Annotated in this window: 43 protein-coding genes and 1 pseudogene (1 of these 44 running past the window's edge); 21 read left to right on the top strand and 23 right to left on the bottom strand. The window is 50.0% G+C overall.

Annotated elements, in window-relative coordinates:
* The 4 genes from IC617_RS12610 to IC617_RS12595 form a co-directional block, all read left to right on the top strand.
* Positions 1 to 248: the end of an NAD(P)-dependent oxidoreductase gene (locus IC617_RS12610; RefSeq protein ID WP_191145347.1), read on the top strand. It extends 625 nt beyond the left edge of the window; 248 of the gene's 873 nt are visible here — the last part of the coding sequence; its start codon lies beyond the left edge, outside the window; the stop codon is at positions 246 to 248.
* Between the two features lie 234 nt (positions 249 to 482).
* On the top strand, positions 483 to 2,645 hold the full coding sequence (locus IC617_RS12605) for a TonB-dependent receptor plug domain-containing protein (RefSeq protein ID WP_224745979.1): 2,163 nt from the start codon (positions 483 to 485) through the stop codon (positions 2,643 to 2,645).
* On the top strand, positions 2,620 to 3,123 hold the full coding sequence (locus IC617_RS12600) for a thioredoxin family protein (RefSeq protein WP_191145346.1): 504 nt from the start codon (positions 2,620 to 2,622) through the stop codon (positions 3,121 to 3,123). Before IC617_RS12605 ends, IC617_RS12600 begins: the two co-directional genes overlap by 26 nt.
* 940 nt (positions 3,124 to 4,063) lie before the next feature.
* On the top strand, positions 4,064 to 6,391 hold the full coding sequence (locus tag IC617_RS12595) for an OmcA/MtrC family decaheme c-type cytochrome (RefSeq protein ID WP_191145345.1): 2,328 nt from the start codon (positions 4,064 to 4,066) through the stop codon (positions 6,389 to 6,391).
* Positions 6,392 to 6,762: 371 nt separating this feature from the next.
* Here IC617_RS12595 and IC617_RS12590 read toward each other — a convergent pair whose 3' ends face one another.
* From IC617_RS12590 to prmB, 9 genes are all read right to left on the bottom strand, one after another.
* Positions 6,763 to 8,994, bottom strand: a complete 2,232-nt coding sequence (locus IC617_RS12590) for an OmcA/MtrC family decaheme c-type cytochrome (RefSeq protein ID WP_191145344.1) — start codon at positions 8,992 to 8,994, stop codon at positions 6,763 to 6,765.
* Between the two features lie 13 nt (positions 8,995 to 9,007).
* Positions 9,008 to 11,293: an OmcA/MtrC family decaheme c-type cytochrome gene (locus IC617_RS12585; RefSeq protein WP_191145343.1), complete on the bottom strand. Its 2,286-nt coding sequence runs from the start codon at positions 11,291 to 11,293 to the stop codon at positions 9,008 to 9,010.
* Between the two features lie 32 nt (positions 11,294 to 11,325).
* Complete coding sequence (locus IC617_RS12580) at positions 11,326 to 13,596, bottom strand: MtrB/PioB family decaheme-associated outer membrane protein (protein ID WP_191145342.1); 2,271 nt, start codon at positions 13,594 to 13,596, stop codon at positions 11,326 to 11,328.
* A gap of 11 nt (positions 13,597 to 13,607) precedes the next feature.
* Positions 13,608 to 14,504 carry a DmsE family decaheme c-type cytochrome gene (locus IC617_RS12575; protein WP_191145341.1) on the bottom strand — a complete coding sequence of 299 codons (897 nt, stop codon included), beginning with the start codon at positions 14,502 to 14,504 and terminating at the stop codon, positions 13,608 to 13,610.
* A gap of 22 nt (positions 14,505 to 14,526) precedes the next feature.
* Positions 14,527 to 16,062 carry a cytochrome c3 family protein gene (locus tag IC617_RS12570; protein ID WP_191145340.1) on the bottom strand — a complete coding sequence of 512 codons (1,536 nt, stop codon included), beginning with the start codon at positions 16,060 to 16,062 and terminating at the stop codon, positions 14,527 to 14,529.
* 32 nt (positions 16,063 to 16,094) lie between these two features.
* Positions 16,095 to 16,685, bottom strand: a complete 591-nt coding sequence (locus tag IC617_RS12565) for a NapC/NirT family cytochrome c (protein ID WP_191145339.1) — start codon at positions 16,683 to 16,685, stop codon at positions 16,095 to 16,097.
* A gap of 1,626 nt (positions 16,686 to 18,311) precedes the next feature.
* Positions 18,312 to 19,502 carry an MFS transporter gene (locus tag IC617_RS12560; RefSeq protein ID WP_191145338.1) on the bottom strand — a complete coding sequence of 397 codons (1,191 nt, stop codon included), beginning with the start codon at positions 19,500 to 19,502 and terminating at the stop codon, positions 18,312 to 18,314.
* Positions 19,496 to 20,593 carry a chorismate synthase gene (gene aroC, locus IC617_RS12555; RefSeq protein ID WP_191145337.1) on the bottom strand — a complete coding sequence of 366 codons (1,098 nt, stop codon included), beginning with the start codon at positions 20,591 to 20,593 and terminating at the stop codon, positions 19,496 to 19,498. Before aroC ends, IC617_RS12560 begins: the two co-directional genes overlap by 7 nt.
* Positions 20,594 to 20,655: 62 nt before the next feature.
* Positions 20,656 to 21,576 (bottom strand): 50S ribosomal protein L3 N(5)-glutamine methyltransferase, encoded by a 921-nt coding sequence (gene prmB / locus IC617_RS12550; protein ID WP_191145336.1) that lies wholly within the window; start codon positions 21,574 to 21,576, stop codon positions 20,656 to 20,658.
* 87 nt (positions 21,577 to 21,663) lie between these two features.
* On the opposite strand from prmB, the gene smrB reads away from it, so the two are divergent.
* Positions 21,664 to 22,194, top strand: coding sequence for an endonuclease SmrB (smrB, locus tag IC617_RS12545; RefSeq protein ID WP_191145335.1), 531 nt, complete (start codon positions 21,664 to 21,666; stop codon positions 22,192 to 22,194).
* A gap of 7 nt (positions 22,195 to 22,201) precedes the next feature.
* Here the strand turns inward: smrB and sixA are convergent, their stop codons facing one another.
* Positions 22,202 to 22,681, bottom strand: a complete 480-nt coding sequence (gene sixA / locus IC617_RS12540) for a phosphohistidine phosphatase SixA (protein WP_191145334.1) — start codon at positions 22,679 to 22,681, stop codon at positions 22,202 to 22,204.
* A gap of 463 nt (positions 22,682 to 23,144) precedes the next feature.
* Here sixA and IC617_RS12535 point away from each other — a divergent pair, with 463 nt between their 5' ends.
* The 4 genes and pseudogenes from IC617_RS12535 (at position 23,145) to IC617_RS12525 (ending at position 31,013) form a co-directional block, all read left to right on the top strand.
* On the top strand, positions 23,145 to 25,931 hold the full coding sequence (locus IC617_RS12535; protein ID WP_191145333.1) for an insulinase family protein: 2,787 nt from the start codon (positions 23,145 to 23,147) through the stop codon (positions 25,929 to 25,931).
* Positions 25,932 to 26,176: 245 nt separating this feature from the next.
* A pseudogene (locus tag IC617_RS19090) lies at positions 26,177 to 26,476 on the top strand (two-component regulator propeller domain-containing protein); the annotation flags it as partial.
* 1,428 nt (positions 26,477 to 27,904) lie between these two features.
* The gene (locus IC617_RS12530) at positions 27,905 to 30,643 is read left to right on the top strand and encodes an EAL domain-containing protein (protein ID WP_369410402.1); all 2,739 of its coding nucleotides are present in this window, start codon (positions 27,905 to 27,907) and stop codon (positions 30,641 to 30,643) included.
* Between the two features lie 166 nt (positions 30,644 to 30,809).
* Positions 30,810 to 31,013 (top strand): hypothetical protein, encoded by a 204-nt coding sequence (locus IC617_RS12525; RefSeq protein ID WP_191145331.1) that lies wholly within the window; start codon positions 30,810 to 30,812, stop codon positions 31,011 to 31,013.
* Positions 31,014 to 31,220: 207 nt separating this feature from the next.
* On the opposite strand, the gene IC617_RS12520 is transcribed toward IC617_RS12525, so the two are convergent.
* Genes IC617_RS12520 through fadI form a run of 3 tightly spaced genes read right to left on the bottom strand, consistent with a single transcriptional unit; the run spans position 31,221 to position 34,962 of the window.
* Positions 31,221 to 31,454, bottom strand: coding sequence for a hypothetical protein (locus IC617_RS12520; protein WP_191145330.1), 234 nt, complete (start codon positions 31,452 to 31,454; stop codon positions 31,221 to 31,223).
* 56 nt (positions 31,455 to 31,510) lie between these two features.
* The gene (fadJ, locus tag IC617_RS12515; protein ID WP_191145329.1) at positions 31,511 to 33,655 is read right to left on the bottom strand and encodes a fatty acid oxidation complex subunit alpha FadJ; all 2,145 of its coding nucleotides are present in this window, start codon (positions 33,653 to 33,655) and stop codon (positions 31,511 to 31,513) included.
* The gene (gene fadI / locus IC617_RS12510) at positions 33,655 to 34,962 is read right to left on the bottom strand and encodes an acetyl-CoA C-acyltransferase FadI (protein WP_191145328.1); all 1,308 of its coding nucleotides are present in this window, start codon (positions 34,960 to 34,962) and stop codon (positions 33,655 to 33,657) included. Before fadI ends, fadJ begins: the two co-directional genes overlap by 1 nt.
* Positions 34,963 to 35,410: 448 nt before the next feature.
* On the opposite strand from fadI, the gene IC617_RS12505 reads away from it, so the two are divergent.
* The 6 genes from IC617_RS12505 to IC617_RS12480 are packed head-to-tail and all read left to right on the top strand — an operon-like array spanning position 35,411 to position 42,590.
* Positions 35,411 to 36,364 (top strand): AAA family ATPase, encoded by a 954-nt coding sequence (locus IC617_RS12505; protein ID WP_191145327.1) that lies wholly within the window; start codon positions 35,411 to 35,413, stop codon positions 36,362 to 36,364.
* Positions 36,364 to 37,344, top strand: coding sequence for a DUF58 domain-containing protein (locus IC617_RS12500; protein ID WP_191145326.1), 981 nt, complete (start codon positions 36,364 to 36,366; stop codon positions 37,342 to 37,344). Before IC617_RS12505 ends, IC617_RS12500 begins: the two co-directional genes overlap by 1 nt.
* A complete protein-coding gene (locus tag IC617_RS12495; RefSeq protein WP_191145325.1) occupies positions 37,341 to 37,901 on the top strand; it encodes a DUF4381 domain-containing protein in 561 nt (186 codons plus the stop codon). Before IC617_RS12500 ends, IC617_RS12495 begins: the two co-directional genes overlap by 4 nt.
* Complete coding sequence (locus tag IC617_RS12490) at positions 37,898 to 38,917, top strand: vWA domain-containing protein (protein WP_191145324.1); 1,020 nt, start codon at positions 37,898 to 37,900, stop codon at positions 38,915 to 38,917. Before IC617_RS12495 ends, IC617_RS12490 begins: the two co-directional genes overlap by 4 nt.
* Complete coding sequence (locus IC617_RS12485) at positions 38,917 to 40,890, top strand: vWA domain-containing protein (RefSeq protein ID WP_191145323.1); 1,974 nt, start codon at positions 38,917 to 38,919, stop codon at positions 40,888 to 40,890. Before IC617_RS12490 ends, IC617_RS12485 begins: the two co-directional genes overlap by 1 nt.
* 23 nt (positions 40,891 to 40,913) lie before the next feature.
* Positions 40,914 to 42,590, top strand: coding sequence for a BatD family protein (locus tag IC617_RS12480; protein WP_191145322.1), 1,677 nt, complete (start codon positions 40,914 to 40,916; stop codon positions 42,588 to 42,590).
* A gap of 132 nt (positions 42,591 to 42,722) precedes the next feature.
* On the opposite strand, the gene IC617_RS12475 is transcribed toward IC617_RS12480, so the two are convergent.
* Positions 42,723 to 43,016: a YfcZ/YiiS family protein gene (locus tag IC617_RS12475; protein WP_191145321.1), complete on the bottom strand. Its 294-nt coding sequence runs from the start codon at positions 43,014 to 43,016 to the stop codon at positions 42,723 to 42,725.
* Between the two features lie 107 nt (positions 43,017 to 43,123).
* On the opposite strand from IC617_RS12475, the gene IC617_RS12470 reads away from it, so the two are divergent.
* Both IC617_RS12470 and IC617_RS12465 read left to right on the top strand, forming a co-directional pair.
* Complete coding sequence (locus IC617_RS12470; protein WP_191145320.1) at positions 43,124 to 43,693, top strand: sigma-70 family RNA polymerase sigma factor; 570 nt, start codon at positions 43,124 to 43,126, stop codon at positions 43,691 to 43,693.
* Positions 43,686 to 44,396, top strand: coding sequence for a DUF3379 family protein (locus IC617_RS12465; RefSeq protein WP_191145319.1), 711 nt, complete (start codon positions 43,686 to 43,688; stop codon positions 44,394 to 44,396). The genes IC617_RS12470 and IC617_RS12465 overlap by 8 nt, the downstream gene beginning before the upstream one ends.
* 11 nt (positions 44,397 to 44,407) lie before the next feature.
* Here IC617_RS12465 and IC617_RS12460 read toward each other — a convergent pair whose 3' ends face one another.
* Entirely contained in the window at positions 44,408 to 44,773 is a 366-nt protein-coding gene (locus tag IC617_RS12460) for a GNAT family N-acetyltransferase (protein WP_191145318.1), read from the bottom strand.
* Positions 44,774 to 45,039: 266 nt separating this feature from the next.
* On the opposite strand from IC617_RS12460, the gene IC617_RS12455 reads away from it, so the two are divergent.
* Complete coding sequence (locus IC617_RS12455) at positions 45,040 to 46,455, top strand: outer membrane protein transport protein (RefSeq protein ID WP_191145317.1); 1,416 nt, start codon at positions 45,040 to 45,042, stop codon at positions 46,453 to 46,455.
* Between the two features lie 163 nt (positions 46,456 to 46,618).
* Positions 46,619 to 47,011, top strand: a complete 393-nt coding sequence (locus IC617_RS12450) for an H-NS histone family protein (RefSeq protein WP_191145316.1) — start codon at positions 46,619 to 46,621, stop codon at positions 47,009 to 47,011.
* Positions 47,012 to 47,067: 56 nt separating this feature from the next.
* Here the strand turns inward: IC617_RS12450 and IC617_RS12445 are convergent, their stop codons facing one another.
* Entirely contained in the window at positions 47,068 to 47,949 is an 882-nt protein-coding gene (locus IC617_RS12445; RefSeq protein ID WP_191145315.1) for a hypothetical protein, read from the bottom strand.
* A gap of 79 nt (positions 47,950 to 48,028) precedes the next feature.
* On the opposite strand from IC617_RS12445, the gene rcsF reads away from it, so the two are divergent.
* Positions 48,029 to 48,427, top strand: coding sequence for an Rcs stress response system protein RcsF (rcsF, locus tag IC617_RS12440; protein ID WP_191145314.1), 399 nt, complete (start codon positions 48,029 to 48,031; stop codon positions 48,425 to 48,427).
* On the top strand, positions 48,424 to 49,143 hold the full coding sequence (gene tsaA / locus IC617_RS12435) for a tRNA (N6-threonylcarbamoyladenosine(37)-N6)-methyltransferase TrmO (RefSeq protein ID WP_191145313.1): 720 nt from the start codon (positions 48,424 to 48,426) through the stop codon (positions 49,141 to 49,143). Before rcsF ends, tsaA begins: the two co-directional genes overlap by 4 nt.
* A 5-nt stretch (positions 49,144 to 49,148) precedes the next feature.
* On the opposite strand, the gene IC617_RS19085 is transcribed toward tsaA, so the two are convergent.
* The 7 genes from IC617_RS19085 to potA all read right to left on the bottom strand — a co-directional run bounded on the left by IC617_RS19085 (position 49,149) and on the right by potA (position 57,463).
* Entirely contained in the window at positions 49,149 to 51,347 is a 2,199-nt protein-coding gene (locus IC617_RS19085) for a diguanylate cyclase domain-containing protein (RefSeq protein ID WP_191145312.1), read from the bottom strand.
* A gap of 8 nt (positions 51,348 to 51,355) precedes the next feature.
* Complete coding sequence (locus IC617_RS12425; RefSeq protein WP_191145311.1) at positions 51,356 to 52,534, bottom strand: sugar ABC transporter substrate-binding protein; 1,179 nt, start codon at positions 52,532 to 52,534, stop codon at positions 51,356 to 51,358.
* 32 nt (positions 52,535 to 52,566) lie between these two features.
* Positions 52,567 to 53,445, bottom strand: a complete 879-nt coding sequence (locus IC617_RS12420) for a patatin-like phospholipase family protein (protein WP_191145310.1) — start codon at positions 53,443 to 53,445, stop codon at positions 52,567 to 52,569.
* A gap of 239 nt (positions 53,446 to 53,684) precedes the next feature.
* Positions 53,685 to 54,719 (bottom strand): extracellular solute-binding protein, encoded by a 1,035-nt coding sequence (locus IC617_RS12415; RefSeq protein WP_369410400.1) that lies wholly within the window; start codon positions 54,717 to 54,719, stop codon positions 53,685 to 53,687.
* A complete protein-coding gene (gene potC / locus IC617_RS12410; RefSeq protein WP_191145309.1) occupies positions 54,716 to 55,486 on the bottom strand; it encodes a spermidine/putrescine ABC transporter permease PotC in 771 nt (256 codons plus the stop codon). The genes IC617_RS12415 and potC overlap by 4 nt, the downstream gene beginning before the upstream one ends.
* Positions 55,470 to 56,354 carry a spermidine/putrescine ABC transporter permease PotB gene (gene potB / locus IC617_RS12405; RefSeq protein ID WP_191145308.1) on the bottom strand — a complete coding sequence of 295 codons (885 nt, stop codon included), beginning with the start codon at positions 56,352 to 56,354 and terminating at the stop codon, positions 55,470 to 55,472. The genes potC and potB overlap by 17 nt, the downstream gene beginning before the upstream one ends.
* Entirely contained in the window at positions 56,351 to 57,463 is a 1,113-nt protein-coding gene (potA, locus tag IC617_RS12400) for a spermidine/putrescine ABC transporter ATP-binding protein PotA (RefSeq protein WP_191145307.1), read from the bottom strand. The genes potB and potA overlap by 4 nt, the downstream gene beginning before the upstream one ends.
* Positions 57,464 to 57,671: the final 208 nt, after the last annotated feature.

The raw sequence follows: 57,671 nt of genomic DNA, 5'->3' as shown, positions 1-57,671 counted from the left end.
GCGCGGCGCAAAGCTGGCAAATGGAAAACCGCGGCCACACCATGCTCAAAGGCGAGTACGATTTTGGCTTTGCCGTTGATTGGATGCGCAAAGATTTGGGATATGCCATCGAAGAAGGCAACCGTAACAATAGCTTGTTACCTGTCACCGCGTTAGTTGACCAGTTTTATGCTGAAGTTCAGGCAATGGGCGGCGGCCGCTGGGACACTTCGTCACTGATGGCCCGTTTGGCAAAAACTCAATCTTAATAGCGTAACCCGCAAACGCCCTCCTCAACTATTCATTCAATGGCGCAGAACCTTGCTCTTGCGCCATCGATGGCTCCCCAAACGAAATTGAGAAAAATTCTCATTCAATTGACCAAGAACAAAAAACAAGATCTTCATCACAATAAAATAACAAGCAAATAACACGCATTCCCATTTGCATTTGATTGCCATTGTGCATTCCCACTGAAGCTCTTGAGCAAGGATCCCATTCGTATGCCGTTTAAGTTGTCGCTGCTACCCAAGGCTATTATCACCAGCCTGTCTATCACTACTCTCGTGCCCGTTGCTGTCGGCGCACAAGCCAACCAATCTGCTGGGGCGGATCAATCTGTCGAGGTTATTGAAGTGCGCTCCATCCGCCATAAGCTGGAACAAGCTGGGCGACTCAAAGATGTCATTCAAAAAACCGAAGTGCTCGATCAGGTGATGATCGAAAACAAGAATGCGCTGTCGCTGTCCGATGCAATCAACAACGAGCCGGGCGTCAATGTCTCTAATGAATGCTCGATGTGCGGTGTTAAGCGGGTCATGCTCAATGGTATGAAAGGCGAACACACTACGATTCTGGTCGATGATCTGCCAACCCATACCTTGATTTCTGGTTTCTACGCTGTCGATGCCATTGCCACTACAGGCATCGATCGTATCGAGGTGGCGCGTGGCGCAGGTGCCTCTTTGATTGCGCCGGAAGCAATTGGCGGCACGGTCAATATCGTCACCAAGCAAGCCTATGACAACGCAGCGCAATTTGACGTATCCAAGGGCTCCCACGGCTACACCGCGTATAAAGCCAGCGCCACCGGGGTTTCGGCCAGCGGTACCACGGGCCTCACACTAATTGCCCAATATGACACTCAGGATCAGGAAGATCATGACGACAACTATGTGTCAGAGGCGCCATTCCACGAAAATATGTCGCTCACCGCACTGGTTAGCCACGACATCAACAACAGCAACAACGTCCAGATCCGAGTATCGCAGGTCGAGTCAGAAATATTTGGCGGACCGGTGCTGGGCAAGAACGCCGATTCCATTGGCCAGGTTATCGCCGGTTACGATGGCATCGAATCGGAGCAGTTATTTGCTGACGATGATGTTCGTCAATTGTGGGTTGCGAAACCATGGGAAACAGCTGAATGGATCGATACCTCTCGCGAGGAGGCTTACCTAAAATGGCTGACTGACATTAACGGCGAGTTAGCATCTGAATTTGCGGTCAGTTACGCCAAACACGATCAAGACTCGTTCTACGAAGGTATCGACTATATCGCCGAAGATACCATGTGGTATGGCCGAGCTAAATTTGACTGGCAGTTGAATGATCAGCATTTCTTGACCTTTGGTATCGACAGCCGCATGGAAGAAATGCGCTCGAAAACGGATGCCCTGGAAAGCGTCGAGGCTTATGTATCGGACTCGTTCGATTACGACACCTATGGTGTTTTTGTGCAAGATACTTGGACGCCGTTGGACGATCTTGAAGTTGCCCTCGCCCTCCGTATCGATAAGGTTGAGGCCGACTTTATTGACGATAAAAAGCCAGGTACTGAGATTGATGAAACCTTTGTCGCGCCTCGTCTCGACATGCGCTATGACCACAACGAAAACTGGACATCTCGATTTTCCATGGGCCGAGGCTATCGAGCACCACTGTCATTCTTCGAAACCGACCACGGCATCCTTGATACCGCCCTGGGCTATTTGATTGATGTCGATAAGCTCGAAGAATCACTATCGGCCAACTACGCCCTGAGCTTTGATAACCAGCGACTGGCAACCACAATCTCTGTGGCCTACTCCAATGTGGAAAATTTGGCGGCTCTGGATGAAACCGACGATGGCATTCCAATTCTGACTCAGCTCGATGATGACGCGTCGGTCACCACTTTTGATTTGGTCGTTGGCTATAACATCACCGAAAACCTTCTCATCAATGCATCGTTTGAGCACTTTGATCACAACGACGAATTCAAATCCTCGTATGCCATTGCGCCTGTTGAAGATCGCGCGTCGTTGGATATTGAATGGACCACCGATTATATCCATGTGTTCTGGTCAACCGTTTGGTTCGGCAGCCGTGATTTAACTGAGTATGGTTATGAGGGTTACAACATTCTTGGTGATAGCAGTTCAATCAAGCCAACTGATGCACCGGCCTACTCGGTGACTGATGTTCGCTTAAAAATGCCACTAAAGCAGTGGCTGGGGAACGACGCAAGCCTCTACACGGGCGTTTCTAACCTGTTTGAATACACCCAAATAGATGAAGGCGAAACGCCATTATTCTGGGATGCCGATGGCGGTTACGACGTTGGCTACATCTATGGCCCGCTCCACGGACGAGAGTTCTATGCCGGTTTTGAAATCAAGCTTTAAGTTTCTTGCCTTTTACTGGTCAGTGATTGCGGTGTGGGCGCCAGCTCATGCGGCAATCACTCAGCCGCTCGATGATCTTCGCCGAGCCGCTTCGGCGTCATTGACTCCGAATGAGTCGGTGGCTTCCATCGCGATGGTGTTTCAACCCGATTGCGCTTGGTGTAAGAAGCAAGGTCAAACCATGGCAGAGCTACAACACCGCTGCAATAACCAGCTCAACATCGCCATTGTCGGCTACAAAGCGAAGTACCGAGAATTACGCCGAGAGCTCAAGCACTTTGACCAAGCTCTTCCCGCATTGGCTGCCGACCGTCGATTTCTTGCTGCGGTTGAGGGCGTTGCTGCGACTCCCACTACACTGTTCTTCGACCAGAACGGAGAGCTGCTGCTAAAACAGCGCGGCTACATGAAGCCCGAACAGCTGCGCGCCGCCGCCAATGCGTTGGCGAAGACAGATTGTGCAGCAGAGCTTTTATAAATGTACGCGGAGTTGTCCAAAGCGGAATCAAGTATCCACTATCAACCAACGAACACCCAAACGGCACCAAACATTGCCCCTCGGTGACGCTCGAGTCCATCCATGGAGCGCTCTACACCCGACATCCATGTCGGCTGAAGCACCTCTGTGCATTATTTGCTGCCTTTTTAGCTCGTTATGGACTCTGGCGATAACAAACCTCACCCATGCTGACGCTCAAGCACATCGCTGTGTCGCTCTGCATGCGGCAAGTTGCGAGATTTGCTATCGCTCTAGGTGAGGACAGCACAGACGATTCAAAAGCAGCTTGGGAGTTGGATTGTCGAGCTTCTGCCGCAAGGATGCGGCAGCAGAGCCTATAGGGACATATTCACGGCGTCTCGACTGGGTAACTCGCAAGCTGTGAAAACACTCGTTTCAGTGGAGCCATCAGGGAGGATTTCTCGGCGCATTTGATAGTGGATGCTTGATGCAGCTATCGCCTGCTTTGGGCAGAGAGTCAGGCACCAATGTCTAACTCAGACACGCTGTAAATACTTCCATGTAAGCTCTGCCGCAGCATCCTTGCTGCGGAAGGTCTTCGCCAGACATCATTACCTGACTCTTTGAGGCTCAGCTGGCATTGTAAATTTGCGCGGAATTAACCAAAGCGGAATCAAGTATCCACTATCAAAGCCTCTGCAGGAGGGAGGCTGTAATGGCCCCTTCAGGGAAGATTTCTCGGCGTCTTTGATTGGATGTTTGATGCAGCTAAGGCTCGCTTCCAACAACAGAATATCCAAATGGATACCAAACAATGTCCCTCGCCGGCGTTCAAGAAAAACCAAAGCGTGATCAACAACTATTTTTATTAACATTTTTGCTACATATAACCATCCCTCTTCTATGGTTAATATTCGAACAATGTGTCGTTGTAACTTCAGCTAGAAAGGAACGGCTTATGGAAGCTCAATCCCGCTCGTCTTGGTACTCAAGATTGTTATTAATCATGCTATTAACCTTTGGCGGCCTGGTGGCCTGTGGAGATGATGGTAGCGACGGTGCCACCGGGGCTCAGGGCCCTCAAGGTGAGCAAGGGCCGCAAGGCGAACAAGGTGAACAGGGAGAGCCTGGCGAGCCTGGGCCGGCGGCACCTTCACCGATCCCAGAAGAGTCATTTACCGGTGAGTTAACGATGGCCTCTGTTGCTGAAGATGGCACGGTGACAGTCGAGTTTGCTCTAGGTGATGAACAAGGACGTCCGTTTGTTGGTTTACCTTTATCGCAAACACGCTTCACCATCGCTAAACTAAACCCCGAAAATTTAGTCTCTCAAGGGGATGCCAGCTTCTGGCAAAGCTATATCAATGATGTCGAAATGGCGCCGTCCGATCCATCGCTGGGGCCGGGAACCGAAGACACGATTCAAGCCGACTCAGAGCGCGATGGTACCTTAGTTGATCATGGCGATGGCACCTACAGTTATACCTTTGCGACCAACCTCATGTCGGTGACTGACCCAATTACCGTCACATATGAACCAGAGTTAACCCACCGAGTGGCGATTCAAATTAGCGGTGGTGGCTATCCGGTTTTTAACGACACCCATGATTGGCAACCATCAACCGGCTCGACTGTTGGCATTCATTCGCGCACCATTGTTGAAGAGGGAACCTGTAACGCTTGTCACGGAGAGCTGGCGATCCACGGTGGAGGCCGCATAGACACCGACTACTGCGTAACCTGCCACAATCCAGGATCGACGGATGCCAACAGCGGTAATACCGTTGATCTGAAAGTGATGGCTCACAAAATCCACCGTGGTGCCCACTTGGCCGAAGTGATGGATGGCGGAGAATATGCGATTTGGGGCTTTAGAGACTCAAAACACGATTATTCAGATGTCCAATACCCACACGACATTCGGGCCTGTACCAATTGTCACACCGAAGAAAATCCAGCAACGCCTGATGCTGCCAACTGGTACTTACAACCAACAATGGAGGCGTGTGGTTCGTGCCACGATGACATCGACTTTAGCGTTGCCGGTACCGATCCAAATGGACACGCAGGTGGCCCACAAGCCGACAACTCGTTGTGCTCAAGCTGTCACGGTCCCAACGGCGGTTTCCCAGTGGCGGAAACTCATACGGCGATATTGGATAATCAACAACTCGCTGTCAGCCGCTTAGATATCAGCATCGATTCGGCATCGGTTGACGACAGCAATAACCTGACGGTCGGCCTGACCATGATGATGAATGACGAGCCGCTAACCGATTACGCCGACTTCCAAAAGTACATCAAGACAGGCGATGGAGCACTTAACGTCAACTTTGATGGTGGTGCTGGCTTCGAGTTTTCCTACTCATCGCCAGAAGGCGGATTTAAACCAGACACCAACCTCGTCAAACTAAGCACCTGCTCGCACACTGGCAGTGGTAAGTATCAATGTGTCCGAGCTGATAATCCTTCGGCCAGCATTGGCGACAGCGGCGTGATTGCGCTGAGCATTACCGAAATGCCATTGTGCGTTAATGAAAAGTCGAGTAATGGTTTCTTGGTCGACTGTGATACCGCAGACTCATCGATTAGTGTGGCTTTGGTCGCTTGGAACTCACCAATTGAATACTTTAACGTCGATGGTTCAATGGCATCTGACTACGAAGAAAAAGTCGGAGCCGATCTGGCCAGCTGTAATGGTTGCCACGATGACTTGTCGATTCACAACACTAGTCATGCGGCCAAGCAATTCAATCAATGCTTGAGCTGTCATAACGCCACTAAAGTGGCTTGGTATAACGGTCGCCCCGGCGATCTGAAATCTCACGTTCACAGCTTCCATGCCAACAATGATGGAGTCAATGAATCCAGCAATTTGCTAACCCCATATCCGGATGACATTAGCAATTGCCTAGCCTGCCACACTGAGTCACAAGTTGACTTGCCGGTCGTGATGAATGAGCGCGCCTCTAAAGCCCGAGTCGCGCACACTGGCGGCGGAGAAACCATCAACTACACCAGTGCCACAGTGGTGGTCTGCAGTAGCTGTCATATTTCGGTTCCGGTTGGCTTTATCGACCCGAATACTAGTAACTACTTGCACCCAGAAACACCTGCGGGAACAGAGCTGAGCTCGGCAGAGAAAAGCTTAATCACTCATATGGTGACCAATGGTGGTGTGTTTGCCGCAACCAGTTTTGATGAGGCAAACCGGGTTGAGGCCTGCGCCGTCTGTCACTCGCAAGGCAGTAACGCCGCCATCGATGAAGTGCATAACCTGAGGTAGAAGTTGGTAAAACATCAAGCCCCGGCAAGTCCGGGGCTTTTTATTGGCTGCTGGTTAATTGAGGGTGAGCACAGCTTTATTTCTTCGAAGATATACTTTGACTCTAGTGACCCGTAACTCATAGCAAGCGAGTGAATGACTCGGTCATTCTGCTGAGACTTAGGCAATACCGCTAGATGCCAAATAGAGGCTCTATGAGGGCGCTGAATGAGGCAGAATAAGAGACTTTGAGCCCCGCCGATACGAGAGAGTTTACACGCCGGTTAGCCAACAAAACCAGAGAAGCTCAAACAGGTAACCGATCAAAAAAGCTATCCAACGACAACTGTCACGGGATAGCTTAGGATAACTTGAATTGTCAGTTGGCTCAGTTAACGGCGATGCACCACTTCAACATCATAAACTCGACCGCTACCGTGACAAACAGAGCATTGCTCTAACACCACACCAGCATCAATCTCAGCTTGGCTGGTGGCAAAACTGGCACCATTTTGCTCCATATGCAGTTTTGCCGAGCTACTATCATGGCAAGAGCTGCACACGGCGGCATTGGAGCTGGTCACAATATCATCCGTTGGATCAGCAATACTGACACCAGTCGAGACGGTTGTCGCCAATACTTGGGTCGATGGCAAGCCGTAAGTCCCCTCAATGTGACAGCCCTGACAATCGGCCAGATCTCGCGGATAGTGAACATGGTCGCTATCAAAGACATAAGTGTTAAAGCCACCAAAACCAACAAGTTGCAGTGGCTGCTCACGCATATCTGCGGCATGAATACCATGGATCATGGTTTTGAAATCGAGCGACTCCTCGTCCTTGCCATCGCTTGGCGGATTCAGCGCAACCTCGCGAACTCGCTTATCGGTATTACGAGGGTTATGACAAATCGCGCAAGTTTCGAGGTTATCGGTCCGGTTGGCACCATGAAATGACAGTTGACCGTGACATGTCAAACAACTATCCAAGTCTGCTACCTGTCGACGCGCCAGAGCAGAAGCATCATCAATGGTGAAGTACGCCACCTCATTGGTCATGGCAACTCGTTCAACAACACCATTGCCAACGTCCGAAGCGGGGTGGCCTTCAATATTAACCGCGCCACTGCCTTTGGCGGCAATATTTGGTTCTAACGTGCCATCAGGAATAGCCACTGATGAGGTCACTTCAAAGCTGCCATCACCAACCGCGACGGCTTGAGTTAGCGCATTGATTTCAACAGCATTGGCATTGTTTCCTTGATTACCTGTATTGCTGTAATCCTGTGTATCCCAACCAATATCGACATACAGTCGACTGGCGCCATTGGGCTGGGTCCATACCGAATCATTCAAAATGTCATAGGCATGATTGTTATTAGTCGGGTCAACAATGGAAAATCGAACCACGGGGAACTGACCCGGCGCCGTATCCCGAATCTCATGGATCACGGCGGCAAATTGGGCTGATGCTTCGCGGTTCAAATTGCGATGCACTTGTTCTATCGAGCCAGCCACTCCGGTTGTTTGGTGGCAGCTGCGACAATTATCATCGTTGCTTTGACCACCATAGTGATCGGCAAAATCGACATCATCGTGACATGAACCACAGGCTTGGACCGAAGCATATTCGCGCCAATTGTCGCCACTGAAGGTGATCACATCATCAGTTTGTGCAGTTGCGTTGCCGGCATGGCACTGGGTGCATTCAAGTACATCCCCCGGAAAACCCAAGGTACTGTAGTCATGCAGCGAATCTCTGAAACCATAGATTTGATAAACGCCACCGGCTTGAACACTGGGTAGATCGCGGCCCATGTGGATTTTGTGGACCATTGTTTTAAAGTTCACCGTATTGCCGCTATTGGCATCGGTTGACCCAGGGTTATGACAGGTAACGCAGTACTTAACTTCAACCCGCCCGCCACCATGGAGCGCCAATTGCTGATGGCAACTATTGCAGCTTTCAGTCGCTGAAATATGTTGGCCAAAGACACCTTCATATTCGGTTAGCCCTGACGCGGGGTTCCAATCAAAGGTGACATTCAGAGGCGTTGGCGTGTTGGCAAATTGCATGCCCACGCGATGTGTCACGCTCGGCAAATAACTCAAATCCAGCCCTTCGGTCTTTGCCTGCGCCAATATCTCCTGATCACTGATCTCTACAGACTGAGCAAACCGATAGTGATAAGTGCCATCGAGATTGTTAGTGAGTTCACCAGCGGTAGCATTTTCGCTGGTTGCCTGTAACTTCGGCTCAGTACCGGGGCCGACGCCAGGTTGCTCGATTTGGTTAATGTACGATTGCCAATGGCCGGTTAAATTACCCTGAGCAGAAGGGCCAAGTTTGGCAAGCGTGAGACGAAGATCGCTGGCTGCGAGGTCGGCAATACCAACGCCGTTTTCATCGACAAGTTGAAACTCAATTTCAACAAAGCCACTATTTACCGCTGCACTCAACACCGCACTTTGAATTTCTCCAGCATCTGAAAAAGATGTTGTAGGCACTGGCGTGGGGTTACTCGGTGTTGGCGTTTGTACCGCAGAGCCGGATGAACCTCCGCCGCCACAACCAGCCAACATGGTTAGCCCAACCATAATCAAGATGTTCCGCAACAGCGCCATAGTTGGTACTCCTTTAACGACTGTGGACCAAATCGACATCGGCTGACTTACCTGTGCCATGGCAAACATCGCAGCTTTCAGAGGCCATCGACGCTTCTTCGAAACTAACATCAAATAATGCGCCTCCGGCACTAACCATATGACTTTTCGCCAATTCGGTATCGTGGCACGATGCGCATGAACCCGCAGTGGCGGTGACATAGGTACTCGAAGTGGACTTAATCGGCTCGCGAACCAATGCCAGTGGCAAGGTGTAGCTGCCATTTACATGGCAGCTGCTACAGTCGCTCAACTCGCCAGGATATTGCAGCTTGCTGGTATCCCAATCTTTATGCGGCATTTCACGCATGGCCGATGCATGGATACCATGCACCAACAAACCAAGCTCACGAGTTCGATCCGATGTCGCAAACTCCGAGTTGTGGCAGGCGCTGCAGGTTTCCGGACTATTCACCCCTCGGGTACCGCCATGATATTGACTAGTCAGCAAAAAGCGGCCGTGACAATCATTACATTGCGCCACGTCGATGACCTCCCGTCGCGGTGTCGCTGAATCAGCAGTTGATGCTGCATAGGCAACAGCAGCATCAAGTCTCACTTTCGGCGATGAGCTATCGCCACATTCAAACGGGTAATTGAAATCGAGGGTGACCGCTAAAGTATCGACTTCTGAGGGCATTGGACTTGCGATAACAGCCGCAAATACATGATCGCCAACAGCCGTCAAATCTGCCGGTGAGCCACCTGCACTAATGCGGGCTCGATAATCAGCAGCAGCATCATAAGGTGCGCGAATGTCGAAACGTGCTTCGCTGCACATCGATTCAGGATCATGTAAATCAACACGCTGGCCCATCACGTCAACCACTTCAAATAGCACGGTTGGCATTTCACCTGCCGCAGTATTCTGAATATCGACAATGTTAAGCGTCAGCGCCAGTCCTGCCTCGTTGACAAAATCACGGTGGGCCTGATTAGCCTGCAATCCACCCGGCTCCTCAGCGCCTCTGTCGCGGTGACAGCCAGCACAATCACGCTCATCGGTGTAGCTGGTGTGATTGGTTGATGGCTGGTTGCCATTGAGCTTGAGATTATCGGTAAACAGCTTTTCATGACAGGATTCACAGGCCTGTTTAGTCGGGTCGGTCACCCAGCTGTGGCCATCATTAGTCAATACCGCTTCTGGTATCAGAGAACCTTGGACATTGGCAAACTCGACATCTTCATCACCGGCATGACAGCGGCCACACGTCATCATGTCCTGCGGATAGCTGGTATTGGAATAGTCATGTTCACCATTGCGGAATCCCCAAATTTTATAAGGTTCGCCATCGCTCAAATTGGGCAATTCACGGCCATAGTGAATTTTATGGATCATCTGTTTGAAGTCGATTGAGTTGCCACTATTGGCATCCCAGCTGCCGGGGTTGTGGCAGGTCACACAATAATCGGTTTGTGTGCGCCCGCCACCATGGAGGGCAAGCTCGGCATGACAACTATTACAGCTTTGTTCGGTGACAATCTGGCGACCGTGATGCAGTTGATAAAAGTCGTCTTCAATGGAAGTGCCACTGGAGCCATTCGCTGCAGCCACCACTTCTGCAGGAACGAAATCGACACAAGAGTTGGCAATGGAGGTGTTGATCGAAAACTGAATACAAGCTCGGTGGACCCGCTCTTCAGACTCGGCGTCGGCAACTTGCTGATTGAACTGATAGCTCCAAGAGCCGTCATCATTAGCACTCAAAATGCCAGAGTTTTCAGTTGTCGCTTGCGGCAACGCCACTTTACCGACAGCTTGGGGATCCTGAACTTTGCGGGCTTCGTCTGGGATCAGTGCCGGATCAGTTTCAGTGCTGAATTGGCTGCACTGGGTATTGCTGTCATCGATGTCAGATTGGCTGCGACAAATGGGGTCTTCGCTGGTTTCAATCAAGCTTTGCCAGCTCATGCCTTTTGAGCTGCCGGGATTTGGATTTAAGCTGGCCAGAGAAAAACGAGCATTCGCTGAGGTTAAGCCAGTCACGGTCAAATTATCGTTAACAATCAAGCTAAACGTCAGTGTTAAAGGGCTATTGAGCTCGACCGCCAGCATTTCAGATACTGCCGAATCATCTGCGGTGATGGCAGCCACATCAATCGTCCCCTCCGGTGTTTCTGGCGGCTCAGGCGTTTCAGGTGGGTTGCCGCCCGAAGGTGGTGGACCTGGCTCAACGCCTTCGGCACGGTCGCCGCCACTATCTGCGCCACAACCAACGAGTAGTGTCATGAGCAACACCGCGATTAAATTTTTCGTCATGCGATACATGTTCACTGTTCTCCTGTCTGTGCTCATGGCAACCGATAAATAACGCTCAAGCCCACCAAGTGGACCTGTTCATTGGTGTTGTGCTGACCACTACCCAACACTTTGTCAATGCTGCCAACACCAACATTGGCGTATGCCCAATCATCCGTGGAATACCTGAAATATTGGTAGTTGAGCTTGAGACTGAGATCGTCTCTGAAGTGATACAAAGCACTGACATCAACATGATGCTGGTCTTGATTAATGTCTGGCAAAGCAATAGCTGACAGATCGGCAGCTCCGCCATTGGCTAAGTTTGAATGTTCGCTATCCGATAACGTCAGCTGATATTGCCAATCCAATTCCAATAGTTTTGATTCAGAAATCCACTCGCCAGAAGTGCCCAAGGTCACGCTGGTATCCTCGGGCTCAATGGTCCAATCGCGCCTCGCATCACTCGCTTGAGGTAACGGCGGATAGATTTCGAAGGCATTCTTTTCAGCGCCGCCGGTAAATGCTCGCCCCCACAATTCGTATTCGTAACGATCAAAAGCGACATAAAAAGTCTGGGTTAAACGCTCATGGGTGTACCAGTTTGCAGCAAGATTGGCGTGCCAAAGCTTCTCATTGGCCAGCCCCAACTCTGTAGCATCGTAATCGGAATCCTGATAATGGCCATCGAAGGTCATGTGCCAGCGGGCATTGAAGACATAACCAAGGTGTAGCTGGCTATGCCACTGCTCGCGATTGCTGAGGTAATGCTGACTTAAGCGGGGGTGATTGCTGTAGCGCTGGGAATCTGGAATTTCATTAATCAGCGCTGTGTCATAAAGGCTGTAAAACGATTGATCCCACTGGTAGGTCGAAGCCCCGCGATCTTTGTACTGCAATTGCGCGCGAACATTTAACCCAACCATCGGCCTTGAATTCACTCGAAGTTCGAAAATGTCTTCTTCGGTAGTTTCAACGGCATGATTGTAGCGATCAATTTCCTCGTAAGCATAGGATGCTGATAACCGAGTTGATTTCGGCAAACGATAACTCCCCTCCAACTGAAGATGTTGGAGACTACGACTGTGGGGGGCGTTATAAACTTGATACTTTTCATCTTGTGGCGCCCAAGAATCACCGGTCACCGACTGCCACGCCCATCGAGGGCTGTCGTTATCCCGATCTTCGTAGCGATATCCGGCTTGAAACTTGAGCTTATTGGTCGCCCGATAAATCACCTGCGCTTTGGCTGTTGTGGTGCTCACTTCACCGTCGAATGAGCGATCCGGCAGAGCCGTGGTAGGGAGTGCCAAGTTACTGGTGTAAGGCAACAGCGCTGTGTCCTGATTGGCAACAGCATAAGAGGCATCCGCATTAATCCGCCACTGATCGTTCAGCTGATAAAATCCAGTTAAGCGAAACTGGTGCATGTCGTTATCAGGTTCGGTGGCGATTTGGCCGATACCAGTATCGTAAGCAACGCCCGGCCCTAAATTTGCACTGTAGGGGTTCTGCCAGCGCAGCGCATAATCATCGTTTTCAAACTCGGAATAGAGGTAACTGACATCCGCGGCATAGTTTGGCTGGTAGTAACCGACTCCGGCTTCAAATGTTTTGGTGGTGGAATCGAGTTTGGCTGGCAAAATTGCTGAATGACCATTTTGCGCGTTGGCAAAAAACGCTGCTCCGGTGGCTCTGGTGCCATCGCGTTTTTCATGTTTCACCGAACTGCGAAGGCGCCAAGCTTCATCAATGTCATGATGAAAGTCGATGGTTAGCTGATCACGCTGAACGACTTGTGAAAAGCGCCGATCAATCTCTTGTTGATTCAACGACGCCAGTTCACTGGCATTGTTCGCCGCCTGCCAATTTTCGGGCAATGTCAACGCACCTTGTTCGTAACGAAATGGCGTTTTGCCGGAGCTTGGACCACGAGAGCGAAGTTGTTGCCAATTCACCGCTAATTTGAAATTTTGAACGGCGCCAATGGTGAAATTCAGCGATAACGTATCAAGCCCGAGATCGTTCGCTTTGACGCTGTAGTAATCGAACCAGTAGTCCTCCACTTGCCAGTTACGCCAAACGCCCGAGCCGATGGCAAATACGCCATCTTCATCGAGACCGTTATATTGGCCAAACTGTTCATTCGACTCAGAGATATAACCGGCGCCCAACTCAAAGTAACCTGAATAATCAACCAATTGACGGGTCTGTACCGAGCGATAATCGGTCAAGTTATAGAAAGCGAATGGGTCGTCAGGTTGCTCGCTGGCATTCAAGCTACCCGCCACAGCACAACACAAGAATGATAATTTGAACTTCATAAATTGTGCTCCTATCGGGTCATCTTGCTACCAGATGGGTGACTAGAGCCATGAATTTGCGAATGGCAGCTTAAACAATTTTTACTCAGCAAATAGGCTGAGGAATTCCCTGCAGGTAAACCAGAACCCTCTAACGGCTGACTAGGGTGAAAGGCAGCAGAATGACATTGCTGACACAAAAATGGAGTTTTTGATACCAGCATGTTGTCGTGCATGGACCCGTGGGGGTTGTGGCAAGTGCTGCAATCTTCCGTCACTGGCGCATGTTCAAATACAAATGGCCCACGTTTTTCAGCATGGCATTGGAAACAGGTGTCATTCAGGGTGGGTTGAGTCAATGAGCTTTCTGATAGCGAACCATGAGGATTATGACAGTCACTGCAAGCCACCATGCCTTCTGCAATCGGATGGCGTGAAGCCAGCATATTGGCGCTGCGTACATCGCTATGGCAACTCATGCAGGTATCGGCCTGAGTCGTTGCTGACACCATGGGATCTTCGACAACGTGAGCAGAGTGACAACCAACACAGGCCACCTCTTCTTGCTGGTGCATGCTACCTTGCCACAAACTACCGGTATGCTTTTGGTGGCAATCAAGGCAAGTTTCACTCTGCTGCTCGGCAGAATTAAACCACTTGGGGCCGAAGCTGACCAACGGTGCTTGCGCCGTTGGCTGGGTTCGATGGTCCAAGCTTTCGCCGTGACAGCCAATACAGGCTTGGCTCCCCCCCCCATTCAAATTGCCGTGGGCATTTTGAAAAATAGCGTGGATGGGCTGTTCCGCACTTTGTTGATGGCAATCGAGGCACTGTTTAACCGCTTCGCTCTGTTGAGCAAGTGCGTGACCACTGACAACCAAGGTTAAAGTCAGGACAATCTGTAAATAAAGTTGCGTCCAACGCCTCATGCAATCAACTTCCCTATGCAGATTATCTGACCACGAAATCGGTATCGTCACCGCTCAAACTCACGGTCACCGGCAATGACACTTTATGTTGGGCGCCATGTTCGCCATCACCATGTACAGCGACTCCCAAGGTGATAATTTTGCCGGCAAGCAATGACTGCTGCAGGTGTTTATTCGGCACCTTAAAGCTGACCGTCCATTTGCCTTTGGCAAACTGACCAGTCGCAGTTATTGCTGTGCTATCTACCGCTTCACGCTTCGCTAAAATCTGGAATGATTCGACAGACTGCACAGCACCGTCTGCCAAGTTGGCGCGCCATAGTTCAACAAATTGACCATCGTCCTTCATTTGCCCCAAGGTGGCCGCATCATGGAACAGGGTCTGGCTGCCAACAACGGGTTGTTGTTTCTGGGCTACTCGCAGGTATTTGCTCAACTGCTGACCTCGATCGCGAGTCATTCCCGGCATATCGCTGTGACAAGCAGCCCAACACCCCTCGCGGCTAAATGCCTCGACTGAGCCTTGGTTCAACATCAACGCAACACTGTTATCAGCTGCGTTGCCCACCCATTGCACTTTAATCAGCACTGAGTCAGCCTGTTTAGCGAAGCTAAGATTGGCATCAATGAACGGGGTGACTCCAGCCGGAGCGAGCGAACGCCCCATCGAATCGCCTTCACCGATATGACATTGTCGGCAATTGCGGCCTTGACGCAGGGCTTGTGCACCTTGGTGTTCGGCCAGTAGCCAGTCACCATCAGACTGGCCCGGATAGAACAGTTCCAACGGCGCCGATTGCAAGCCACCGGCTAGCAATGCGCCGAAGTTGTGCTGATCGACATGCGCGACACCGCGGTGACAATCAACACAGGTTCGGTCCTCATTGGCCATCACTCGGTGATAACTTTTGGCTTTGGCTGTTACAGCAGGATCGTCTTGCAGTTTTTGTAAGTCGTGACAACTACGGCAACCTTCTGAGCGATTTGCCAGCATCATCACGACTGGGTCTGGGTTTGCGTGTGGGTTGTGACAATGGGTACAGCCAGGGTTGTCGGCCAATTTATCGGTGAGGTTGTGAATGCCATCTTTCTGTGTTTTGTGGCAAACCGAGCACACTTCGATTTGCTGGCTGTGGTTAGCGACTAAGTCTTGTTCACTATGAACATCATGACAGGTCACGCACGTCACTTGTTGCTGAGCATGGACGCCTTGACGCCACTGGTTATGGGTTGCCGTTTCTTCGTGACAATTCAAGCAAGTATCGTTTTGCTGATCAACCGAACCGGTCCAGCGCGGGCCAAAACTAACGGTGGGCTGAATTCGAGTTGGCGTGTTGGCGTGATTGACGCTATCACCATGACAGGACACACAACCTTGCTGAGAAACCGGAGCATTCGACTTTGATTTGTCCCAATGAGCCGAGTTCATCATGTGTTTCATCGAATGGCTCAGCGACGGATCGTGACAGCTCAAACAGTTTTTTGATTCTGCTTCCGCTTGCACCGCCAACGGCAATGTCAACAACATCAGTGCGATGAGACGTCTGGCTATTCTCATGGGGTATTCCTTTTTGTTTTGCCCGCTTTTTATTATTGCTCTGCTGCGTTGACCACTTCAGCCACCATATCTGACATATGAACCATGCCTTGGTGACAATCGATGCAGGTTTTATTGTTGTTTTTCATAGACTGGTGGAACTGTTGCGCTTTCTCGGTCTGTAACGCCAAAATCCAGCGCTCTACTTCGTGGCAATTGCGGCACTCTTGTGAGTCATTTGCCTTCAACCGATTGATCTCTCGTTCACGCATGTGAACAACCCGTTGCAAGTATTTTTCGGTCGTTTCGAGGTTGCCCATCAGGTGCGACCAGACTTCTTTCGCGGCAATAATCTTGCGCCACATTTTCGGGCCAAATTCATGGGGAACATGGCAGTCGGAACAAATAGGACGAACGCCAGTGCGGTTGTTGTAGTGACTAGACAGGTGGTAGGTTTCTGCCGTGGCGCCAGGCTGGAGGTGGCAACCAGTGCAAAATTCTTCAGTGTTGGTGTATGCCATGCCTACTTCAAAAGTCACCACACCAACGACGCCGATGGAGACCCCAAGAGCAACCAAAGCAGCAATTGACCATTTAGCCGAGGGTCGAAAAAGCCCCTTCAGCCACCTTTTTAACGCATCCATGAATGATTCCTGTTGGCGCGATCATTAACAATCTTGTTACATTTCAAGAAGGCTAGTACACGGCTCAAGATGCGTCAATTTTACAACAACTAATCTGTTAACTGTAACGCCATGTTTAAAATGAAGTTTTTAAGTTGAACCATGTTTGTTCGGATTGAAGAGCTGGTTGCGAATTGCTCTTAGATGCCGAAGTGCGCAGAGTTGTCCAAAGCGGAATCAAGTATCCACTATCAACAACTGAAGACCCAAACGACACCAAACCAGTCACAGCGAATCTGGTTTAATCAAACGGTACCGATTGAAATATAGGTTAAAAATGCGCGGAATTTTCCAGAGCGGAGTCAAGTATCCACTATCAAAGCCTCTGCTGCAGGGAAGCAGCAGTGGAGCCATCAGGGAAGATTTCTCGGCGTCTTTGGTAGTGGATGCTTGATGCAGCTTTAGTCTGCTGCCAACAATTGAGTACCCAAACGGCACCAAACAATGCCCCTCGGTGACGCTCGAGTCCATCCATGGAGCGCTCTACACCCGACATCCATGTCGGCTGAAGCACCTCGGAGCATTATTTGCTGCCTTTTGAGCTCGTTATAGACTCTGGCAATAACAAACCTCACCCATGCTGACGCTCAAGCACATCCCCGTGTCGCTCTGCATGCGGCATCCATGTCGCCTGAAGCAGCAAGTTGCGAGATTTGCTATCACTCAAGTCAGTCACAGCGCATCCGGTTTAAGCGCTCGTTAGCAATGGAAATATACGTTAAAAATTCGCGGATTTTTCCAGAGCGGAGTCAAGTATCCACTATCAAAGCCTCTGCTGCAGGGAAGCAGCAGTGGAGTCATCAGGGACGATTTCTCGGCTCCTTTGATAGTGGATGCTTGATGCAGCTTTAGTCCACTACCAACAATTGAGTACCCAAACGGCACCAAAAAATGCCCCTCGGTGACGCTCGAGTCCATCCATGGAGCGCTCTACTCCCGACATCCATGTCGGCTGAAGCACCTCGGAGCATTATTTGCTGCCTTTTAGCTCGTTATGGACTCTCGCGATAACAAACTTATCCCCATGCTGACGCTCAAGCACATCCATGCCGCCTGAAGCAGCAAGTTGCGAGATTTACTATCACTAAAGTCAGCCTCAGCGCATCCGGCTTAAGCGCTCGTTAGCAATGGAAATATACGTTAGAAAATGCTCGGAGCTGTCCAAAGCGGAATCAAGTATCCACTATCAAAGCCTCTGCAGCAGGGAAGCTGCAGTGGAGCCATCAGGGGCGATTTCTCGGCGTCTTTAATTGTTGATACTTGATGCACCTTTAGTCCACTGTCAACAATTGAGTACCCAAACGGCACCAAACCATGCCCCTCGGTGACGCTCGAGTCCATCCATGGAGCGCTCTACACCCGACATCCATGTCGGCTGAAGCACCTCTGCGCATTATTTGCTGCCTTTTTAGCTCGTTACGGACTCTCGCGATAACAAACTTCTCCCCATGCTGACGCTCAAGTCAGTCTCTGCCCATCCGGCTTAAGCACTCGTTAGCAATGGAAGCCTCCGTTAAAACTAGCGGAGTTGTCCAACGCGGAATCAAAGCCTGTTGAGGAAGCAGATATTTTGCTTAGTGTTCACTTTTACTCAGGAGGAGAGTCGTTCATTGCCGACGATTTTATCGTCAATTGGAACACCACGATTGCCAGCGCCGCAATGCCTGCACAGACCAAATAAGACTCCATTGCCCCTGCGCCTTGCTGCCAGAGCGGAGCCACTACCGCTGGTCCTGCGACACTGCCGGCGCCAAACCCTGTGCCACTGTATAGCGCCTGCGCTTTACTATGATGAGCGCTGGCGATGTGGTGATGAAGCCAGCGCATCGAACAAGCGTGAATGATGCCGAAACTGGCCGCATGCAACAACAGCGATAAGGTCAGCACTGGCCAAATATCCGCCCAACCGGACATCAGCAGCCAACGCAAACAGGTCAGTACCAGAGCAGCCTGAAATAACGTCATTAAACGAAACCGACTAAATAGCGAGCCAATTCGCCAGAACAACACGATTTCCGCTAACACGCCAAGGGCAACGAGCCAGCCAGCGGCAAATTCGCTGTAGCCCAAATCAACCATGTAGAGAATGAAAAAGCTGTAATAAGCACCATGGCTGGTTTGGATCAAAAAGCTGCAGGTGACTAAACCGATCAGAGCCAATGACCAAAATGGCGCATGGCTCTGCGCTTCTTGTTGTATTTGCTGTTGGGGGATCTTGGGTTGTGCCACCAAACATAAGTTGGCCAGCAACAGCACAGCGAGAATAACGCCAATCGCGACGAAAGCGTCAGCACCGTAATCGGCTATTGCGACACCAGCAAGCGTTGAGATAACAATAAACCCCAGACTGCCAGCGCTGCGAACTTTGCCGTACATGCCCGGAATGACCGCCAGTTTACGCAAGGTGATCACTTCGACTTGCGGTAACACAGCAGTCCAGAACAAGTTAAAAGCGGCGAGTGCGATCAGCCGCCCTAGCCGGCTTTCCAGCCAAAACAAGCTGACCAAGGATAACAACGCACAAAGGCCGCCAATGCGAGCAACCAGAATGTGGCGCCCTGTTTTGTCGGCGATCGCAGACCACAAGCTCGGGCCGATGATCCGCATGGTAGCGACCATTGCCAACAATTCGCCGATGCTTTGCGAGTCGTACCCAAGCCGATCAAGGTAAACGCTCAGGTAAGGCACCATCAGACCAACGATGGCAAAGAAAGTGAAGTAGGCGCCGCTTAGAATCGTAATATCAGAGCGACGCACATTGGCTTGGGCCGTTAACACTGCCCTGGGATCGGTGGGATTGGACCGCTGACACCGGCATTTTGGCCGCGGTGGCGTAATAATTGGTCCATTAGCGTGATGGCAACCATGGCTTCCGCAATAGGAACCGCGCGAATGCCGACACATGGATCATGGCGGCCTTTAGTGATCACCTCAGCCGATTCACCGCTGTTGGTAATCGTCTCGCCGGGCACCGTAATGCTTGACGTTGGCTTCAGGGCGATTCGCGCAACAATGTCCTGACCAGAGGAAATACCGCCGAGCACGCCGCCAGCATGATTGCTCGTGAAGCCTTTCGGAGTGAGGGTGTCACGATGCTCCGAGCCTTTTTGATCAACCACATCAAAACCATCACCAAACGCCACGCCTTTAACCGCGTTAATGCTCATCAAAGAGTGCGCCAATTCCGCGTCTAAGCGATCGAATACGGGTTCACCTAAGCCCACCGGTACTTGCGACGCCACCACAGTCACTTCGGCACCAACCGAGTCGCCCTGCTTTTTCAAATCGCGCATGTATGCATCTAAGGCTTCCAACTTGCTGGCATCAGGGCAGAAGAAGGCATTGTTGTGCACTTCATTCAAGTCGATGGTTTCTGCTCTGATCGGGCCAAGCTGTGACAAGTATCCGTGTATTTCAACGCCGTGAACTTGTTTTAAATACTTCTTGGCAACAGCACCAGCCGCCACGCGCATCGCGGTTTCACGGGCCGAAGAGCGGCCGCCACCGCGGTAATCGCGGAATCCGTATTTTTGATCATAGGTGTAATCAGCATGGCCTGGGCGGTACAAGTCTTTGATATTTGAGTAGTCTTTGGAGCGCTGATCACCGTTGTAAATGACCATACCAATGGCTGTACCAGTGGTTTTGCCTTCAAACACCCCTGATAGAATTTTTACTTCATCATCTTCTCGGCGCTGGGTGGTATAGCGCGATGTGCCCGGCTTGCGGCGATCCAAATCAACCTGCAAATCGGCTTCGGAAATCTCAAGTCCTGGAGGACATCCATCGACAATACAACCAAGTGCAGTACCGTGGCTTTCGCCAAAGGTGGTGACGGTAAAAAGCTTACCTATGGTGTTTCCTGACATAGTGCTGTTACATCCGTTTTCTAATTCAATGGAGCAGCGAAAACTGCTCACGGGTTGAGCGATTATGCAAACGCAGCGCTGTGGGTCAACAGTGCGTTGCGGTCAATGGCAAAAATACCGTGGCCGCCGTTTTGCAATTCGAGCCAGACAAATGGCACATCGGGGAATGCTCGGGCCATGTGAACCTGAGAATTACCGACCTCGCAAATCAACAACCCATTGTCGGTCAGTTGATTTGGAGCCTCGCACAGCATCCGCCGGACTAGGTCTAGACCATCGTCACCTGCCGCCAGCGCCAACTCGGGTTCATGTTGGAATTCCTCTGGCAGATCGCTCATGTCCTCAGCATCAACATACGGTGGGTTGCTCACAATTAGATCGTATTTGACGCCAGCAATGCCATCAAAGCAGTCCGATTGCAGCGGATAAACTCGATCGGTTAGGCCATGTTCTTCGATATTGATTTCAGCAACAGCCAAAGCATCCGCTGAGATATCCACCGCATCTACTTCCGCTTCAGGAAAAGCGTAAGCCAGCGCAATGGCGATACAACCGCTGCCGGTACACAAATCGAGAATTCGCTGCGGCCGCTCAAGCAACCAAGGAGCAAACTCTTGCTCAATCAACTCGGCAACAGGAGAACGAGGGATCAGCACTCGCTCGTCAACATAGAACGGCAGGCCGGCAAACCAAGCTTTGTGGGTCAAATATGGCAGCGGCGTACGTTGCTGAATACGAGTCATGATTAAATCGACGATCCGCTGACGCTCAGAGCGAGTTAACCGCGCCGTTAGCACTTCATTGCCAATATCGCCTGGCAAATGCAGGCTATGGGTAACCAATGCCACCGCCTCATCCCAAGCATTATCAGTGCCGTGACCAAGGAAGATCTTGGCATCATTAAAGCGGCTCATCGCCCAGCGCAACATATCCTGAATGGTGACGAGTTCGTTGACCGCCTCGTCGACAAATATCTTATCCATTTTTTATACCTTGGTGTCTGCCAAGCCCACGGGTAACATAGCGCCATTCGATAGACCCAACGACCGATATTGCCGCGCGGAGTAACTATGACCCAGTCCAATAATGACGATGAGCTCGAATTTCGCCAGTTGATGGCTGACGTCAAACAATTGCGGCAGGATACCATATCACCTCCGCCGCGGCGCACTAAAAAGCGTAGCGATCGCATCGTCCAACAGCAAAAACATGCTCAGCGCGAAGCAGACTTTTTCTTCTCCGATACCTTTGAAGCGCATTTTACCGATACCGACAAGATCAGCTGGCTCAGTGATACTGCTCCTGCTGACGCCGCGCGTCGCTTAAAGCGAGGGCAGATGCAGCCAGATTTAATGCTCGATTTGCATGGTATGACTCAGGCTGAAGCGAAGATAGAACTGGCGGCACTAATGACCGCAGCACGACGTCAGCGGGTCCAGTGCGTTAGCGTCATGACGGGGCTGGGAACTGGCGTGTTAAAAAATCGCGTGCCCCATTGGCTAGTGCAACATCCTGATGTGCAGGCATTTTGTCAGGCACCTAAAGGCTGGGGCGGTCGCTCCGCCCTGTTGGTGCTATTGACTATTGATGAAGAAATCTGATGACTGCCTAACGGCATTCGTGGGGCGCTTTAATCCATTTCAAGTGACCAAGCTGGGTATCAGTATTTAATTCAATACACGCCACCCCAGAGGTACAAAAGATGGGCGCATGGCGGCCACTATCTAACGCTTCCACTAAGAATGACACCAGCGGCATGTGGCTGACCACCAATACCGCGTTGACCGCTTTGGCATTGGCCAACTCCCACAAATAGCTTGCAGCCGCATCAGCAGAAGCGCTCGGGATCAGGTAATCGTGGGTCTCTTCAACCGCATGACCAAATTTCCAGCTGGTTTTTACTGCAGCTAATGATTGCTCCGCTCGGACATACGAACTTGTCAGGGCATAGTCGATGTTGCTCTGAATCGTTGACAGCCAGCGGCCAACCTGTGCGCACTCTGACGCACCAACGGGAGTCAATTGTCGCTCCCGGTCACGCCCCGCCAAGCTTTCCGCTTCGCCGTGGCGCATAATATATACCAGCATCTTTCCGCCTAACTTGCTGCATTTTCACTAACGACGCGAATTGTACTCGATGACTACCGGAACACAAACTTTGTCGTTGTGGTTCAGTGCCTAAATCAAAGATAGTCCAAACAACCGCGGCCAGCTCATCCCCCCAATACGGCAAATGATCAGCATCATACCCAGATCACATCTCGGCTCGGATTGGTGGTAACTTTTGGCAGGCTTGGAAAGTGAGTCTAGTATTAGGATAAATTTACACTTTGACGCTTGTTTTTGTTCCAATTTATTGGTTAGTTAAAAACACAAGAGCGCGCCTGATTGGCGACATCACCAAACGAGCTAGTGCTAACCCTCATCAACTTTTATTGAACACGCTGTTTGTGCTTTTCTTCTTCGTTGAGAGTCGCAAGCTCAAAGGCTCGGTGACAATGCCTGTGATAATTGGCAATCGTCCCAGCCACTATAAAAATAGAGATCACCAGTGCTGAAGAGTCCTCAGGACCATCGACAATATCAATCCCTGACTTTACCCAATGGTCTTCGGGTATTGCTCATTGAAGATTCAAAATCCGAGCAAGCCGCTGCCGCGATGGCTGTAAATGTCGGTCAATTTGACGATCCTGATGATCGCCCAGGAATGGCCCATTTCCTTGAGCATATGCTGTTTCTTGGCACCGAAGGCTATCCTGTTGCCGGCGAATATGGTGAATTCATTCAGCGTCATGGCGGCAACCACAATGCGTGGACCGGCACGGAGCAAACTTGCTTCTTTTTTGATTGTCGACCAGAAGCCTTCGAGCCGGCCCTCGATCGCTTTAGTCAGTTTTTCACATGCCCAACGTTTAACGCTGAGTGCGTCGACAAAGAACGCCAAGCCATTGAGTCTGAATATCAGATGAAGGTAAACGACGACACTCGCCGGATTTATCAGGTGCACAAAGAAACTGTCAATCCTGCGCACCCATTTAGCCGCTTCTCTGTCGGTAACTTAACCACTTTGCACAATGAGTCGGATTCTCTGCGCGATGAAGTAATGGCCTTCTATCGTCAACAATATGACGCCAAGCGCATGACTCTGGTCCTGCTGACGCCCCAATCACTGGCGCAACTCGAGCAATTGGCCAATCAGTTATTTGCCACAGTCCAAAGCGGCAATGCGGCCGAAAGACGCGCTCTGGCGCCACTCTATCTGCCGGAAAATCTGGCCATTCAGGTCGATGTCGTGCCAATCCGCAGTATGCGTCGAGTACTGTTAACCTTTCCCATGCCAGAATCGGCACGTTGTTATCTGACCAAGCCTATCGCCCTGCTCAGTCATCTCATCGGCTATGAAGGGCCTAATTCGCTGTACGCCGATTTAAAACATCAGGGATTGATTAACACCCTCAGTGCCGGCGGCGGTATTCGCGGTAGCAATTATCACGACTTCAACATCTCGCTCAATCTCACGGAGAAGGGCTGGCAGAATCAGGATCACATCGTTCGCGCCATCTTTGACTTGGTAGAGCTCATCAAGCTGCAAGGCATCGAGCAGTGGCGATACAAAGAAAAACAAAACTTGATGCAACAAGCATTTGAGTTTTCGGAGTTACCGGGGGCACTCGATACGGTTAGCCACCTAGCGCAAAACATGCACAAGTACCCGCCGGAGCATTACGTATTTGGCGACTACGCCATGACCAAGTTTGAGCCGGAGGTGATTCAGCAAGCGTTAAAAGCCATTTCACCGGCGAATATGCGGCTGACTCGAGTACACCCAGACAACGCCAGCGAGCAGATCGCCGAGTGGTATCACACGCCTTATCGGGTCAGACCATTTAGCGCTGAACAGCGCAACTTGTGGCTGCAACCGGCGATGGTTGATGTTGACTGGCAATTGCCGCCAAACAACCCGTTTATCCAACGGTCGCTAAAACCACGGCGCCAAGATCGCAAGCAGTCACAACCGAGGTTACTGGTCAAACTAGCTGGCTTAAAAATGTGGCACGGTCAGTCGCAACGTTTCCATCAGCCTAAAGGGCACTTGTATATCGCATCTGACAGTCCCATGGTGGATGCCAAACCGCAACATCGCGCTTGGACCAAGCTCTATGTCGACATGCTGTATGACGAACTGAGCGAAATTACTTATCAGGCTGAAATTGCCGGCATTGGTTATGAACTGTTTGCCCACTCCACGGGAGTATCGCTCCACCTTGGGGGCTTTACCGGCAGACAATCTTTTCTATTGGAATTGATTTTCGAGCGCTTCCGTAAGCCTGAATTATCCGAGCAACGGTTCGAGGAGATCCGCTATCAACTGTTGCGCAACATTAAAAATCAAGCAAATTCGGGCCCGCTCAACCGGCTATTTGCCGCCTTATCAAACCTGATTCAACCGGCGAGTCTTACCCCGGATGTCATGGCCGAATTAATTGCCGACACCGAATATCAGGATATTCTCGATTTCGCCAATCAGTGGCGTAAAAAAATTGCCCTAGAAATCCTTGCCTACGGTGATTACACCGAATGGGAAGCCCGTTCGTTAGCCGGCCAGATGGCCAGTCGAGTATTTCAGGAAGGCGAGCCCTACGATATTCCAGAAAAACAAATTGTGTCGCTCGAAGGCATGGGCCAAGTTGATTATCAGATCACTAACGAGCATCAGGATTCGGCGGTCGTCGTTTACTATCAAAGCGCTTTTGCGACACCTTACCGGATGGCGCTATTTGCCCTGACCAACCAATTGATGTCAGCTACTTTCTTCAATGAATTACGGACTCGCCAACAGCTCGGCTACAGCGTTGGCACCGGCTACATGCCGCTGTCATCGTTTCCCGGCCTATTGTTTTACGTCCAATCGAACGTCGCTTCGCCATCCACGATACTGGCAGTGATCGATGATTTTATTCAACAGTTTCCATTGGTCTTGCTGGAGTTATCAGAACAATCATGGCAACAAACCAAAGCCTCGTTGATGGCTCAAATCATGGACAAAGACGGCTCATTGCAAGAAAAAAGTAAGCGTTTTTGGGTCAGTATCAGTAACGGTGATGTCGAGTTTAACCAGCGTGAGCGGATCTTAGCTGAGCTGCAACAAATTCAGCGCACCGATGTATTGAAGTTTATTGTTGAACAATTAAAACCCAGCGCTAGCGACCGTTTAGTGCTCCACGCACTCGGCCAGTCTCACCGGCACTTAGAGCAACAAGAAGAGTCGATTCAGTTCGACTCCATCGAACACTTTCAGACCCACGCGAAAAAATTACGTGTTGCTCGGCCCAGTTAAACGATCAAAACCCTAATTTTAGTAGTGACTAATTCCTAGACACCAAGGCCACACAAACGTCAAAAAACGCTGCAACACCGCAACAAATCACACTTTGCTTTGACATCATCACGACCATTCCGTATAAAAATGGTTTCAACCATCTAGGATGAAGGTACTGCTGCTACTTTAGCAGGCAGTTTAGTGTGACGGCTGTGCAACGATTAACTCAGCGAACAACAAACAAGACTCGCTGGTATTACAATATGTTCCCATCGCTTGCTGCAGCATTCCTCATGCTCTGGGCTTTGTCGTTTCCGCTATTGGCACAGGAAGTCATCCATTATCAAAAGCTGTCGCTATCAGAGCAGCGAGAGCAGATTGACGTACTGAACATCACAGAAGACTCTCGGGGCAACCTTTGGCTTGGGACTTTTAACGGCTTAATTAGATATGACGGCCAGACTACACTTCAATATCAGCATGACAACCAACAAGCGAATAGCTTAACGAACAACCTCGTTCGATCAGTATATACAGACGCAGACGGGGAGCTTTGGATCGGCACCCAAAAAGGTTTAAACAGATATATTCCAGAAACTGACAAGTTTGACCATTATTTGGCCGGCATTAACTCACAGGTGGTGTGGGATATATTTGAATCACCAAATGGCCAGCTCTATGTTTCTACTGACAAAAATCTTTACTCATGGAATGAACGCTTAGACAATTTCACTGCTAAGTTACCGACCAACACTAAAGCAACTGAACTTAAATCGGTTTATTTCATAGACAACGAAACTATTTTGGCCGCTAGCTACGAAGCAGGGCTTTTTATAATCGATCTTTCAACGGGAAATGTTAAGCCACACCCTTTCAATGAGAGTTTCCTTTCAAACAGAACACAACTTTACCAGCTGACAGAATTAAACGGGGATGCGCTCTGGTTATCTACCTCTTCTGGAATATATAAAGTAAGCACTGAAACTTTAGAAATCGAGCTTAAAGCAATTTTCAGCGGCCAGTCAGTTAGACAAGTTATTCAGACAAATAACAACAAAATTTGGGTAGCTACCGAACAAGGTTTGTTCGTTTCCAGCGACGGTATTTCATTTTCGCCGGTGCAACAAATCATGCTTGGGGGCCAAGCAAACCAAGAAGAATTTATATACGAAATATTCGAAGATAGATTGGGAAACATGTGGTTTGCTGGTCGAAATTTATTCGGACTTCATCATGTCAACGCCGATTACTTTCATCAGTACCAACTAGCTAAGAATGAGACAAGCAATACTCCGGCAAACATTCAAGCAGTAGCAACATCGCAGCATAACGTTTGGATGATATCTGAGGATGCTCAGCTATTGCAATGGGACCCTTTGAGCAAAAGCGTTATACAGCAAATATCGCTGGCTGATGACGCTTCACTCAAAAGCATTTTTCGGCTTGAGTACGATACTGTCCGACAGCTTGTTTGGATAAGTGCACACAATGGCCTGTACAGTTATTCGCCCACTCAAGCAGAGTTAATTCATCACAAAGTCAGTGCATCTGGCTTACCTCTCACTAGAGGTTTTAGTTTTAAAATAGATGGGGATGGCGATATCTGGATAGCGAGCAGTCAACATGGCCTCTTGCGTTATAATCCCGAACGACAAAGCACAAATGTATATGAGGTTCCTGAACACTTAAATGCGAACTTAAACACCTTGGAGTTGCTGGATAACCAAATACTCCTAGGAACAGAAGATGGTTTATTGCGCTTCGAAACTGAGTCTGGAACGTTTTCTCCTATTGCGAAGGAACAGCTTGGCGGGCTTTGGATAACATCGATCAATAAGACACAACAAGGAATTTGGGTTGGAACTCTTCTGAGCGGAGCACTACTAACCGACCCTACATTCAGCAACATCAAAGCTTGGAACATTAAAAATGGTCTCGCTGATAATACTGTGTGCGATATCGTCGTAACCTCAGAGACAACAAGTTGGGTTGTGACTAACTACGGAATCAGTTATGTCAATGACCTCAACGGCCAAATTCACACTTACGATATAAATAGCGGACTGCATAGCAAAGAATTTAATCATGAAGCGACCGCCGTAAGCCCATCCGGCTTAATTTATGTGGGCGGCATCGATGGCATCACTACATTTGACAGCCGTCAGCTTATTGAGCCCCAATACAACGGCAAAGTTCAGCTCACTCAGCTAAAAGTGTTTAACCAAATCGTTAGCGCGAATGGCAAACACAAACGCCTCTCAGCGAACATACAAACCTTACCAGCAGTCAACCTTATCCATGGCGACTCACCATTTACTCTAGAGTTTTCGCTGCCCTACCCAGCGCATGCCAATAACTTCAAATACGCCTACCGCCTACTTGGTTTGGAAGACAATTGGCTTATTTCTGACGAGAGTAAGCCGCGGGCCACATACACCAACCTATCACCTGGTCAATTCGTGTTTGAGGTCAAAGCCCTCAGTAACGATGGTCTGTGGCAAAGTGAGCCAACCTTGCTCACCATTAACATGGCGCCGCCACTATGGCGCACGCCTCCTGCTTATCTTGGCTATACCATCATTCTAATCATCATCATGATGTTATTAGCCAAGCAGCGCCAAGCGCGCCAAGAGCAACAACAAAAAGTTATTAAGAGCGAAGAACGCCTAAAGCTGTCGCTGTGGGGCAGTGGTGATGAACTTTGGGACTGGCATATTCAAACCGGAAAAATATATCGCTCCAATATCTGGGGCTTGCTTGAATTTCCCCATGATGGTCGACGCAGTCCGCAAAAGGGCCAACAAAGCAATATTCATCCACGCGATTTAAAGCGGGTCCAACAGTCACTCAATAACCATTTTGATGGCAAAACAAGCTTCTACGAAGCCACTTACCGGGTTAGAAATAAAAGCGCTGAATGGATATGGATCCTCGACCGCGGCAAGATTGTCGAGCGAGACACTGACAATGCGCCATTGCGCATGACCGGCACCATCAAAGACATCAGCAAACTGAAACAAGCCGAAGAACGGCTCACGCTATTTGCCCGCTCCGTAGCCAACATCTCAGATGGTGTGTTCATTTTGAGCCGCCGGTTCCGAATCGTTGAAATCAATGAAGCGTTTAGCAGCATTACCGGCTTTAGTAAATCACAAGTACTGAATCGCTCGCTGCGTTTTCGCAGCTATCCCAATGCCTTTTCAGAACAAGTCAAAATGCGACTGGCGAAACAAGGCCGCTGGGTCGGAGAGCTAGAGGAGCTGCGTGCTGACGGTGAAAAGTTCTTCCTCGAGCTGACCATCGATCCGATTCACAGTGAAGAGGGGGATATTTCTCACTTCGTCGGGGTCTTCTCCGATATCACCCGCAGAAAGCAGACTGAACAAGAACTACATCGTCTGAGCGTCGAAGATACGCTCACCAAGCTGCCGAACCGCTCGTGGTTTCAGGCCGAACATCAAAAGCTGGTGGAAAAGAAAACTCGCCACGCGCTGATGGTGCTAGATCTAGACAACTTTAAGAAAATCAATGACTCGCTCGGGCACGTTGCCGGTGATGAACTGTTGCGTCAAGTTTCGATTCGACTCAACCAATGCACCCGTCAACAAGACACGCTGTTCCGCTTAGGTGGTGATGAATACGCCGTATTGATGGAAAACACCACGGACGTAAATACCATCACCCGAGCCGCCAAAAGCTTGCAAAAATCGCTTGAAGCGCCGTTTTCCATTGCCGCCAGAGAATTAGTGGTGACCTGCTCCGTCGGTATTGTTTTGTACCCCCTTGACGGTGAAACCTCTGAAGAGTTGCTAAGGAATGCTGATACCGCCATGTATCATGCCAAGAGCCAGGGCAGTAATCGATACGTCTTCTTCTCCTCGCAAATGAACCAAAGCGCCATGCACCAGCTGCATCTTGAGTCGCTACTGCGCCAAGCCATCCGCGACGATAGCTTCCAACTTCATTATCAGCCTAAATTCTCATCACAAAGCGGCGAGCTCGATGGCATGGAAGCATTGATTCGACTTCATCATCCCGAGCATGGTCCGATTTCGCCAGGTGAGTTTATTCCATTGGCGGAAGAAAATGGTTTGATTATCGAAATTGGCGATATTGTTCTAAGAAAGGCTTGTTTTGCCGCCGAAAGCTGGCGCCGTCAGGGCCTGATGCGTGGTCGCATTGCAGTCAATGTGTCTGCCCGCCAATTTAGCTCGCCGAGCCTGCCGGATCGAATCAGACGCGCGCTTGAGTTAACCGGCCTACCTGCCCACTTCTTAGAGTTAGAACTCACCGAAGGTGCATTGATTGCCGATCCCGAGGGGGCCATTGAGGTGATGAAAATCATTCAGGAAATTGGCGTCCATATTTCCCTAGATGATTTTGGTACCGGCTACTCATCGCTGGCGTACTTGCAGCGGTTCCCGATTGATACATTAAAGATTGACCAAACCTTTATTCGCGATCTCACCACGTCGCAGAGCGGCCGTAATATGGTTGCATCAATCGTTTCTTTGGCTCACAACCTCGATTTATCAGTGGTCGCTGAAGGGGTAGAAACCGAAGAAGAGCGCGACATTCTGACCGAGATGAACTGTGAGTTATTGCAGGGCTACCTGATGAGTCGGCCGCTCAACGAAACGGACTTCTCAGCCTTTCTTCATATCCAGCAACACCAACATGAGATTTCATCTCAGCAGCAACCGGCACAGCGCGACTTCCAAGCGGAATAATCTTGCCGTCAATAAATTGTCAGGCAGTTAAATTAAATCTATTTTTCACTCAAAAATGACCTAAAAAACAAACAAAAACAACAAGTTAGAAAAACTGGCACTTCTTTAGCTTTGTGTCCTGTGCTTTTAAGCATATTTCACAACATAAAATAAAAGGAAGTGCATCATGTTAACTAGTCTGTTTCTTGCAATGTCAATGACCTCAGCCGCGCCTATTGCTACTGACGCAACAGATAATGAACGAGTAATAATTCGATATGCTCAGCAAGACGAGCAACGTGTAATTATTCGTTATGCTCAGCAAGAAGAGCAGCGCGTTATCATTCGTTACGCTCAAAAAGATGAACAGCGTGTCATCATTCGCTACTAATCGGGAGTGGTCATGATGATTAACCAATTGATAAGCTGGATCACTGGCAAACCTAAGGTCATTAAAGTGCAATTGCCTGAAGGGTTTGATCAGTTGGAAGTTATTCAGGCCAGTCGCTGGTGGGCATAATGTCGCAACCAGCACGCAATTAAAAAGGCAGGTTTCTCAACCTGCCTTTTCTTTGTTTCAGCGACGATAAATCTGCTATCAGAAGCGAACCACGGTATTACCAATGCCAACGGCGCGCTGCCAGTTCATTCGTCGGTGAGTCTGGATCATCACCATGGCAACTGGCCCCAGCAGTAATCCCGCCAACGCCCACCGTTTTGCGCTCAAGGCACTTGAAGCGGCAACCACGTAGGCAACTGAAGCCAGTACCGTATGCAATAGAACGAGCAAAAACAACAACTGCTTATCTCCTGTAACATCGCGTCCTGTCATATCGAGTCGCGCATTATATGCGGCAGACTGGTTAAATTCCAACCGCATTAGTCGAGTTAATAAAAGCTTTCGCCAGCCTCAGCCATTTCTAGCAATTTGTCACAAGGCTCGAACCGACTACCATGGGCTGCCGCCAACGACTGCAACCGACTAACAACCTGTGCCACACCAAGCGAATCCAAGTAGCGGAATGGTCCCCCCAGAAACGGCGGGAAGCCAATGCCAAAGATGGCTCCGATATCACCGTCGCGAGCATTCTGGATAATTCCTTCTTCCAAGCACCGCACCGCCTCATTGAGCATTTGTAAAACGCAGCGCTCAATCACATCATCCTGACGTAACGATTGCTTGGCCGTTACCCCAAGTAGCCCGTAAACGCCGTCATCAACTTTCTTGGCGCCTTTGCCACCCTTGTATTGATAGAACCCACGCTTGTTTTTCTTACCCTTGCGATCATCTGCCAATAATTTGTCAAAGGCTGATGGTGCAGTGAATCGCTCTCCCAAATGCTGCTGTAAGATCGGTGCGATTTTTGAGCCGACATCAATACCGACTTCATCCAGCAATTGCATCGGGCCAACCGGAAAACCAAACTGGACCAAGCTGCGATCGATGTGATCGATTGGCTCACCAGCCAACAATAGCTGTGCCGCTTCATTGACATATAACGCTAAGATTCGATTGACGTAGAACCCCGCTCCGTCTTTTACAACAATCGGGGTTTTGCCTTGTTTGCGGGCAAAAGCGACCGTGGTGGCAATGGTTTGATCAGAGGTCTTCTCATGAGCAATCACTTCCACTAGTGGCATTTTGTCAACCGGCGAAAAATAATGCAGGCCGATGACATTCTCCGGCCGCTTGGCATGAGCGGCAATATCTGCAATGGGCAACGATGATGTATTACTGGCGAAGATGGTATGGGCGGAGCAATTTGCTTCAATATCGGCGACCATTTGATGCTTGAGCGATAAATCTTCAAACACGGCTTCAACAACAATGTCAGCATCTTTCACGCCAGAATAGCTGACAGTACCGCTCAACTTCGCCATTTTCGCAATGCTCTGAGACTTGCTCAGGAAACGACGCTTAACCTGCTGCTGCAGACGATCATAGCTATATTGCAATGCATGACTAATGCCTTGCTCAGAAATATCTTTGATGCGAGTTGGGATACCCGCTTTGATGGCCGTGACATTGGCAATACCGCCGCCCATCAAACCACCACCCAACACAACCGCCTTGTTTACAGCGGCAGGTTTAGCATCACCCCCACCAAAATCTTTTTTCATTTCAGTCGTAGCGAAAAACAACTGGCGCAAAGATTCCGATTCCGGCGTCATCACCAATTTGCCAAACTCTTTCGCTTCTTTTGCCAGACCGGCCTTCATACCACGTTCAATACCATGGCGCACGACGGCTAGAATTGCCTCTGGCGCAGGGTAATTGCCTTTGGTCTTTGCTAACAACTGCTTGTTGGCTTGAGAAAACAATAGCTGACGGCCTAAGCCATTGGTTTCAAGTACCTTCGCCATTAGATCGCGCTGAACCTGGCGCTTACCCGGCTTGCCGGTTTTAGCAAGCGCAATGGCGGTATCCAATAAAATTGATTCAGGTACCATGTCATCAGCTAGTTTCGCCTTCAGCGCTTGCTTCGCTCTTAACTGTTTACCGGTGAGCATCATATCGAGAGACTTGGCAATACCAACCAAGCGCGGCAGGCGCTGCGTGCCACCGCCTCCGGGCAGCAAGCCAAGCTGAACTTCAGGTAAGCCCAAACGGGTTTTCTCGTGATCCGTTATGACTCGCCAGTGACAAGCCATCGCTAACTCCAAGCCCCCGCCCAAGCAAGTGCCATGAATGGCAGCGACAACCGGTACCGGAAATTGCTCAAGCTCGGCAAACACTTGGTGCCCAGCCAGTGCCAGCGATTCAGCTTCAGCCGCGGTCGAGCAGGCATCGAGCATCGCGATATCTGCACCGGCCACAAAGCTATTGGTTTTGCCGCTAATGAGCACCACGCCACGAACACTCTGATCGGCCATTTGGCTGCGAACCTGTTGCAGCACCGCTCGGATTTGTTCTGCAAATTCTGCCTTGAGCGTGTTTACCGATTCCCCAGGGACATCCATGGTGATCACTGCAACTTCTTGCTCAAACGCTAACTGAAAGGCCTGTTGTGCCATTGCTGTTTGCTCGCTCATTATTCTGCCTCCAAAACCATTGCTGCACCCAAACCACCGGCTGCGCAAGCGGTGGTCAACGCCAAACCACCTCCCCGACGTTTCAATTCGTGGAGCGTTTGAGTGATCATGCGAGCGCCCGTTGCAGCAAACGGGTGACCATAGGCAATGGAGCCGCCATTGACATTGAACTTGTCCATATCAATGTCACCAATCGCGTTGTCACGGCCCAGTTTTTGTTGAGCGAATTGCTTTGAGCCAAACATTTTGACGTTGGCCAAGGTCTGCGCGGCAAACGCTTCATGCATATCAATAAGGGTTAAATCAGCTAGGGAAACGCCAGCACGATCGAGCGCAATCGGAGTGGCGTAACTTGGTCCCATCAGCATGTCTTGCCAGACATCAATGGCACTGAAACCATAAGAACGAATGTAACCGAGTGGCTCATAGCCAAGCGCCTTGGCTTTTGACTCCGACATCAATACCACAGCGGCAGCACCGTCGGTGAGCGGCGTACTATTCGCCGCAGTGACACTACCGTGGCGACGGTCAAATGCTGGACGAAGTTTGGCGTAAGATTCGAGATTGGATTCCGCTCGGAATACGTTATCTTGCTCAATAAAGCGCTTGTTTTGCGGGGTATGAACCGTCATCACCTGCTCTGTCATTACCCCTTCTTGCCACGCTTTCGCTGCTAAAGTGTGGGATCGGTGGGCAAGCGCATCTTGATCGGCACGGCTAATTTGATGACTCTTGGCCATTTGCTCGGCCGTATCGCCCATGCTTAACCCAGTTGAATATTCGGCCACAGCTGGCGGAACTGGCAGTAAATGCTTCAACCGTAGTTTTTTCAGAATGCGCCAGCGCTGCTGAAAGGTGCGCGCTTTGTTCAATTCAACCAAGGCGGTTGCCAGCGTTTTCGATACACCGATGGGCAACACTGATGATGAATCAGCCCCTCCGGCAACGCCAACCGAGGTATGGCCAGCAATGATGCTCTCTGCAACATTGGCTACGGCTTGGAAACTGGTGGCACAGGCGCGCGAGACGCTGTAGGCATCAGTGCTGACATCCATCCCTGTGGCCAACACAATTTCGCGCGCAATGTTTGGCGCTTCTGGCATTTGCACGACTTGCCCAAAGACTAACAGCTCAATTTCTTTGGGGCTCAACTCCAGCCGAGTCACTAATTCTTGAACCACGGTTTGGCCGAGTTCAACCGCCGGTATTTTATGGAAAGCGGTTGCTTGTTTGGCAAACGGCGTCCTAAGCCCCGCGACAACGGCAATTCGATCGCCGCTGCGGGTCGTCAGCACAGAGTTGGACATGTAATGCTCCTGTGTCGTTATTATTAATGTTCCCTTGCTTACGCAAGAGGTCAGACCTGTTAAAAATGGAGTGTATCAGGTTCTTTTTGATTTTAAACACTTGTTTTGATTTTGCTGAGAAAACGGTGATCCTGACCGAAAAACGAGCTCTTCGCTGAAGTATTAACTGTCAGTCTGTGCGCCTCCCGAGAACGAGTTCCATCATTCGCTGACGCTCAAGTCCATCCTTGGAGCGCTCTGCAGCCAGCCTCCTTGCAGGCTGAAGCACCTCATACTGGATCTTGCTCACTGGCTAAACGTTTCGCGTGTTTTTGATGCTAGACAAACTGTACGTTTGGACAATTCACAAGCTGTTTCACTTTCACTCGGGTCAAACACTGGACGAATAGTTTCAGACACGGTAAAAATACCGCCCAAAGTCATCACCCTGAATCACGATCTCGAATCCATGAAACAAGCATTTGACTCACTTGCGCGCTACATGAGCACGCAGATCATCGGACAGCCAGAGTTAGTAGAGAACATGTTGGTCGCCCTCTTGGCGGAAGGACATATTCTGGTTGAGGGGCCGCCGGGTCTGGCCAAGACTCGGGCAGTCAAGGCCTTGTCAGATGGCATTGAGGGCGACTTCCAACGCATTCAATTCACCCCCGATCTGCTGCCAGCTGATTTAACTGGTTCTGACATTTACCGGCCAGAAGATGGTAGTTTCCAATTTCAGCCTGGGCCGCTGTTTCATCCGCTCATTTTGGCCGATGAGATTAACCGAGCGCCGGCAAAAGTGCAGTCGGCACTGCTAGAAGCCATGGCCGAGCAACAAATCACCGTCGGCGGCAAAACATACCCATTGCCTGACTTATTTATGGTGATGGCCACGCAGAACCCAATTGAGCAAGAAGGCACCTACCCGCTGCCGGAAGCCCAACTTGACCGATTTCTAATGCACCTCAGCCTGGATTATCCAGATGCCGATGTTGAACAGCAAATCTTGCGTTTGAATCGTCGCGAGGCGCAGGCGCAGCAAGGCGAAACAGTCACGCCGATGTCGACTCAAGTGCTATTTGCTGCCCGCCAAGAAACGCTGGCGTTGCACATGGCTGAATCTGTCGAACGTTACTTGGTGGAGCTGATCATCGCCACTCGGCAGCCGCAACGATATAGCAACGAGTTGGCGCAATGGCTTTCTTACGGCGTATCGCCGCGTGCATCAATCGCCTTAGAGCGTTGCGCACGCGCCCATGCGTGGTTGCAAGGCAACGATTTTGTCTCGCCAGATAATGTCCAAGCGGTATTTCCAAACGTCATGCGTCACCGCTTGTTGCTGAGTTATCAAGCCGAAGCGAGTGGCGTCAGTGCCGACGCTATTGTCGAAAAACTATTGCAACTGGTGCCTGCTCCGTAATGAACTGGTGGCGCAAGTCAGAACCGGAACAACAGCAGCCCGCCATTGGTGATGGCATTCACGTCACCATGGACGATTTACTGGGCTGCCAAAGCCTTAGCCGCTTGTTGGCGCTTCGCCCTGATCCAAGAAATGTTGGCCGCCGCCATGGTCAATATTTGTCGCGCATGAAAGGTCGCGGCATGGAATTCAGCGAAGTGCGCGCCTATCAACAAGGCGATGATATTCGTGCCATTGACTGGCGGATCACGGCGCGGACGGGCAAAACGCATACTCGGCTGTACGACGAAGAGCGCGAGCGACCAATTTTTGTGCTGTTGGATTTATCCGCCAGCATGCACTTCGGCTCCACCTTGTATTTGAAATCCACTCAGGCCTGTTATCTAGCTGCGGCGCTGGCGTGGTCGGCATTTAACGGCGGCGATCGCATTGGTTTAGTTGCCATGACGCCCGCAGGATTGACTGAAGTCCCTGCCCGACCAAGACGCCAAGGCTTAACCGCGGTTCTTGAGCGAATTTGCGAATGCCAACAACAGCATTTAGCTCAGCCCCAACTCTCTGAGCAGCCGACCTTGGCGCAAGCGGCAGAGCACTTGCGGCGTCATGCTCACACCGGTGCATTAATTGCGGTGATCAGCGACTTTCAACAATTGAACGACGACTCCCGCCAAGCGTTATCACTGCTGAAAAGACACAATCAGGTGATGACATTTCAAATCGTCGATCCGCTGGAGCAGAATCTGGCTGATGTCTGCCAGCACGATCTGTGTATCACCGACGGCCATCAAACCGGCAACCTAACCTTGTCCAGCAGTCTCACCCAGCGCGCCTACCGCCAATACATTCAGCAGGGCCTGGCCCATCGCCAAAGCGTATTGGCCCAGCTGACTCGCCACCAGTATTTGATCAGTGCCGCCAGCAGCCTCGAGCAGCAACTGCAGCATCACGGCCAAGACCTTGATGAAGGAGCAAGCACATGATCCCGCTCAGCGTGTTTGTTACGACTCAAGCGGCCCCGGCGATGCAATTGCCGCTCAAAGACATCGTCCTTGCCGCTCCAGTATCATGGTGGCCGCTGGCGCCCGGTTGGTGGCTACTGATCGCGCTGTTGCTGTTACTGCTCGCTTGGTTTGGTCGTCAATTATGGTTACGCCAACGAGCCAAGCGGTTTGCCAAGCTAGCCTTAGAGCGAGTCAAACAATGGCAACAATCGGCACAAGATATATCGGTGAGTCAGGTTAACGAGCTACTTAAGGTCGTCGCTTGTCATTATGGCGAATCCGAGCAATTGGCTAAGCTCAGCGGCAGTCGTTGGTATCAATGGTTGCAGGCATCGAGCACCGATAAACAGCGCCCTCAGATCGAACAAATGTGTCAGTTGTTGCAACAGCACCTTTATAGCGGCACACCACTGTCTGCAGTGCAGCAAGAGCAGCTGCTCAATAGCTGCCAACTATGGCTAGCAAACAGCTGGAAAACGGCCGCTCATACGCCAATAGCCGGCCAACAACTCGCGCAGTCAGGAGGTGCAGCATGATCACCTTCATCTGGCCTTGGTTATTAGTGCTGTTGCCCCTTCCTTGGTTATATCGCCGCTTTCGTGCGGAGCAGCCGCGGCAAACCATGAAACTGCTGATGCCAAGTGCGATGCCAATGGTGGCCAGCGGCGCCACGCAGCGGCACCCTCAATTACCCCACATTGTGCTGGCCCTTATCTGGCTATTGCTTGTGGCAGCCCTTGCTCGGCCACAATGGCAGGGTGAGCCCATTGGTCGACCGTTAGAAGGCCGCGATCTAATGGTGGCTGTCGACCTTTCCGGTTCAATGGCCCAACAAGACATGCAACTGAACGGTCAAATGGTCGATCGCTTAACTATTGTCAAACATGTGCTAAAAGACTTCATCGAGCGCCGTCAGGGCGATCGGATTGGCTTAGTGTTGTTTGCCGATACCGCCTATCTGCAAGCGCCATTGACCTTCGACCGCTTTACCGTAGCCACCTTCCTTGATGAGGCGGTACTTGGCTTAGTTGGCCGCCAAACAGCCATTGGCGACGCTATCGGTGTGTCCATCAAGCAAATTCTCAATCAGCAGTCAGAGCACAGAGTACTGGTGCTATTGACCGATGGCGATAACACCTCTGGCTCTTTGGCGCCGGAAGAAGCAGTTAAACTGGCTCAAAAGCATAATGTGACTATTTATACCGTCGGTGTTGGCGCCGAGGTCATGACGCGGCGTTCACTGCTCGGTACTCGCAATATCAATCCGTCGGCAGATTTAAACGAAGAGGCGCTGCAATCGATTGCCCAAGCCACCGGCGGCCAGTATTTCCGCGCTACGGACGGTCAGAGCCTTGAGCAAATCTATCAAACGATTGATGCACTGGAGCCAACCGCCAGTGATGAAACCTTTTATCGGCCAGTGATCGATGTATTTTTCTACCCGTTAGCGGCAGCCATGGCTCTGGCGCTATTACTGATGGCTTGGCAACAAGTCGCCAATAGCCGATGGGGCAATAAAGCAACGGATTTGGCCAGTCGGAGGGGGCGCTGATGGACTTCGCTTGGATCCGCCCAGAGTGGCTCTGGTGCCTACTACCTTGGTTACTGCTATCGCTGCTGTCATTGCCCCGACGCCAGCAAGGCGGCAAGGTCCAACAGTTGGTCGCCAGTCACTTACGCCAGCATATGCTTGAGCAGCCCAAAGCCAGCAAGGGACCAACGCCTATCGTACTGACAGCGCTGTTGGTTGCGATTATCGCTGGCGCCGGACCAAGCTTCAGTCGCCAAAGCACACCTCTGGTCAGCTCGGAACAAGCCCGTGTACTGGTGTTAGACATGTCGCTGTCGGTGTGGGCAACAGATGTTAAGCCCAACCGCTTAGCTCGGTTGCGCTACAAAGCCATTGATTTTGTCAATGCCAGCCACAGTCGCGGCGGCGGAGAAACGGGCCTGATCGCCTACGCTGGCGATGCCTTTGTGATTAGCCCGATGACTGGCGATGCTCGAACCCTCACGACCCTGATCAACTCGCTCAGTCCGGATATCATGCCGTCTTATGGATCGCGCCCAGACCGTGCAATTGAACAAGCGGTGGCCTTGTTGAATCAAGCGGGCCACAGCAGTGGTAACATTATTCTGTTTACCGATGGCATCAACGAACAGCGTGTAGAGGCAATTCGCGATAGTCTTCAGGGGACTGATTTGCGGCTCAATATTTTGCAAATAGGCACCGCAGCGGGCGCCCCGATTCAATTGCCCAATGGCGAGCTGTTAAAAAACAGTCGTGGTGAAATTTCAGTGCCAACCGCCGATCCAGCCATCAGCAAATCGCTGGCTTCGGAGTTTGGCGGTGTCGCCATTGCTCTAACCGATTCGAATCGCGACATTGATTATTTGGTCAACACCACCAAAGCAGCCGCCAAATCATCAACCAATGAGCAACAGCAACTTACCGCAGAATTGCGCGCCGATGCCGGGCCATATCTAGCATTACTGTTGGCGCCATTAATGATCTTATTATTTCGCCGAGGTGCCATCGCAATATTAGCGCTATGTATTGTGTTGCCGTCTCATCAAAGTGTCGCGGTAACTTGGCAAGATATGTGGCAAACCAAGGCTCAACAGGGCCAGCAAGCTTTTGAGCAGGGCCAACATCAACAAGCAGCCGAGCTGTTTAACGACCCCATGCGCAAAGGCATGGCTCACTATCGAGCCGGTGACTATCAACAAGCCGCGGAGCAGTTTCAGCAAGTGGAATCAGCCGATGGTCGCTACAATCTGGGCAATGCGCTGGCCCAGCTTGGCCAATACGATGAGGCAATTGCTGCATATCAACAGGCACTTGATCGACGCCCCGATTTCAGTGACGCCAAAGCCAACAAAGAACTGCTAGAGCAATTGCAAGATCAGCAACAACAGCAAGATCAACAAAACCAGCAGTCCGATCAGTCTGATGATTCGCAGCAGGACTCGGATTCATCAAATGAGCAGAATCAGGATCAGTCACAACAGCAATCTCAAGAGCAGTCATCAGGGCAAAATGATCAGCAGTCCGACTCGCAATCTGATGACTCTTCACAGCAAAGCGATGACCAGCAAGAGTCTGCTAATGACCAGCCAGATGCCAATGACAGCAAGGATCAACAGTCAAATGATTCGGCTAATCGTGATGCTGAACAACAGCAGCAAGATGAGCAAGCCGATAGCGAATTGCAACCAGATCTTGCGCAACAGTCCGAATCCGAGTCACAGCAGCAACAGCCGGACAACGCAGAGTCACCGCCACAGTCGAATCAAGGCCAACCTGATCAGCAGGAGCAAACGCCGGAGCTTGACCAGCCACAAGCAGGGCAAGCGGTTGCGGGCTCCGAAGATGAACCAACGGATGAGCAACAACCGGTTCGAGAAGTTCAATTAGAGCGCCTGCCGGATGATCCTTCCGTCCTGCTGCGCAACAAAATGCAGCTGGAATATCAAAAACGTCAGGCCGACGGCACTTTAATCGCAGAAGACGAAGTTTGGTAACCCACATAGAGGTTTGAGAAATAATGAAGCAATTGATTGCATTGGTTATTGCGTTGATGAGCATAGTGGCCACATGGCCGGCGCTCGCGCTCACTCAAATTACTGCAGTGGTGGACAAGAACCCGGTGCTTACCAATGAATCCTTTGTTCTTGAAATTACCGCCGATGATGATCTCAAGCGCAACGCCATTGACACCACAGTGCTGTTGAAAGATTTTGTCGTCGGCCAAACCAATATCAGCCGCTCCACTCAAATTATTAACGGCACCACCCGCCGAACGACCACATGGACCACCTTGCTGATTTGTCGCATTCCCGGCAAATACACCATCCCAGCATTTACTGCCTCGGGCGTGTCGTCAGCACCAATTGAACTGGAAGTGGTCAAAGATGTCGGCAATGCTGCCCAGCCACGAGATATTTTCTTTCGCAATGAAGTCGTTGGCTCGCCGCTCTACCCCAATCAGTCGGGCGTTCTGGTCAGCAAATTGTATCTCGCTGCGCAACTTGAGCGTGGCAGCCTTACCGAGCCCGAAGGCGAAGCCATTAGCTTCAAGCAAATGGGCGACGATGAAGATAAAGTCGAGATTATCAACGGCCGCCGTTATCGGGTGATCACTCGTAAATATGCCATGACCCCGCAACAAGCAGGAACATTCACCATCCGCCCACCGATGTTCAGCGGTATGATTGTCACTGGCAAGCCGCGGAGCTTCTTTGACAATGCCACCACCAAACCAGTGCAGGTTGTCGCCGATGATCTAAAGCTCGAAGTCATGGCCATTCCAGATACAGCCAAGCAACCATTTATTCCAGCTCAATACATCACTCTCGAAGAGTCATTTGATGCTAACGACAATCAATTGACGATCGGCCAGCCGGTGACTCGCACCATCACAGTGACCGCCACCGGCATTGACCAGAGTGTTTTGCCACCATTGCAAGTAAGTTACCCGAGCTCAGTCAACGTTTATCCCGATAAGCCGGAAGTATCGACCATCTACCAAGGCAATAGCGTCATTAGTCAGCAAGTCGAAGCCGCTGCGCTGATCGCGACCGAGCCAGGCCAGTATGTGTTACCCGAAGTGCGCCTTGAATACTGGGATACCCGCTATCATCAAATGGCTGAAGCCGTCTTACCTGAACGAACCATCACCGTGGTCGCAGGCAATCAACAAGCGCCAGCTGACGATCTAGCTCCTGCCCCAGCGCAAGTGCCGCTAGCCGAGAACACGGGCAACCTCAGCTACTCCTCACCTTGGGTTTATGGCTTATTCGCTTTGTGGTTGCTCACCCTCGCGGCTTGGTTCAGCCATGTTCGGATCATTCGGCAACGTCAACCGGCGGTAGCCCCTAAAACTAAATCTGCGCCTCGTTCAAGCAAAGCCAATGATCAATGGTTGAAGTTACAGCAAGCCATCAACCAGCAGGACGCAGGGAAGCTCAACCACACCCTTCGGGCGTGGTTAATTGAGTATTTTGGCTGCCAGTCGCTATCCCAGCTAACGAGCAGTGATCAGCAACAAGCGGCCAATCACGCCTATCAGGCAATTCAAGCAAGCCAATATGGCGGCCAGACGTTCACCGAGCAGCAATTGCAGCAGCACTATGATGATTTAACCTCAGCGTTGAACGCACTCCGCTCAGCGTCGCAGCAACAGCAGCAAGCCGATCCCTTGAGCCTCTATTCCACCAAGTAACTAATACCGCTCGATGTAGACACTCGCACCACCAGCGGGAAGTCTGCATCGATTGCGGTGGCGTCAAATTTCAGGCAAAAAAAAGGCATACCCGAAGTATGCCCAAAAGTGCTGGAGAGGCTGTGAGAATCGTTATCGTTGCCCAAGCTGAAAAATCAGCAGCTCAGCTTGGCACGAAAAAGTGAGACTGGCAGTTAATTGAACACCTTGTTCAATGGAATCAATCTGATGTTTAACAATGACTGGCTCTGACGCGATATCATTCGCGGCACTTTGCCAACCCGCAAGCACATCATTCGCAGCGTTTTCATCAGCGCACTCAGCGGTTAACGTCGCTGTGGTATCACTGTTATCAAGAATCGATCCGACATCCACACAACAACATGCTGGTGTATCTTCAATTTTCTCTGCTACTGTCTTGCTCATATCAGTTACTGCTTTAGGTCAATGGCGCTCACTATACCGAGGTGATGGTCAAGGATCTTGAACTGGATCAAATTCTGATCACACAATGGTTTGTCCCTGTTTCGACAATGGAATTGAAAAAAGTGCGAAATAAAAAACAGCACTCGCCGGTCATATCGGATATGAACAGTAAACAACAACGCTATGAAGCCCTCGTTGGGGCCTTTCATAAAGACATATACCGATACGCCTATTGGCTCTGCAGCGACCAAGCCATTGCCCAGGACCTAGTGCAGGAAACCTTCCTGCGGGCCTGGAAAAGCCTTGATTCGTTGAAAGACGTTAATGCTGCGAAATCTTGGCTGATCACCATTCTGCGCCGCGAAAACGCCCGCCGCTTCGAGCGTAAGCAGTTTGACTTGGTCGACATGGATGATGTGCCGCTGGCAGACAATGACTCGTTGGATGCCGAGGCCACCATGGAGCAACAGCTCATTCGCCGGCACATCCAGATGCTTGCACCTGAGTATCGCGAACCCTTGCTACTGCAAGTGATTGGCGGGTACAGCGGCGAAGAAATCGCAGAAGCCTTAGGCCTCAACAAAAACACCGTGATGACGCGGCTATTCCGAGCGCGTAATCAGTTAAAAGAAGCACTTGAAAATAGTATGGATAACAGGAGGCAAGGCAATGGATGACTTAGAGTTTCGTCGTCGGCTGATTGCCGAACCTTACGACGATGATGAAGCAATCAAGCAAGCGTTGCTTGAGGGCGACAATCGCCAGCAGTTTGGCAAAGACATGCGCGCACTTGATGACAAGATTGCCGCGGCGCTCAATGTTGATGTGCCGGACGATTTGGCCAATCAACTGCTGTTAAAGCAACGCTTTACCGAGCACAAAGAGCAAAATGAACGACGTAAGTGGATCTTTGCCATGGCCGCCAGCGTGACCTTAGTGGTCACTGCTACCTTTGCCCTTTGGCCTCAGCCACATGCCAATTTAGCCGATTATGCACTGGCCCATGTCTATCATGAACCAGCCACCATGACGACTTTGGATGAGAATGCCAACCTTACTCAGGTCAATGCCAAACTGGCAAGCTACGGCGCCGAAATGAGCACAGTCGATGGCCGGATCTTCTACGCAAATCATTGCGACTTTAAAGGCAAACGCAGCTTACACATGGTGTTAGAGCATCAGGGCCAGCGGGTCACTGTCTTTGTGGTGCCGCATATTGAAGCCTTTAAAGACACGCCTGCACAATTTGAAGATGGCCGGTACCACGGGGTGATCAATCGCCACGGCGAACAAGGCTTAATCATTATTGGCGAGAGCCCAACGCTGGTTGAAGAGACCAGCGGCTCGCTGGAGCAAGCCATCAAGTGGCAGCGGATCTAGTAGCGACTGGCTTAAGCGGCGGTTTTGACCATATCAACGTGGTCGATGCCGCCGTCATCATACATCTCTCCAACACACTCAAAACCCAAACTTCGATAGAATTCGCGTAAGTGCGCCTGAGCAGAAATCGCCACATCAAGCTGCGGAAAAAGAGCATCGCACTCAGCCAATAAATCAACCATGATATCGCGGCCTAAGCCCTGACCACGATAGTCTTTGTGGATCACTAACCGCCCAAGGTGGACGACCTGATGATCACCATAAGGCGGGATCAAACGAGCGTAGGCGATAGGCTGACGCTCGTCTTCAAGGACGTAATGCCAGCACTGATTGTCCAAACCATCGAGATCGCGATACAAGCTATTTTGCTCGATCATGAAGACATCCTGTCTTAATTGCAGGCAAGCCATCAAACGTTGGCAATCCAATTGGCAGAACTTCATAAAGTGGCGGGCAAAGTTATTAATCACAAATCACCTAAATAATTATCAATTTCGTCAGTTAGCCCCGTAATTATCGTTGCATATTGTATGCAAATAAATAAACTTCGCACTCTTTATGCCCGCGACCGCCTGTTCATTGTTTATCGAGCAACGCTCTGTGGGCCCGAATTATTCTGTTCATCACAAACGATTACTTTTCTATGCCACATACAAATCGACTCTCTCGCAGTATTGTTATTATCTCCTCGCTGACCGCAAGCTCGGTTAGCGCCGCCGGTTTCCAATTGAATGAACACAGCGCCAACGGCCTTGGCCGTGCCTTTGCTGGCGAAGCGGCAACGGTTGAAAATGCCGCTGTATTATCACGGAACCCAGCAGCAATGAGTCGATTCAATGGCATCGCCATCAGCGGCCAACTTAGCTACGTCAATCCTGAAGTCAACCTGTCGGGCACCACCACCAATCACTTAGGCCAACTATACAATTCCAGTTTGGCGCCAGCAGCTGAAATGATTTCTGGTAGCCAATTGAATCGAGTCACCACTGAATACTCTGCTGATAGCAAAGACGTAGCGCCTGGTGCATTTATTCCAAGCTTCTATTTTATTGCGCCAATTACTGACCGAATCCATTTCGGCTTAGCGACATTTTCAAATTTTGGTCTGAGCACCGATTACGATGATGATTTCAATGCGTTGGAATATGGCGATAAAACTGAAGTCACCACCATTAATATCAACCCGAACATCTCCTACAAGGTCAATGAACAGTTTTCCATTGGCTTTGGTGTCAATGCACTCTATGGCGATGGTAGCTTGAGCACGGCCACGCCAGCGTATATGAATGACCATGCTGCAACTTATCAGCAATACAACCAAGTGGCTGCATTGACCGGTGGCCAATTACCGGAATTACCTTTAGTACCCGGAGGCGCGACCATCGCAGATGTTGAGGGCGATGGCTGGGATTACGGCTGGAATGTTGGCTTGCTCTGGTCACCATCAACTCAAACCGACATTGCTTTGACCTATCGTTCTGCCATTAGCGTCGATTTAGAAGGTCATTTCTCTTCTGATTTACTGCAAATGGATAAAGTCGCTGGCAAGCTCACCCTCGACTTACCTGCGATTGCCGAGCTGGCCATCAACCACCGAATTGATGACCAGTGGTCGGTACAAGCAAGCTACCACTACACCGGCTGGAGTTCATTCGAAGAGTTAGTCATTGATTTTGACGACACCACTGCCATCAGCGACAGCTTGCTGTTAAAAGAAGAGAATTTTGACAATTCATGGCGCGCCGCGCTAGGCGCTACCTATGTGTTAAGCCCAGAAATTACCCTGCGAGCCGGTTATGCTTATGATTCCAGCCCAGTGAAAGACGAATACCGTAGCATTTCTATTCCCGATACGGATCGTCGCTGGTATAGCGCGGGATTAACTTACCATTTAAATAAACAGTCAAATATTGATGTTGGCGCAGCGTTCTTACATGGCAATTCAACTCGTGTGCATGAGGAATTTGAGCTACAAGGGCAAACCATTACCACACTCGATGTCGAGCTAAGTAAAGCCAATGCCTATATATTTGCAGCACAATATAATCACCAGTTTTAAATAACTGCCAAAAGCCCGTTAATTGAACGGGCTTTTTTGTAATTTTTCCATCATTGATAAATTATATTCTTTTCGCCAATTGGAATTTTCTCTATTCAGATATAAGATTAAGCCGTTATAGCGACATAATACGTACGTATCCATTCGGCAATTAGGAAGTAACATGACCAATATCACCGATATACTAGGTAACTATCGCCGCCTGCGCGCTGCGCTCCGTGGTGAAACATCTGAAGCTTTGGTGGAATACAAAGAAAAGCTAGAAGCATTGATTGAAGAAGTAAAATCAGAAGAAGCCGCTCGTTTTGAAGAAGAAAAAGAGCGCTTAGCAAAAATTGAAGAAATTAAAGCGCTAATGGCCGAAAATAACATTAGCGAATCAGACTTAGGTGTAGCCGCGGTTGCCCCGAAAGCAAAACGTGCGCCTCGCCCAGCAAAATACAAGTTTATTGCTGAAAATGGCGCAGAAGCGACTTGGACCGGTCAAGGCCGAACTCCTAAAGCACTGAAAGCACAACTTGATGCGGGCCGTTCATTGGATGAATTTCTGATTTAATGACGTTCATATCGCAGAATAAAAAAGCCTCGCTTTAGCGGGGCTTTTTTATTCCTCTACGGGGTACTCGCTAAGGCCAAATACCAATTTGCCAACAGTGCTATTTCCTCAGCCTGTTCGGGGGTTGCTAATTGAATATCTAACCAAAGGCCCTGATCATTTCGATAAATCGCCAATTCCGCCAATAGCTCACTGTGCTGATGCAATTTCAAGGCATATTGCAATGCCCCCGGCGTTCCTTTGCCTTTTGCAATAGCATCAAGCGGATTGACTATTTGTAAGTGCTTTTGAAGGGACTCAATATTGGCATCTGCTGCAGCAGTTTCTAATGTCACCTCATCGGCGAGCGCAAATAATGACGCCAAATCGACCGGTTGCAACCAAGATTGCTGCTCACTACTTAATTCAATTAATTGTTCAATTTGATAGCTATAACTGTCTTTATCTACCCTTAACCATTGCTGGCCGTCAGCTATTTCTGATAACCAAATATGACGGAAGAAGTTGCCCTCGGCGAGAATAGTTAAATGATATTGGGCGGTTAACTCTGCGAAATCCGTTTTAGTATTCCAAGGCGCAGTCGCCACTGCTTTAGATTCGTCAGGATAATCTACAGAAGCAGTAATGGAAGCGCGCGATAGCTGGCCAATTAATTTCGCCAGACGCGTCATGTTCACCGGATAATTATCCGCTTCTTTGATTTGCCAGCCAGTTACCTCCGAATCGCTCGCTGGCTCCATGGTCAACCAAGGCTGATGTTGCTGATCATCGATACGAATTTGCGTCAACGCAGGACTGTGGACCATTAACATCGGCAAGAATATGCCTTGCCTTGGCCCAGTTGCTTGGTTGGTGTCGCTAAACGCGTAGATCACCAACGCAATTGCTAAAGACACAGTCACCGACCAAAAAATGAGTTGACGACGAGATCGATACATAAAAGCCAGCCTCCGGGTAATTCAGCAGCTTACTTGCGCTGCCATCTCAACCCGAGCAGAATACGCTGAGATTGCCGACATGGAAAATAATATTGTGAATAAGCTGCCTTTAATTCTGGCGTTGTTGTTGGGCGCATGTGCCAGCGACTATGATGTCAGCACCAATTTAGATCCGCAGAACTTCAAAGACTACTTCAAGCCCAGCGAAGTCCAACTGTTCCCTGCAAGTGAACTACCAGAGGGAGCCAAGCGCATTGCCGCGGTATCTGGCTTTAGCTGCCAAGAAAACAGCAATGCCGTGCCAGCTTCGATTGCTGACGCTCGCACCGATGCGCGTATCAAAGCGGCCAATCAAGGAGCCAATGCGCTGGTGATCGACGTTTGCGAAACAGAGCAAAACACCGAGTCGCCCGCTTGCGTGATCTTAGTGTCCTGCTACGGCAGAGCCTTTGCTATCGCAGCGACGGAACAACCATGATTGCCATTGGCACCATTCGCTCGCCCTATGGCGAGAAATTTGCCATTCCACGGCAACCTGGGTTGGCCCCCGAAGCATTAGGCTACTGCGATTTAACCGGTGAATTTGGCGTTGCAGAAACAGTCCGAGGATTGAACCAATTCAGCCATATCTGGCTTATTTTTCAATTTCATCAGACCGTCGCAAAAGGCTGGCAACCACTGGTGCGGCCGCCGCGACTTGGTGGCAACAAAAAGGTCGGTGTGTTTGCCTCTCGCAGCACCTTTCGCCCCAATGGTATTGGTATGTCGTTGGTGGAATTGGTCGACGTTGAGTCTCTCAACATCGATGGCCAACCGACCAACCGTTTGACGCTGCGAGGATTGGATTTGGTAGATGGCACGCCAGTGCTCGACATCAAGCCTTACTTACCTTATGCCGAGGCAATTACAGACGCTAAGGCCGGTTATGCCGATGAGAAGCCCTCAGGCCAGCTTGCAGTGATCTGGTCACAAGCGGCCCTACAAGGCTTGACCAATAAGCCATCAGCACAATTACCAACACTGGATATAAAAGTGTTGATTGAGCAAGTATTGAGTCAAGATCCCAGACCTGCCTATCAAGCAGGTAAAGACAGCGACCGAATCTATGGCGTCAAACTGGCTAGCATGGATGTTAAATTCCATTTTCCAGCTCCGACCGTAGTCGAAGTGCTGAGCCTAGTTGCGCTTTGTTAGAGCGGCTAGCTCAAGCGAGTTTTGCTTAACGAATCGGATTCAACTGGGTGTTGCTTGTAGTAGTGGTCTTTGGCTTCATACATTCGCTCGTCGGCACGATGGAACAAGTGATTAATGCCAACTTCTTCACTGGAGGCATAACCTACACTGAAGCTCATGGGAATTGACTTAGTCGAGCCGTCTTGCTGCGTAAGAACTAGGTGTTGGTCTTGCTGTTCGGCTAGGCGCGCCATTAAACGCTCGCAGCTGGCTACCGTTCCCTCTTGCACCAGTAAAACAAACTCATCACCGCCCATGCGGAACAATTGGTCAGTTTTGCGGCAACTATCAAGCAATATTTGAACAATGGCTTTAATAAACTGATCACCGGCATCATGACCAAACTGATCATTCACTCGTTTCAAGCCATTGGCGTCAATCACAAAGATTCCGACATGATTGGTTGGGTAACGCTCGAGAATGTGGCGGCAACGATCAAAGGATTCATTAAATGCTTTGCGATTCGGCAGGTCGGTCAGCTCATCGGTTCGGGCCGCCAACTCTAACTCCGATGTCAGCTGAATGGTTTCGGTGATGACACTAATTTGCTTGGCAAATACTCGGACAATATCACGCTCTTGCGGGCTCACTTCGTCCAACTGAAACGCCAGCACCCCTAAAAAATTGTGGGTGCGGGAAATCAAATCAAACAGATAGAACCGTTTGCCCTGATTAACCAGAGTTTCAGGCAGGCTTTGTTGCTTGTAGCTGGCGCGTTGCTGCAGTTCAGCCAGCAGCCATTGCTCATCCGCCGATGTTAGGCCTAACGATTTAAATTGATGTTGCGATGCTCGAGACACACCGATAAGCAGCGCAACAGGGACGTCATCAAACAGTTCATGGAGCTGATTGAGACATAAATCAATGATCTCACCGTGTTCTGTGCATTGCTGAAGCTCAATACTCAAACGCTGCAAGCTCTGCAAGATTTGGCGGCTTCGGCCCTCACGAGCGGCGGTTTCACTCAGCGCTTTAGTTTTCTCTGCTACCCGTGCTTCGAGCTGCTCATTAAGGGCGCGTACCTTGGTTAGGTATTCGCCTTTTAAATCATCAATTCGTTGGAGCTCTTCATTTTTCTGATGCAAACTATCAAGCTGCATGCGGATGGTGCTACCCATTTCAGAGAGAAGATGGCGCACATCTTCAAACTCACTGAACTTGAACTTCTCCCCTTTTGAGCTGTAATGGCCCTGACCGAAGCGCTTGAGAATTTCCGACAATTGTTTGAACGGCGTACCGAGCCAGTTGGCCACCAGAAATGCCACCAGCACCGATAAGCAAATAGCAATGGCAATACCCAAGGTCAGCGCATTCATCGACTCTTGCAGCTGCAACATGCGAGCCGAACGGCTGACATGCAATTGCATCATGTACTCGAGTTGATTGGAGCTGTAGTCACTGACCAGTGGCAGTACGTCACGCTCCACCATGTGGTCATCATGCTGCAGTTCAAGCAATTTCATTTTCGGCGATGCCACAATGACCTCATCGCCATGAAGAATTTCAATGATCTCGTCGGTACCAAGGTTGTCGGCAACCACTTTGTAGATCACATCAAACGGTAATATGGCCAAAATGTAGCCCGCCGGCTCTCGGGTCAGACCTTCTTGCAGCGAGTGCAGGTATAACGGCATCAACACAGCGGCGCCATAGGGTGATTCGGTACTCAGCTGCTGTTTATTGCGTGATGGCCGCACCAAGTTGTCATTATCAAACTCAATCAGGTGCTGTCGTTTTTCTCGCACTAAGCCTGATGCCACGGCTAATTTTGCATCGGCTAGTAGCTGACTGCTTTCATAGCTGGGGATATCGCCTAATACTTCGTCAACCACATGCAATTCTGCGTCAAGCAAATACAAGCTCGACACCAGCGGCGTTTGCTCGACAAACTGCAGCATTGAATTGTGGGCGTTGCTGACAAACAAAAAGCTATCAAGTGCTTGAATGAGATATCGTTCGGATGAGAACAGTTTGAAGTTGGTAGAAAAGATTGAAAATTTAAAGCGAATATCCTGCGACATGCTGAACAGAACTCGGTTCAACTCCTGCTCCATTGAGTCCTGGGTTGCTTGGTATTGGCGGTCAAGCAGCATCAGCGAAATAGTGACCGACGGCACGATCGCAGCAGCCAAAATAACGATACCCAGCAAATGTCGGATTTTCACAGCGACTCCTAACGGCTTGCCATAAACCGTGCTAACTCCTTCTCTGCCACCTGCTGCATATACTGCGCAGTTTGCTCTGGCGTGTAACCGTTATTGACAAAACGCTTATAGGCCATGGCCATGGCTTGCCAAACAATCGCCATGGCGGCTTCACTTGGCATCGGATTGGTCATGGCCAGTTGCTGTAACAACAAGCGCTGCTGACCCGAAACACTCTGTTTTAAGGCATTGAATACGATACTGTTGGTCGGCAATAGCTGATAGTGTTGATAGGTTTGACGTTGAATCGCCTCGGTTTGGACAAAACGCGCAAATTGCCGCAACACAGCCTGCCGCTTACTGTCGCCCATGACGCGAGGAAAAGCCAGCGTAAAGGTCGAACTAAATGGCTTGAGCGGCTTGTCATCAATAGCGGGCAGAATGGCCAGGCCCAAATCCTCTCCCAACTCGTCACTCAAATCGGCATAAGCCCAATCGCCATTAATTGAATAAGCCGTGGAGCGCTCAACAAAGTCTTTTTGGGCACAGTTGTAGTCGCAAGCTGGGTCAATTAAACCGCGGCTGCCTAGCGATTGATAAAAGCGCAAGGCGGCCACCATTTGCGGCGTATCAAGGGTGACTTCGCCGTTGGTGATAGGTGTACTGCCGTAAGCCCCCAAAAAAGCAACAAACCAGAACATCTCGCCATAATTCCAGCCAATGGTTCGAACACCTTTGCTCGATAATTTGTCCTTTTGCTCAAATAGCTGCTGCCAAGTCGCGGCGGGCTCATCAACTAATGACTTGTTGTAATAAAGCATTAAGTGATTGCCTTGGATCACAGGCACGCCAAAGAGTTTGCCATCAACAATCGCGGTGTCTTTAGCACCGGCAGAAATAGCTGGATCGAGCCAACTATCGTCCAATCGATTGAGTTTCAGCTCATGGTACAAGCCCAAGAAATCCGACGGCACAAAGATGATATCGGGCAACACATTATTTTTTGCGCCGAGTAATAGCTCGGCCTTAACCCGAGATGTTTTATAAGCAGAGATGCGGATCTTTTGCCCTGTTTCAGCCTCAAATTGCTCAGCTAGATGAACCACAAAGTCCTGTGCTTGATGGGCATGCCAAAGCTCGATATCGGCACTTTTTGCCGAAACAGACAGAGTCAATAGCAGCACGCTAAGGAACGCTTTAATAGACATTTAGTCTCCTGTTGTCGTTGCAAAAAGTTGCTTCAGGCTTGTGCCGCCTGCCGTTCTTGTTGGTCATTGTTCTGGTGAAACACCTTGGCAGGAACCACGGTTCTAGCGGTATCGTAGCCAACTTGAAACAAGCGTTCCTTGTCTTCATCACTTAAATGGAAATCGACCGGCGAGGTATTACCAGTATTGACCACCACAGTACGGTGCCAGAATTTGTCGTTGACGTACTCTCGACTAATGGTGGTCATGAATGTTCGGATCAGCAACAGCACATAGTTGACCACTGGGAACATGCCATCCGTTTCGAGCGGTTTTTCATCGGCATCACCGCGCAGCCGGAAACACACCACTGGCGTGCCGTCGTCAGCCCAATCTCTGTGTAGGGCATCTTCGGACAAAATACTGCCATCGACCATCAGGTGTTTATCATAAGGCTTAAAGGCGAAGATCAATGGAATCGACATCGAAAACCGGACCGCACGGGAGACTTTTTCATTTGGTGTCAGGGTCCGGTCAAACACCACGGGCACGCCATTTCGGACATCAGTCGCCACCACGTGCAAGTCCATCGGTAAGTCTTTAAAGCACGCCCCTTGAAGTTGTTTATCCAACCACGCCTCAAATTTGTCACCCGAGCAAAGCCCGCCATTGCGCACCAAACTGATCAAAGAAAAGCCCTTGAACTGCTCAAAATCAGTATCAAGGGCAATTTGTTTAATCTCGGCGAGGGATTTGCCGCTGGCATACAAGGCGCTGATGATGCTGCCTCCGGACACACCAACAATACGATCAAAGCTAATGTTCATGTCACCCAATGCCGCCAAGATGCCGATATGAGCAGGTAACCGAGTACCACCTCCAGCGAAGATAGGAACCATTTTGCTGACCGCAGTGTTGACGCTAGTGCTCATACTCACCCAGTTTGATTCGATGTAGATGGTATGAGTATGGCTCAATGGTGGAATTTAACGATTATTCAGCCGTTGGTGCCGCTGAAAGATTGCAAGCGGTCACAAAAAACAGAAGCCAACTCGGTCGAGTTGGCTTCTGTTAATGGTAATAATGAACTAGAGCCTGTTGCTCTTTGCTATGTGTTTTTTCAGTAATAAACGAATGAAATTCATACACCAAAGGTCAACAGGCTCTAGCGTTACTGGCCAACTTTTAGCTGTTGCCAATAGTTATTGTAAATTTCGATGGCTTCGCCAACGTCACTTTGAAATTCACCTTTTTCAATGACACTTTGCGGCGGAAAAATAACTGGATTGTCGCGCAGCTCTTTATCCAACATGGCAATGGCCGTTTTGTTCGGAGTGGCATAACCAACGTATTCAACACAGGATTTGGCGATTTCTGGCTGCATCATAAAATTGATAAATGCATGAGCCTCTTTGACATTGCTGGCACCTGCGGGAATCGCAAAGCTATCGACCCAAAACACCGCGCCTTCATCGGGGTAAACGTACTGAATGGCGTCATCTTCTTCTTGCGCCATCATCACTTCGCCGTTCCAAATCATGCCAAAATTGACATCGCCCGCCATATAAGGCTCTCGCGGCGCATCGGAATTAAACAGCAGCACATTAGGCATCAACTTTTTCAGTAACTCATAAGCCTGCTTAATTTCATCTGGATTAGTGGTGTTGGGCGAATGGCCATTGAGCACCAAGGCAACATGGAACACTTCGCGGACATCATCCATTAACAACAACTGCCCTTTGTATTGCGGCTCCCATAATTGTTTCCAACTATGGATGGTGCTGATATCCATCTCAGAAGTATTCACGCCTAATCCGGTCGAGCCCCAGAAATAAGGAATGCTGTAGTTGTTTTGCGGATCATATTCTTTATTCAGCAAAGCCGAATCTAAATGTTTCAGGTTAGGCAGCAATTCTTTTTGCAGCGGCTGAATCATTTTTTCTTTTGCCATTTTGGCAACGTAATAGGTGGAAGGCACAACCACGTCATAACCCGCATTCTTCTGCAATTGCAGTTTTGAATACATGGTTTCGTTACTTTCATAGGTGGCGTAAACCACTTCAATACCCGTCTCTGCGGTAAACCGCTCAATGGTGTCCTCTGGAATGTATTCACTCCAGTTGTAAACCACGACTTTGCCGCCCGCCATTGCCGCCAACGGGGCCATGATAACGGTGGTAGCCAACAAGCGAATCCAGTTCTTCACGTCACTTTTCTCCTGACTAAAAGACTAAAAATAATCAGCGATATCACCGAAATGGCGAGCAACAAGGTTGCCAGCACATTGACTTCCGGTGACACCCCAACTTTGACCATTGAAAACACTCGGATCGGCAGTACGTCATAATCCGGTCCAGTCACAAATGAGCTGATGATGACGTCATCCAAACTGAGTGTGAAACTCAATAACCAGCCTGCCAACACTGAAGGCAACAACAGCGGCAATAAGATGGTTCGAAAGGTATGCCATTCGCTGGCGCCAAGATCTTGGGCAGCCTCGATTAAATGGGTATCAAAACCTTTGAGCTGAGCATACACAGTGATCACCACAAACGGTAAGCAAAAAGTGATGTGAGCGAGCAATAAGGTCCAAAATCCCAGCTGCATGCCGAGCGCAACAAACAATACTAAGAACGTAATGGCCAGCACGATATCTGGCGACATCATCACCACAAATAAAGCCGAACTAGCCGCTCGTTTGAAACGAAAGCGATAACGATAGATGGCCAGCGCCATTAAGGTACCGATCAACGCCGCTGCGGTGGCAGCGAGCAGAGCAATGGTGGCTGAATGAGTAAAAGCCGTTAGCAAGGTGTCATTGGCCAGTAGCTTTTCGTACCACTTCCACGAAAAGCCACTCCATTTGTAGCCATATTTAGACTTGTTAAAGGAGTTGACCACCAACACCACAATCGGCGCGTACAGGTAGACAAACACCAACGCGACCAGCAGCACTTTAAAGATTCTCATCATCTAAACCTCCGCGCCGCTGGACGAATCGGTTGGCCAGCACATAGAGCCATAACATCGCTGCCATCATGACAATCAGAGTGATGCTAAAGGCGGAGCCAAATGGCCAATCACGGACCACCAGAAATTGGTTTTTGATGACGTTGCCGAGCAACAAGTTTTTCGCCCCGCCCAACAAGTCGGCGACGTAAAACATGCCCATCGCGGGTAAGAACACAATTAAACAGCCAGCAATAATGCCCGGTGCCGTCAATGGCAACACAATATGAATAAAGCGCTGGGCCGCATTGGCACCGAGATCTTTTGATGCTTCAGATAAGTCAGCCGACAGCTTCTCAAAGCTAGCAATCAACGGCAGCACCATGAAAGGTAATAACACGTAAACCAAGCCGACAATCACCGCAAACTCGGTATACAGCATGGTAATGGGTTGCTCGATGATGCCGGTGCTCACCAATAGCGAATTAATCAGCCCTTTTTTGCCAAGGATCAGCTTGATGGCGTAAGTTCGAATCAGGCTATTGGTCCAAAACGGCACCATCATCAACACCAGCAACACCGCTCTTAGCCATGGCGGTTGCTTCGCCAGAATGTAGGCAAAGGGGTAGCCTATCAGCAGGCAGACAAGAGTCGCCACGGCCGATAACCAAAGACTGTGAAAAAACACGTCAAAGTAAATCGGCTGCAGCACTTTGCTGTAGCTTTCCAACGACAGCGGCCAGACCGCCAGGTGCTCGGTATCTGGCGTCATAAAGCTGGTCATGATGACCAGCGCATGAGGCGCAATCACCATCAGTGTCAGCCACCCCAAGGTCAGGGTGATCACCAATTGCCGAAAACTCAGCACTTGGCCAAAATCAGGCCTGCTCATTCCAGCGGCCCTGCTTTGATGACATGCTCCCAGCCATCAATCCAACTCACCCACACCCGCTGATTAATGGAGTAATCAAAATCTGGGTCGTCTTCATTGAAAAATTCGCTGGCACGCAGGGTGTTGCCATTCTCAAGGGCAATCAGGGTATCGATGGTTTTGCCGGTGTAACTGCGCTCCAGTACTTTGCCAAGAAAGCCCTGCTCGTTCGTCGGTCGATCTTCGATGTACTCAATTCGCAGATCCTCAGGCCGCAGCAGCACATGAACTTGGTCGCCCACGTCTAAACGAAACTCAGCTCCGGCGATTTTCTTCACCCCGCCAATATTCACCAAATAACTGAGTTCATCATCCTTGGCTGCTTCCACGACCCCATCAAACACATTGATTTCACCGATAAAATCAGCCACAAACATATTTCTTGGCGCTTCATAAATCTCCCGCGGGGAGCCAATTTGTTGGGGCTGCCCATGGTTCATCACCAGTACCCGGTCAGACATCGACAACGCCTCTTCCTGATCGTGGGTAACATAAACAAAGGTGATCCCCAGTTTGCGCTGGATCTGCTTCAACTCCATTTGCATTTGCTGTCGGAGCTTGTGATCCAAGGCGCTCAGTGATTCATCTAACAACAGCACTTTTGGCTTCATGACAATGGCGCGAGCAATGGCAACCCGCTGCTTTTGTCCGCCGGATAACTGATGCGGTTTGCGCCCCTCAAAACCATTGAGTTTGACAATGGCCAATGCGTCGCTCACCCGCTGCTTAATCTCGGCTTTGGCAACGCCGGCCATGCGCAAACCAAAACCAATATTTTCAGCAACCGACATATGAGGAAACAGCGCATAGCTCTGAAACACCGTATTTACGGGCCGCTGCTCTGCGGCGACGGCTGCGATATCAGCACCATCGAGCATGATTTGACCACTATCAGCCTGCTCAAAACCGGCAATTAATCGCAGTACAGTGGTCTTGCCGCACCCTGACGGGCCCAGAATGGTAAAGAACTCGCCATCAAAAATATCCAGTGAAAATTCCGATAACACGTTTTGCGAGCCGAAACCCTTGACGATTTTCCGCAACGACAGCAACACCTTCGCGTCAGCCATGCTTACTTTGCCTCATTTCAATCTAGCACTCGGGGAAATTGTAATTCAGCCAATGAAAAACAACGAATAATCCGTGGCGAACACGCCATAAAAGAAAAGCCAGGCAACATGCCCTGTCTCTTATACACAAATCCCCGCTAAGCAATTGGCGGGGATTTTTTTGAACTTTTTCCGTGAACTTCGATCTGATCTCCACATTACTTTTTTG

The organism is Neiella litorisoli, assembly GCF_014773395.1.
Lineage (GTDB): Bacteria > Pseudomonadota > Gammaproteobacteria > Enterobacterales > Neiellaceae > Neiella > Neiella litorisoli.
Note: the sequence above shows the minus strand (reverse complement) of the source record. Positions and strands in the feature narration are given on the sequence as shown.

Coding starts and splice junctions, on each gene's coding strand:
- IC617_RS12605 (WP_224745979.1), top strand. CDS start 483: ATGCCGTTTAAGTTGTCGCTGCTACCCAAGGCTATTATCACCAGCCTG.
- IC617_RS12600 (WP_191145346.1), top strand. CDS start 2,620: ATGCCGGTTTTGAAATCAAGCTTTAAGTTTCTTGCCTTTTACTGGTCA.
- IC617_RS12595 (WP_191145345.1), top strand. CDS start 4,064: ATGGAAGCTCAATCCCGCTCGTCTTGGTACTCAAGATTGTTATTAATC.
- IC617_RS12590 (WP_191145344.1), bottom strand. CDS start 8,994: ATGGCGCTGTTGCGGAACATCTTGATTATGGTTGGGCTAACCATGTTG.
- IC617_RS12585 (WP_191145343.1), bottom strand. CDS start 11,293: ATGACGAAAAATTTAATCGCGGTGTTGCTCATGACACTACTCGTTGGT.
- IC617_RS12580 (WP_191145342.1), bottom strand. CDS start 13,596: ATGAAGTTCAAATTATCATTCTTGTGTTGTGCTGTGGCGGGTAGCTTG.
- IC617_RS12575 (WP_191145341.1), bottom strand. CDS start 14,504: ATGAGGCGTTGGACGCAACTTTATTTACAGATTGTCCTGACTTTAACC.
- IC617_RS12570 (WP_191145340.1), bottom strand. CDS start 16,062: ATGAGAATAGCCAGACGTCTCATCGCACTGATGTTGTTGACATTGCCG.
- IC617_RS12565 (WP_191145339.1), bottom strand. CDS start 16,685: ATGGATGCGTTAAAAAGGTGGCTGAAGGGGCTTTTTCGACCCTCGGCT.
- aroC (WP_191145337.1), bottom strand. CDS start 20,593: ATGTCAGGAAACACCATAGGTAAGCTTTTTACCGTCACCACCTTTGGC.
- prmB (WP_191145336.1), bottom strand. CDS start 21,576: ATGGATAAGATATTTGTCGACGAGGCGGTCAACGAACTCGTCACCATT.
- smrB (WP_191145335.1), top strand. CDS start 21,664: ATGACCCAGTCCAATAATGACGATGAGCTCGAATTTCGCCAGTTGATG.
- sixA (WP_191145334.1), bottom strand. CDS start 22,681: ATGCTGGTATATATTATGCGCCACGGCGAAGCGGAAAGCTTGGCGGGG.
- IC617_RS12525 (WP_191145331.1), top strand. CDS start 30,810: ATGTTAACTAGTCTGTTTCTTGCAATGTCAATGACCTCAGCCGCGCCT.
- IC617_RS12520 (WP_191145330.1), bottom strand. CDS start 31,454: ATGACAGGACGCGATGTTACAGGAGATAAGCAGTTGTTGTTTTTGCTC.
- fadJ (WP_191145329.1), bottom strand. CDS start 33,655: ATGAGCGAGCAAACAGCAATGGCACAACAGGCCTTTCAGTTAGCGTTT.
- fadI (WP_191145328.1), bottom strand. CDS start 34,962: ATGTCCAACTCTGTGCTGACGACCCGCAGCGGCGATCGAATTGCCGTT.
- IC617_RS12505 (WP_191145327.1), top strand. CDS start 35,411: ATGAAACAAGCATTTGACTCACTTGCGCGCTACATGAGCACGCAGATC.
- IC617_RS12500 (WP_191145326.1), top strand. CDS start 36,364: ATGAACTGGTGGCGCAAGTCAGAACCGGAACAACAGCAGCCCGCCATT.
- IC617_RS12495 (WP_191145325.1), top strand. CDS start 37,341: ATGATCCCGCTCAGCGTGTTTGTTACGACTCAAGCGGCCCCGGCGATG.
- IC617_RS12490 (WP_191145324.1), top strand. CDS start 37,898: ATGATCACCTTCATCTGGCCTTGGTTATTAGTGCTGTTGCCCCTTCCT.
- IC617_RS12485 (WP_191145323.1), top strand. CDS start 38,917: ATGGACTTCGCTTGGATCCGCCCAGAGTGGCTCTGGTGCCTACTACCT.
- IC617_RS12480 (WP_191145322.1), top strand. CDS start 40,914: ATGAAGCAATTGATTGCATTGGTTATTGCGTTGATGAGCATAGTGGCC.
- IC617_RS12475 (WP_191145321.1), bottom strand. CDS start 43,016: ATGAGCAAGACAGTAGCAGAGAAAATTGAAGATACACCAGCATGTTGT.
- IC617_RS12470 (WP_191145320.1), top strand. CDS start 43,124: ATGGAATTGAAAAAAGTGCGAAATAAAAAACAGCACTCGCCGGTCATA.
- IC617_RS12465 (WP_191145319.1), top strand. CDS start 43,686: ATGGATGACTTAGAGTTTCGTCGTCGGCTGATTGCCGAACCTTACGAC.
- IC617_RS12460 (WP_191145318.1), bottom strand. CDS start 44,773: ATGATCGAGCAAAATAGCTTGTATCGCGATCTCGATGGTTTGGACAAT.
- IC617_RS12455 (WP_191145317.1), top strand. CDS start 45,040: ATGCCACATACAAATCGACTCTCTCGCAGTATTGTTATTATCTCCTCG.
- IC617_RS12450 (WP_191145316.1), top strand. CDS start 46,619: ATGACCAATATCACCGATATACTAGGTAACTATCGCCGCCTGCGCGCT.
- IC617_RS12445 (WP_191145315.1), bottom strand. CDS start 47,949: ATGTATCGATCTCGTCGTCAACTCATTTTTTGGTCGGTGACTGTGTCT.
- rcsF (WP_191145314.1), top strand. CDS start 48,029: ATGGAAAATAATATTGTGAATAAGCTGCCTTTAATTCTGGCGTTGTTG.
- tsaA (WP_191145313.1), top strand. CDS start 48,424: ATGATTGCCATTGGCACCATTCGCTCGCCCTATGGCGAGAAATTTGCC.
- IC617_RS12425 (WP_191145311.1), bottom strand. CDS start 52,534: ATGTCTATTAAAGCGTTCCTTAGCGTGCTGCTATTGACTCTGTCTGTT.
- IC617_RS12420 (WP_191145310.1), bottom strand. CDS start 53,445: ATGAGCACTAGCGTCAACACTGCGGTCAGCAAAATGGTTCCTATCTTC.
- potC (WP_191145309.1), bottom strand. CDS start 55,486: ATGATGAGAATCTTTAAAGTGCTGCTGGTCGCGTTGGTGTTTGTCTAC.
- potB (WP_191145308.1), bottom strand. CDS start 56,354: ATGAGCAGGCCTGATTTTGGCCAAGTGCTGAGTTTTCGGCAATTGGTG.
- potA (WP_191145307.1), bottom strand. CDS start 57,463: ATGGCTGACGCGAAGGTGTTGCTGTCGTTGCGGAAAATCGTCAAGGGT.